Raw genomic sequence first — 54,237 nt, forward strand, 5'->3', positions numbered from 1 at the left:
CCTGCCTTAACCTCGATCGGCGCCTTGTTGCCCAGCACAGCTGAGTCGTTCACTTTCAGCGTGCCGCCGGCAACCGTGATCTGCCCGGTGAACAGGCTGCTGTCCCCAGTCAGCGTGGCGGTGCCGGCCGAGTTCTTGTCAAAGCGCCCGGCCCCGGCCAGCGCATTAGCAAAGGTGTAGTCGCCCGGCCTGAACAGCGCGAATGTGCCGCCGTTGATCGTAACCGTGCCGGTGCCGACCGATGCATTGGAGGTGCCGCCATCGCCGTAATGCAGGATGCCGGCGTTGACCGTTGTGCCGCCGGTGTAGGTATTGCCGTTGCCGGAAAGGTAAGTGCTGCCGGTGCTGTCGTGCCTGAGCGCCACTGTGCCGAAGCCATCGGTGATCGCGCCAGAAAACACGCCGCCTCCGCCTTTGATGGCGAGTGTCTGCACTCCCGCAGAACCGCCGAGCACCGCGCCCCCGCCGCTCAGTGCGTTGACGTTGAACGCGCCGCCGGCGAAGGCGTCCAGTACAAGCGTGCCGCCGGCACTGACCGTGAGCGCGCTACTGCTGGCGAGCGCATTGATGTCCTTGAGTAAGATCGTCCCGGCGCTAAGGTTGGTCGCCCCGGTCCACGCCGAATTGTCTCTTGCCAGCGCCAGGGTGCCGGCCCCGGTCTTGTTCAGCGCCCCCACCCCGGTCATCGTGAAAAACGCCCCGAGCGCCGCGTCGACGCCGATATCAAAATTGGTGTTGCTGGCCAGATTCAGCGTCAGAGAGACGAGCAGGCCGCTGCCGAAAGCGCCGGTTGTGGCGGCGGCGACGGAGATACCGGCGCTGCCGCTGCTTGCCGCCAAAATCAACGTGCCATTCGTCAACCCGTAAGAGACCGTGCTTGTTGACACCATGTTGAGTTGCTTGACGGTGAAAGCGCCGCCACCCAGATCAATGATCCGCCCGCCAGAACTGGCGCTGGTCACATTGGTGAAAGAAGCGACGGCGGTGTTGCCGTTGGGCACCCCGCTGTCCCACTTCGTGCTATCTGCCCAGTTGCCGTCTATAGCGTTTAACCAGATAGACATTGCTTTGCTTCCCCGCTCGCGCCGGGACGGCAGGCTGGCCTGGCCACCGGTTGCTCAGTGCTGATCGAATTGCGTGTTAACGTCGCGCGTAACGCACCATTGCTTCAGGTTAAGGGCAAACACCTGCACCAGCAACGGCTGTTTCGCGCTGCGGACGATCACAAACCATGGCAAGTCCCGCGTCTAGGCACCTGATAGCGGCTTGCGCTCCAACCCGGGTGTTCCCGCTTCGTGTGGGCTAACACCGCCCATTGCCTCAGGAAGCGCCCAGCTTCCCCCATGCCAGTTCGGCGAACTCGCACAGCAACGCGCGGGTCGATGATGTCTTCCACCGCATAACGTTCGGCGGTGCGGAAGGGGGAGCGAACCTTGTTCAGCCGGTCACGGATCATGGCGAGATGCGCGGCCGGGTCTGCGGCCTGTTCCAGTTCGGACTTGTAAGCCACTTCGATCCCGCCCTCGATCGGCAGGCTGCCCCAGTCGCCCGAGGGCCAGGCGAAGCGGTACTGAAATTCGTCGGCATTGCTCATCGCGCTGCCGGCGATGCCGTAGGCGCGCCGCACGATGATCGAGGCGAGCGGGACTGTCGCGCGGTAGATCGCATTCATGGCTTGAACGCCATAGCGGATCGTGCCGCTGGTCTCGGCGGCAAGGCCGATCATGAAGCCCGGATTGTCCACTAGGTGCACGATCGGCAGCCGGAACTGATCAGCGAGTTTGACGAAGCGCTCCACTTTTTCCGAAGTGCGCGCTTCCCACGATCCACCGAGGAAAGAGGGGTCGCTGGCGAGCAGGGCCACTGGCCAGCCGTCGAACCGGGCAAAGGCGGTGATAGCGGCGCGGCCCCACTGGCGGCCCATTTCGAATACGCTTCCCTTGTCGGCCACCGCTTCTGCGATCTTGCGCATCGAATAGACCTGTTTTGGGTCGCGGGGCACGGCAGAGATCAGAAGATCTTCGCGCCGGTCGATCCGGTCCCCTGTTTCGGTCCGGGGGGCGCTCTGACCGACGCGGCTCGGCAGGTAGGACAAGAAGCGGCGGGCGCGCAGAAACGCCTCGGCTTCGCTGGCCACCTCCTCGTCGACCACGCCGTTGCGGGTGTGGATCGCGCTGCCGCCAAGGCTTTCCTTGTCGCTGGCTTCGCCCAGAGCCTCTACCACCGCAGGGCCAGCCGCGAAGAGTTGCGAGAGGCCCTTGACCATGATCGAATAGTGGCTCGCCACGTCTCGCGCTGCGCCCAGCCCCGCCGTCGGCCCGAGCGCCAGCGCGACCACGGGCACGCCGTCGAGGTTGCGAATCACGTCGGACCAACCCGGCACTGCGGGAACATAGGTCGCACCGATGTCCTCCAGCGTGCGCACCGAACCGCCACCGCCAGTTCCGTCAATCATGCGGATGATCGGAATGCCCAACGTATGCGCCATTTTCTCGCACTGGACGAACTTGCGGTAGATGGCAGCCTCAGCCGCCCCGCCCCGCACGGTAAAGTCATCTGCCGAGGCGACCACTGCACGGCCTTCGATATCAGCGCGGCCGAAGATGAGGTTCGAGGCGCTGAGGTCGGTGAGCTCGCCAGCGGCATCGTATTGCCCCTTGCCAGCGATCTTCCCGATCTCGCGGAACGATCCGGGATCGACCAACCCGGCGATCCGCGCCCGCGCATCGAGCTTGCCGCGCCCATGCTGGCGCGCGACCTTGTCGGCGCCGCCCATCTTTTCGGCCAGGCCTTCGCGGCGTCGCAGCTCATCGATTTCGGCTTGCCAGGTCATCGATCACGCTCTCCCGCTCAGCGATGTGGCACGTCCAATTGCAGATGTCGCTGCAAACAATCTTGCTAGGGCAACTTGGCCGTTCTCGCCAGCGTTCCGGTCGTTGGCAGATCAGTGTGGCTTCATCAAACCTTGCAGTCCGTTCACCGTCTGAGGCGACGGCTTCTGGGCCGTTAGCAGACTCGCAGGTTCTGGTCGGCCGAGTGGAGATAGCTGCCATTCGCCGGCACGGCTTGTACAAGGCTGGTCCCGCCAACATTTCGGACATTCGCTCATCTGGATCGCGCCGTCGAAATTTGCCCTCGGTTCATCGATTAAATGTAGCGCTATTCCTATCGCCGCAACCGTCATCTTCTGGCTCAATCAATGAGTCCTGAGCCTAGAACGCCCTGCTTAGGGCACGATATTGTGGCGTGAGGCCTTTAACGAGCAAAGCGCGGCAAATCGGGTTGAGCATCACAGCCCCCTCGCCCTCGTATGATCGCCCCGTTAGGCAGGGCGAGATGTCCCAGAGCGAGGGGACCGCAATCAGAACTTCGCGCCGACCGAAACAGTGACTGTCGCAGGTGCGGCCCATCCCTGGAAGAACACGGTGGGCAGAGATTGGGTGCGGTAGTCCTTGTTGGTCAGGTTCTTGCCCGCCACGCGGAGGAAGTAGCCTTTGTAGTTCAGCGCGGCCGAGGCATCGAGTAGGCCGTAGCTGGGCTGGATATCGTTCAGCGTTCCGAACGTGCCGAGCGAGAAGCTGTCGATCCACGAGTAGCCGGCGGTGAGCGAGAGTTTGGCGTCGTCGGAGAGTTCGCGGATATAGCTGCCGCGCACGGTGAAGTTATTGCGGGGCACGCGCTGGAGCACGACGCCGGTGAAGTTTGCCGAGCTGCCGGGCGCGCCGGCCTGTGCGGCGGGGCCGATAGAGGCGGTCTGGCCGTTGGTCCTGCCGTCCTTCACGTTGGCGTCCTGGAGACCATATGTTCCTGAGAGCTTGAAGCCCTCGAGCGACGGGGTCATCTTCCCGAAATCGAGATCGAGTTCGAACTCGAGCCCCTTGATCTGAACCTTGGGGAAGCTGTTGACGTACGTGTTGGTGCCGGGACCGTAACCAGGCGTGACGACGACCTGCGCCTGCTGGAAGTTCGTGATGTCGTTGATGAAGCCGGCCGCGTTGAAGGTGACCGCGCGGTTGAAGAAGCGGGTCTTAAAGCCGGCTTCATAGGTTGTATTGGTTTCGGGCAGGAACGAGAGGAAGTTGTTGTTCGGGCAGCCGCCGGTCACGCCGCAGTTGTTCTGGGTCGCGGATTGTTCGGAAAGCGTGCCGCGTATGGAGAAACCGCCCGAGCGGAAGCCCTCTGCGCGGCTCGCGTAAAGCAGCACGTCGGGGGTAGCCTGCCACTGGATATTGAAGCGGGTGATCAGCCTCTGCCAGCTGCGGCGATCGTTGATCCGCGGGACAAGTGGGATCGTGCCGAGCAGGATGTACTCGGTGTTGAAGCGCTTGGCCTCGAAGATGTTGCGCAAACCGCCCGAAAGCGTGATCGTGTCGGTGGGTTTCCAATCGAGGTTGCCGAAGAACGACCAGCTATAAGCCTTCTCGACCGAGAACTGGTCAATCGCACTGTTGGTGTTCTGGTGCAGGGTGATCTTGTGATCATAGTAGAAGGCGCCGACGATGTAGTTGAGCTGATCACCGAGCGCTTTGCCCTGAAGGCGGACTTCCTGGGTGAACTGCTTGTAGGTCTGGTCGCGGTTGGTCAGGAGTTGGCTGCCGGTTGCCGCCAGCAGCGGGTTGCCGACACTGGTGCAGCCTGGCGCGCCTCTGCAGGTGCCGTCGAAGTCCTGATTCACCGTATCGCCCGAGGATATGTAAGAGGTCTGCGAGACAAGTTCGCCGATCGGGGTCTGCGCCTTGAGCAGCAGGCTGGCTGTGTTGGTGTTCAGCCGGTCCCTGTCGGCCCCGAGATTGTTGCCGATCTCGCGCGGTTTCAGGCCGTCCGGGCTGCCGGTGACAGAGTTGTAGTTGGGCCAGACCGCCCCCGGATTGCCGCCGCTCAGGATTGAGGCGGTGAGCTTGTTGCCGAACTGCACCGGGGTGCCGCCGCCGGTCTGGTTGATGTGATCGAGGCTGAGATCGGCGTTCAGCCAGTCGGTCAGGTTGTAATTGACCTTGAGATTGAACGCGCGGTATTCGCTGCCGCCGGCGCGGCGATTGGTGAACACGTTTCTGAGGAAGCCATCGATGCGGCGATACTGGCCCGAGAACGCGATCCCGCCGTCAGGGCCCAGCGGTGCATTGAGCACGCCGCGGCCATAGAATTCGTTGAACGAGCCGTAGCCTACCTCAAGCGAGGCCCCCAGCTTGCGCGTCGGCGCGCAGCGGGTGAGGTTGATGAGGCCTGCGGTGGTGTTCTTGCCATAGAAGATGCCCTGCGGCCCGCGATCGACCTCTACCGAGCAGATGTTGAACATGTCGAGCAGCTGACCGGTGTTGTTGCCGAAGAACACGCCGTCCTGGATCACGCCGACCGGCGGACTTTGGGTCTTTTCCACATCGGCATAGCCCTGGCCACGGATGTAGATCGCGCTCTGCCCCGGCGCGGCGGTGCCGCTGCCGATGAACACGTTGGGTGCCGAGCCTTGAATATCGAGCAGCGAACGCGGGGCAAGCAATGCAAGATCTTCAGAGGTGAGCGCGGTCAGCGAGACGCCGACCTTCTGCTGGTCTGCCGCCTGCCGCGTGGCGGTGACGATGATGTCGTCCTTGCCTGCGGATTCAGGAGCAGAAGCAGCCTCGGCACCAACCTCCGCCTCTGCCGCCTGCGCGGGAATGGCAAGAGCGATAGCAATCGCCGCGAGCGAGCATCGCACCAGAACGCGCGAACCCAAAACGTTTACATACCGCATGGCATTATCCCCTCATCCAATGGACGACCGGGCTCCGCAGCTTTTGCGCGGTAAATTACCCCCGGCCTGTCCGGCGAAGGATGTCGTCTGCGAAAGCTGGTACAACAGGCAAAAATGAGAGTGCGTCGGTGAATGTCTGAAGCATTGCACAAAACCGAGACGATTGACCGACGGCGTCCAGCGTCAGTTTTTCCCGATTGGAAGCCACTCAATGAGACCGCCGACTTCAAGGCCTTGAACCTGTCAGCCAAGGATCACGTCGGACAGCAGCGGCAGGTTTGCCAAGGCAGTAGGAAGGAGCGGTTCATCTTACGTTTGGCACTATCAACGCGCGCACGATCTTTGGCGTAGAGTTTGAGATCAAGTTCTGAGCGATGGGGGCTGCAAGTGAGCGCTTTTTCAATCTCTTGACGACGAAGCGCTCGCTCGCATACCTTGCGCAGCGCGGCGACGATCGATGCTGGAGACGCCTTCCTCTGGCATGCCGGAGGAAGGCGTGGCAATATACAGATAACGTGGTTGGGTCAGGTGCTTTGCTTGCCTCTGCCGCGGCGGCAGTGCCGGATACAAACACCGAAGCAGGCGGGGATGGGGATGAGCAGGATCGAACTGCGGGTCAATGGCCGGGATGTCGAAGTGGAAGCGGATGGCAGGACCTTGCTGACGCATGCCCTGCGCGATCATCTGCGCCTCACCGGCACCCATATTGGTTGCGATACCAGCCAATGCGGGGCGTGCACCGTGCATGTCGATGGCAAAGCGGTGAAGAGCTGCACAATGCTCGCCGTGCAAGCCGCAGGCTGTGATATCCTGACCATTGAGGGGCTGGCGAGCGGCCGCGAATTGCATCCGATGCAGGCGGCGTTCAACGATTTTCACGGGCTTCAGTGCGGCTTCTGCACGCCCGGCATGATCATGATGGCGGTCGATATCGTCAACCGTCACGGGCGCCCGGATGAAGCGACAGTGCGGGCAGAACTCGAAGGCAATCTCTGCCGCTGCACGGGCTATCACAACATCATCAAGGCGGTTTGTGCGGGCGCGGAACGCATGGGTGAAATGGCATGAACGAAACGGTTTCGAACGGGAAATTCGGCCAGTCGGTAAAGCGGGTCGAGGATGCACGCCTGATCACCGGGCGGGGCCGATTCGTCGATGATCTGGTGTTCCTAGGCCAGACATATGCCGCGTTTGTGCGTTCACCTTACGCCCATGCGGCGATTGCCGGGATCGACCTTGCGTCTGCGCAGGATATGCCCGGTGTGATCCGCATTTTCACCGGACGTGAACTGGCCGATGCCGGATTGCCGCCACTGCCATCGGGCTGGAACCTGAGCTCGACTGATGGCACGCCCGCCCGGGTCGGGCTGCATCATGCGCTGGCGGTGGATGCGATCCGGTTCGTGGGTGAACCCGTTGCACTGGTTATTGCCGAAACGCGCGATCAGGCGCGCGATGCGGCAGATGCGGTGCTGGTCGAGTATCAGGAATTGCCGACCGTCGTCGATCTCGCGGCGGCGATTGCCGATGGCGCGCCGCAATTGCATGACGGCATTGCGCAGAACCGCGCTTTTGAATGGGAGATCGGCAGCAGCGCCGAAGTTGAAGCCGCGTTTGCTGCCGCCACCCGGCGCGTCACGCTGAACCTGCGCAACAACCGGCTTATTCCCAATGCGATCGAGCCGCGCGCTATCAACGTGCAATGGTCTGCCTTTGATCAGGCGATGACCATTCATTTGACGCACCAGAACCCGATCGGCATGCGCGGGTTTTTCGCGTTCATGCTGGGGCTGCCTTCGGAAAACAATCTGCGCGTTGTCTCGCCCGATGTCGGCGGCGGTTTCGGATCGAAAGCGCCAGCATACGCCGAGGAATTTGCGGTGGCTTTTGCCGCCAAGATGCTCGACCGTCCGGTGAAGTGGACCGCCGAGCGCAGCGAATCTTTTCTTACCGATGCGCATGGCCGCGATCACCTGACCACCGCGGAACTGGCAATGGACGACGATGGCCGTTTTCTTGGTCTGAGGGTTCACACGTTAGCCAACCTTGGCGCCTACATCTCCACCTCGAACGCGCTGGTGGTCTCTTACATGTATGCCACGATGCTCTCGGGTCAGTATGCCATTCCTGCGATCCATGCCCGGGTCGAGGGCGTCTATACCAACACCTGCCCCGTCGACGCCTATCGAGGCGCTGGGCGCCCCGAAGCCGCCTATCTAATCGAACGGCTCGCCAATCTTGCTGCGCGCGAGATCGGGGTCGATCAGGCGGAGATACGGCGTCGCAATTTCATCCGGCAGTTCCCGTACCAGACACCGCTCATCTATTGCTACGACAGTGGCGATTACGAGGGATGTCTCGATGCGGCGCTGGGGCTTGCGGATTATGCCGGATTCGGGGCGCGCAAGGCTGAATCACAGGCCCGAGGCAAGCTGCGCGGGATTGGCTTGTCCGCCTATGTCGAGGCATGCGGGATCGGCCCATCAAAGCTGCTCGCCAGCCTTGGCGGGGGAGGAGCCATGTGGGAATCGTGCGAAATTCGGGTGCAACCGGGCGGTTCGATCGAGGTTCTCACCGGCGCGCACAACCACGGGCAGGGCCATCAGACAGTCTATGCCCAGATCGTTTCAGAGCGGTTCGGGGTTCCGATGAACAGCATCAACGTGGTCCAGGGCGATACTGACCGTATACAGGCGGGCACGGGGACATACGGGTCGCGCGCGTCCGTCGGGCTGTCGGCAGCGGTTCACTCCTGCGACAAGATCGTCGCCAAGGGCCGAGCCATCGTCGCGCACATGCTCGAAGTCGATCTCGCGGACGTGGTTTTCGCAGACGGCATATATTCGAGCGCTGCCAGCAACCGGACGGTGGCTTTTGTGGAGATGGCGCAGGCGGCGCACGGTGCCGCGAGCTTTCCCACCGACCAGATCGAGCCGGGTCTTGTCGCGACCAGCTTTTTCGATCCGCCCAACTTCACCTACCCGGCCGGGGTCCATGTCTGCGAGGTCGAGATCGATCCTGAAACCGGGGTTGTCGAAGTCGTCGCATTCAACGCGGCTGATGACTTCGGCAATGTCGCGAACCCGCTCATCGTCGAAGGCCAGGTCCATGGCGGCGTGACCCAGGGGATCGCGCAGGCTTTATGGGAAAACGCGCTCTATGATCCGGACAACGCTCAGCTGATGACGGCGTCGTACATGGACTACGGCATGCCGCGAGCGGACAGTTTGCCGGAGTTCGGCCTGTGCTTCTGGCCATCGCCGACACCGGTCAACCCGCTTGGCATGAAAGGCTGCGGCGAAGCGGGCGCGATCGGCGCGCCGCCTGCGGTGATCAACGCAGTGTGTGATGCGCTGGGGATGGACCACATCGACATGCCTGCATCGTCTGAGAAGATCTGGCAGCTGTGCCGCGCGCGGGAGAATTCCTGATGTATGATCTTGGCTATAGCCGCCCGGCCTCGATCGCCGAGGCGCTTGAGCTGTTGCAGCAGGACGACATGGCGCAGCTGATCTCGGGCGGGCAGACCTTGATGCCGGTGCTTCGCGCCCGCCTTGCCGCACCTTCGCAGCTGGTCGACATTGCGCGGCTTGATGACTTGCGCCAGATTCGCCTGATTGATCTGGGCATCGAGATCGGTGCGGGCATGACCCACGCCGAAGTTGCCGCTAGTCCGATCGTGCGAGCCAAGGTTCCGGCGCTGGCTGCACTGGCGGGTGGGATTGGCGACGCCCAGATTCGTCATCGCGGCACCATCGGCGGATCGATCGCAAACAACGATCCGGCTGCCTGCTATCCCAGCGCGGTAATAGCGCTGGGTGCGCGGGTGAAAACTAACCTGCGCATGCTTGACGCCGAAGCTTTTTTCGCCGGCATGTTTACCACCGCGCTGGAGCCGGGCGAGATCGTTACCGCCGTGCAGTTCCCCGCTTGTGTCGAGGCATGTTATCTCAAGTTTCGCAATCCGGCCTCGCGGTTTGCCTTGGTTGGCGTCTTCGCGGCGCGGCTGGGGTCTGAGCACCGGATCGCGATCATCGGAGGCGGGAACGGAGTGTTCCGCTGGCACGAGGCTGAGCAGCATCTCGACCGCGGGGCTGATATTGACGGCTTGGACGCGGTCCCGCTCGACCTCTCGAACTTCACTGGGGATATCCATGGGTCCGCCGAGTACCGCCGTCATATTGCCACGGTGATCACGCGCCGCGCCCTGGCGACGCTCTCCTGAATCAGGGAATTGTACCTTAATGGAAATCACCGGACGTTACGACTTGCCGTGCTCGCCCGAGGCGGCATGGGCGGCGATCAACGACACCGCAGTGCTCAAAGCCTGCCTCAAGGGGTGCGAGGCGCTCGAGCGGACCAGCGAGACCGAATTTTCCGGCAGAGTTGCCGCAAAAATTGGCCCCGTCAGTGCACGGTTCGCTGGGACCATGCGACAGACGGAGATCGACGAGCCGCGCTCGTGCAAGATGGAGTTTGAAGGACAGGGCGGGGTAGCCGGGTTCGCCAAGGGCAGCGCTTTTGTGACGCTGGAACCCCGGGAAGGCGGCGGCACGGCGCTCAGTTATGTTGCGCAAACCCAGATCGGCGGCAAGCTGGCCCAGATGGGTGCGCGCTTGATCGAAGGCACGGCCAAGGCCATGGCCGATGACTTTTTTGGAAAGTTCGCGGCCGTTCTGGCCGATGTGGAAGAGAGCGCTACGCCGAATGCTGCGGCACCGGAGGCTGGCGCGATCGCAGAAGCAATCGTCCGTAGCGGTGCGCGTCAGTGGCTAATTCTGGCCGGCCTTGGCCTAGCCGCCGTGGCCGGTGCGGTCTTCATTCTGCGCTGAAGGGTTGCCTCGTTAGCGATCAGCGCGGCTTTTCGGTGGGCACCTTGCCAGCAGTGTTGCGCTTGCGCCGTGATCCAGGCGCACTTGCGGTGGTTGCATCAAACATGGCTTCGAGTGCGACATCTGCACGCTTGAGTGCTGCGCGGACCCGGTCCAGATCATCCTCCCCGATGGCTGAGACCAGTTGCCCCACAACAGACCGACTGAGCTGGTTTGATCGCTGCGCGATATCGAGGCCGCGCTCGGTCAGGCGGGCGAAGACGATGCGTGAATCCTGCGCGCCAACCGTCCGGGTCAGATAGCCGAGACCCTCGAGCCTCTTGAGCTGGTGCGAGATCGTTGACTGCGGCAAGGCCATTATCTTGACAATTTCCCCCGCCGTCATCGTTTCGCGTTCGAGCAACGCCACCATCATGCGCGATGTGACCAGATCGAGGCCCCATTCCTGAAACCACGGATTGCAGATGCGCGCCATGTGCTCGCCGATGCGATGGATCATGAACGACACGCGATCGACCAGCATCGGCAAGGCTGCCTGCTGATTGTCCGGGCTATTCGGGAGTGGTGAGAGGTTCGGTTTGCGAGCTTTGGTCATCGTCATGTCCGCTAGGATAGCGCCCCAGCAGGGGCAATAACACGGCCGCAGCAACGAAGAGTAGCGCCGAGGTCTGGAAACTTGCCTGATAAGAGCCTGTGCGGTCACGGATCAACGAGAACAGGGCCGGAGCAAGGGCGCTACCTGTCGCAAGTCCGGCGTAAAGCAAAGCGTAGATTCTGGCGAAGTGCGCGAGGCCGAAATAGCGCGCGGTCAGGAAGGCCAGCAGATCAAGCTCCGCGCCAGCAGCAAGGCCGAGTGTCATGCAGCACGCTGCGAGCACGGCGATGTGGGAAGTGGACACCAGCGTCAGGCAGGCCGCAGCAGGGAGAAGCAGGATTGCGCAAGCGACGCCGGGTGCCCAGATCCGGTCAATCACGAATCCGACCAGAATCCGCCCCGGCACCATTGCCAGGCCCACCGTTCCTGCGAGAGCGGCGGCGGTGGCAGGCGCAAATCCGCGATCGGTGAACGCGGGCACAAGACCCGCGAGGACGCCGGACACTGCAAGGTAGCTGCAAAGGACCGATGCCGCGAGGACCCAGAACCGGTATCCGCGAAGGGCTGCGCGCACGCTTATGCTTATGGCCTTGCTATCAGTTTGCGTCCCTTCAGTTGCGCGGACGGCAGGCTTTGGCTTCAGCCAGAGCATGGCAACCGGCAACGATATCAGAACCGGCAGCAAGCCAACCAGAGCCACCGCGCGCTGCCAGCCGAACTGTGCGATCAGCACCGTTACCACCATCGGCAGCGCGATGGCTGAAAGCGCCGTGCCCACCAACGCGAGGCCCAGCGCGGCTCCCCGGGCCTTGTCGAAGCTCGCGGTCACAACTTTGGACCACAGCACCGGATTGGTGCCAGCCCCAAGGATCGCGGCCAGCGCGAAGCCGGCATAGAAAGTCCAGATCGATTGCGCCGATCCGGCGATCGCCATGCCCAGCGCAACGCCGAAGAAGCCCGGCAATGCCACAGCGCGGACGCCGAACCGGTCGATCATCCATCCCGTCAGCGGCGCAGTCAGCGCGCCGATCCCCGAACTGAAGGCAATGGCAAACTGGATGTCGGCGCGCGCCCAGCCTGTCGCCAGCGCGACCGGTTTGGTGATCGCGCCGATCGTATAATAGGGTACGGCAATCGCGCTGCCGGCAATGCCGAGCGAGCACGCTACCAGCAGCCGCCATCCTGCCTTTAATTCGGCAAGGCTGCCCGTTGCGGTCAACCAGCTTGTCCAGCAGTCGTTAGCATCACCGTACCAAGTCCTTCTAAAGCAAGTTCATACCCGCAGCCCAGGCGCATCGGCAGCGGGCGGCAAATGGCTGATCTCGATCAGGAACCCGCCTTCAAGGGGCGGGGCGATCAGCCTTTCCAGCGCGATTTGTGACCTGGCTTCGCGGATGCAGTCGCTGGTACATGCATGGCGGGCTGTTTCTCTCGTGGCCCTATTTATTGTATTGATTTCGAAACTTCACAAAGCGGGAGCGTCATGTCAAGTGTTCGGCAGGATTGCAAGTTAGGCAGGGGGGCAGGCCATTGTCGGAAGATGAAAAATCTTCGCCCACGGCTAAGGTTTTGTCTTTTTGCGGCGCGTGGACAGGCCCAGACATGGACCGGGTGATCAGTCACTTTGGCGATGATATCGTTTATCACAACATCCCGATGGAGGCATTGTCGGGCCTCGCTGCGGTCGAGAGCTATCTGCGTGCGGCAGGTCCTTTCGAGCACTGCGCTTGGGAGGTGCGCGCCGTTGCCGAGAACGGTGAGCATGTGCTCACCGAACGGATCGACCGGATGACAGTGCGAGGACGGATGGTGGCTTTACCGGTGATGGGCACGTTCCGGGTACGCGGCGGGCTCATTCGCGAATGGCGCGATTACTTCGATCTGGCGAGCTACCAGGCGCAACTGGCTTGACGCAAACTGATGAAATGGGGGGCGGGCATGAAACTGGGGCTTGAGGGAAAGATCGTTCTGGTCAGCGCTGGCAGCCAGGGCATTGGCCTCGCTGCGGCGCGGGGGTTCCATGCCGAAGGCGCGCAGGTCGCGATCTGCGGGCGGAACCAATCCCGCCTCGATGCGGCCAGCGCGCTCTTGCCGGGCGCTCTGGCCATCGCGGCCGACGTGACCAATGCCGATGATATCGCGCGGGTCTGCAGCGACGTGGCGGCCCGGCTCGGACCCGTCGACATTCTGGTGAACAATGCCGGAGGCCCGCCGCCCGGGCTGTTTCAGGATCTGGCGGATCAAGACTGGCAGGATGCGGTCAATCTGACCTTGATGTCGGTCGTACGGATGACCCGCGCGGTGCTGCCTGCGATGCGGGCGCAGCGCTGGGGGAGGATCGTCAATGTCTCGTCGTTCGGCGTCAAGCAGCCCGTCCCGCGCCTCACGCTCTCCAACAGCGTGCGCATGGCGGTGCTTGGCTGGGCCAAGACGCTTTCGGAGCAGGTCGCGGCCGACAATGTACTGGTCAATACGGTTTGCCCGGGATGGACCGAGACTGGCCGGATCGCCGGTCTGCTTGGCCCCCGCGATGAACCCAACCCGGCCCGCGATGCCATTCTGGCCGATATTCCGCTTGGCCGTTTTGCCAAAGCGGATGAAATCGCCAACATGATCGTGTTTCTGGGGTCCGCGGCAGCCAGCTATGTCACGGGGACCGCAATTGCCGTCGATGGCGGTGCAAGCAGAGGGTATGCCTGACATGAGCGTGGCCAACAGTGGTCTTCAAGGCGCACGCGTCATCGATATTCACGCCCATGCGGTGCTGGAGGAAACCTTCGGCGGGGCCGGGGCTTTCGGGCCGGAACTTTACGCGGAGGCCGACGGGGTGCCGGTGTTTCGCATCGGGGACTACCGCCTGCGCGGGGTGCGATATCGCGGCAGTCCGTTCATGGAACCGGCGCTGCGCATCGCCGCAATGGACCGGATCGGCATCGACTGGCAGTTGCTCTCGCCCAACCCGCTCACCTATTTCCACTACATTCCCGCCGACGAGGCGATCCGTTTCTGCCGCGTCCACAACGATGCGCTGGCGGCTGTCGTGGCGCAGTTTCCGGACCGGCTCGGTGCCGCCGCTGCGCTGCCGATGCAGGATGTGGGAGCCGCCATCGCGGAACTGCGCCGCACGGTGCGCGAACTTGGGTTTCGCGCCGCCTATATCGGCGCGGACATGCCCCACGGGCTCTCCGATGCAGTGATGGACCCGTTTTACGACGCCGTGAGTGCGTTGGATGTGCCCTTGTTCATCCATCCGGCCTCGGCTGGGATCGACGGCCCGCCTGGCCCTGCCTCGCTCGGCCTGTTCGAGCTTGATATCACGGTCGGCTTCGCGATGCAGGAAACGGTTGCGCTCGCCACGTTGCTGTTTGGCGGAGTGCTGCACCGCCATCCCGCGCTCGATATTTGCATCAGCCATGGCGGCGGCGCGATCAGCCTGCTGTGGGGACGGCTGCGCCATGCCGCGCACAAACGCACTTGGGTCCCGGAGCATCTGCGGCCCGAGGGCCGGTTCGAGGAGACCTTGCAGCGCATCTGGTACGACATCCACATGCACGACAGTCAGTCGCTTGACTTGCTGATCGCGCGGGTCGGGCAGGAACGGCTGGTCTATGGCACCAACTTTGCCGGTTGGGATGCGCCGCAGAGCCTCGATACCCACGGCATGGAGCCTTTGCTGGCTGACAATGCGCGGCGGCTGCTGCGCGGCTAACTCCGCGTCAGGCCAAGGCCGAGGCCGCCGTCGACATCCAGAATCGCGCCGGTAACCCAGGGCGCGGTGATGAGGTATTCGGCGGCTTGGGCTACATCGATGCCTTGGCCAATGTGATTGATCGCTTGCAATGGCAGCATGGCGGTCAGGCGTTCGCGTGCTTCGGCCTCGGTCAAGAGGCCCGCGCGCACGTTGATTTCGGTGAGGACGCCGCCGGGGACAATGCAGTTTACGCGGATCGACCGATCGCCGAGTTCGGCGGCGAGCACTTGCGTCAAAGTCTGCGCCGCCGCCTTGGTGGCAGCATAGGGTGATGCGCCGGGAAAGGCCCGCCGCGTGTGGCTCGATCCGAAGAACAGGATCGATCCGCGGGTCTGCGCCAGATGCGGCACGGCAAGGCCAGACAGCATCATTGCACCGACGACATTCGAATGGAAAATTCCAAGCAGCTGGGCTTCGTCCAGTTCGGTCAGCGGACCCCGATACATATTGCCGGCATTGTTAATCAGCACGTCGAGTTTGCCGCCGTTGGCCAGTGCGGCCGCGATCATGGCAGCGCGGTCAGCCGCCACGGTCACGTTGCCTGTCACGGCCGCGCACCCGATGTCAGCGGCCACCGCGCGGACCTTGTCGGTGCGCCTGCCGCTGATCGTGACACGGGCACCTTGCGCCACGAAATGCCGCGCCATCGCTTCGCCAAGTCCGGAACCACCGCCGGTGATGAGAATGCTTTTGCCTGCAATGTCAGTCATGTCGGATCTCCGCGCAGCCATTCGAGCAATCCTGCTAGGATCGCAGCATGCGCCGGATGCTGCAGCGAAGCCCCGTCATGCCCCAGCGTGTCGACCGCGACTTTTCCAGTGCCGCACATCCTGCGCCAGACCACCGGGACCGCGCCATGTCCGGCATCGGCAGCGGCCAGAACCTCGCAGTCGCTGGCAAGGTCAAGGTTGTGATAGACCTCGTCTGCCAGCGTGAAGCGGCGTTCGCCTGCGCTGATCGCGGCTCCGGCGAATGTCAGTTCGGCGCTCACATTGCCAAGAGGCGGATGGAAGGAGTGGTCCCAGTTCCAGCCACCGCCGAGCAGATCGATCCAGCCGGGCTGGTTGTCCCAGCAAATTACGGCGGTATGCATCGCGAGCAAGCTGCCGCCGCCTGCAACATGGTTTGCGATCCGCGCCATGTCCGCATCATCCAGCAAGGCGCCCCATTCTGCGCGATCTGCGGCGTGGCGTTCGGCCTGGGTCATCGACCAGCGCAGTGCGTTGACGGCAAGGATACTGCGACGACCGGAGACTAGCGTCAGCGCTTCAGAAATGCTCGAGGTGAGCGTGGTCCGCAGCCCCATGCCTTGCGCAATGCTTGCCAGCGCTGCCGACGATTCGGCAAACGGATGCCGGTAACCATCGCTGTAGATGACCAGATGGGGTTCATTCATTGCCGCGTGGCAGGTTCTTGAGCACGGCGTGAGTCACGCCGCCATCGACCACCAGATCATGCCCGGTGATATAGCTGCCCGCCGCGCTGTCGAGGAAGCAGATGGCATTGGCGATGTCCTCGGGCGTGCCGAGGCGGCCAAGCGGCACCCCGGCGGTGCGGCTGGCCCGCACTTTGGGGTCGGCATAGATCGGTGCGGACATGCCGCCATCGACGAAGCCGGGAGCCACACTATTGAAGCGCAGCCCGTGGCCACCATACTCCAGCGCGAATTGCTTCATCAATTGCAGCACGGCGCTTTTGGTTGCGGGATAGGCTCCGGCACCGGGTCCGGGGCTATAGGCATTGATCGAAGTGAGCGAGACGACATGGCCCGACCCGCGCGGGATCATGCGCCGCACCGCCTCACGCGTGACCGCAAACACCCCGATCAGATTGATATCTACAACCTGGCGGAACGCCTCGACTGACAGCTCGCCGAGTTGGCCGAAACGCACGATCCCCGCATTGTTGACGACAAGGTCGGGCACGTCGCCGAAGGCATCGAACAAGTCGCTGACCGCAGCGGCATCGGACACGTCGGCGAGATGGCCAGTCAGGTGCTCATGGGAAGCAGCCAGCGCGGCAACGCTGTTGGCATTCACATCTGCAATGGCAACGCGGTATCCCGCAGCGAGCAGGGCTTTTGCAATTGCAGCGCCGATTCCTGCGCCGCCACCCGTCACAAGCGCAAGCTTCATGAATGGCGATCCTTTGTGAACTGTAACGGGAAGGAGCCCCAGTTGGGGCGTTTTGTGCTTGCATCGGCCACCGGCGGATCGCTGGCGATCGTTCGCGCACCGCAGCGCAGAAGCTCACCCACCACCAGCGCGACAATGCCGAGTTGGGCCTCGTTGGGGTCGGAGCCGGGCTTGGCCACGATCCCGCCGTCCAGCTCGCGGCCCAGGCAGGTGTGCAGCCCGATGCCGAAGGCGAGGCCCGAACGCAACACATTGCCAGGGATGACGCGGTCGGGATTGAACTGGTCCGCATCCGAGCCAAAGACCGCCACATCGCGGTTCGCCCGGAACAAGTCGAGCTCGATCCGGTCGCCTGCCTCCAGTTCACCCGCGCCCGCCACATGCATTGGGCAAGTCGTGCTGCGCCAGGCCTCGTGGCTGGCGGGATGCAGCCGCAGCGATTCATGCGCACAATGCTGCACGAAGATCGCGTTATCGAGGCGGGCCCAGCGCGCCGCATCATAGCCTGCCCAGTGCAGGATCTCGTGGAGCGCATGGACAATCGCATTGGCGGTCGAATGCGCGCCTGCCTGCATGTAGAACGCGATCTCGCGCAAGATCTGGTGTTCTTCCAGTTCCAGCGCATCATTGCCCATGAGCAGCGTCGTTAGCACATCGCGCGGCAACTCTGCTTCGGAGAGTTCACCTGCCGCGCAGGCCGCGATCAGCGCGCGGCGCCGGGCCAGCGAGGGTTGGAAAAAGTCCCTGTCGAAATCCGCCATCACCGCTGAAACCTCGCGGTTGATGTCGGCATGGTTGCGGGTCGAATGGACCATTGTGGCCCCTTCGCTGAGCTTCTTCGTGATGGCGATGAGGCGCTCGGTTTCCTCAGCTGTTCGCAGCCGCCGGTCGATCCCGGCAAAATCCGAGGTCAGGTTTACCGTCAGTCGGTAGCCGAGCTGGATCAGATCACCGCCCCCAGCGGCGCGGTAAGGCGCCATGGTTTCCCCCAGCGTTTTGGGGAAAACCTCTTTCTCATAGTAGTGGAAGAAGTTGCGACGAAACACCCTGACCTCGACCGTGCGCCGCCGCCCATGCTCCTCGCCATGAAGTGTCAGAAGCACCCCGTCCATGACGACTTTGCCCGCATCATAAAGCGCTTGCTTGAGATCGCGGTTGCGGAGGGCCGTTTCGCAATCGCTGAACGAGGTGATGCGGTGAATGCTCATCAGATGATCGCTCGCTCCCGGTCGAAGCGGACGGGATACCGTGCCCAGGAAACGCGGGTGATGCCTTGGTCGAGCGCGGCCTTGTCATCGGGATCGGCGTGGATTCCGGCCTCCAGCAGGGCCTTTACGATCAGCGGCACCGTGCCGAACTGGTGATCGGCAGGCACGGTATCCGCACGGGGTTCGACCCCGATCGCCAGATTGCGCCCGAGGCAGGCATGCGCGCCAAGCCCCATCGAGATGCCGTGGGCAAAGGCCTGCCCGGCAAAGGTCCGATGGGGGTCGAAGTGCTCTGGATCGGGTCCGAACACGGCTTCCTCTCGATTGGCCTGGCGCAGATCGATAACGACGGTGTCGCCTTCGTTGGCTGCGCTGCCATCGCCAAGTGTGATCGGGCAAAGCGCCCGCCGTTTAGCGACAGGGCTGGAAGGGTGCAGACGCACACTTTCGAAAACGCAGTGCTGGATAAAGAACGGGTCCGAAGCGAGGCGCGCGATGTCTTCGGGATGGGCGTTTACCCATTCCAGGATTTCATGGATTGCGTGGGTCAGCGAATGGATGGTGGTGTGCGCACCTGCCATCGTGAAGAAGATGCCCTCCTGCAGGAACTCCTGCTCGGTCATGCCGAGCTTGTCCTCGTCTATGACCAGCGCCATGAGCACATCTCGCGGCAAGGCATCGGCAGACATTTTCCCTGCATCACACGCAGCATTTAGTGCCCGGCGGCGCTTCAGCGAGGGGGTGAGGAAACGCTCCCGGAACTGTTCCATGGCGCGCTCGATCCGGGCGCGCTTTTCGGGCACATCTTCTGGACGCGACTGGCCGAGCGCGGGGGCAAGGCTGAACTCCTTGAGCAGCCGCAGCAGTTCGGCGGTCTCCTCGGCCGAACGCTCGGTCCTGTCGATCCCGGTGAAATCGACGGTGAGGTTCATCATCATACGGTAGCCGATGTCGACCAGATCGCCTTTGCCAGCGGCCAGAAAAGGACCCAGCGTTTCGGCCAGCGTCTGCGGCATGATGTTCTTTTCGTAATCGACGAAGACGTTTTTGCGGAACACCGTTGCTTCGACATTGCGTCGTGCACGGTGTTCTGCCCCATGCAGATTGACGAGGCAGCGCTCCATCATCAGCGATGCGGCGTCATAAAGCGATTGGCGCAGCTCGCTCTGTCGCAGGGTTTTGGCGCAGCCTTCGAAGCTGGTGATCGTATGCTCGGTCATTCGCCAGCCTTCCAATGACCGGTGGCAAGCCGCGTAGCAGCGACCCTCGAATAGTTCGAAACGCGCCACGATGGGGGATCGCGCCGTTCGGGCAGCGGCGTCGCAAGATCGGTCGCCTTGCCCGCCTGAAACACGTGGGCAATGCCGCCCTTCTCGCCCAGCAGTGTCACGTCTTGCGTGCAATCGCCCGCTACCACGATGATATCCGCGTCCTTGCCGACCTCAAGCGTGCCGATGCGATCGGCAAGGCCAAGCGCACGCGCGCCCTCGAACGTGGCGCAGCGCAGCGCCTGCAGCGGCGTGAGCCCGAGGTTCTCGACCAGGATCTGCAGTTCGCGCCAGTGCCATTCGCCATAGGGCGTGATCGAAAATCCACTTTCGGTCCCGCATGCCAGCGGCACTCCGGCGTCATAGGCGATGCGCAGCTGGCGGCTGCTTTGTTCAATTTCCTTCGCAAACAGATCCTGCAAATAGGCGCTGGCCCCAATCATCTTTCCATGATCGGCCAGGACCGCCTGGAAAGTAAGCGTCGGAACAATCGGCACTTTTGCGGCGATCACCGCCTCCAGCGCCGCGTCGTCCATATAGGTTGCGTGGAGGATCATGTCGAACCCGGCGCGCGCGGCGTCGCGCGTGCTGGTGGCGTTGCGGCAATGCCCGACTATAGGCAGCCCGAGATCGTGAGCGGTTGCGGCGGCTAGAACGAGTTCCTCGAACGACCAGACCTGGATCTCGCCCTCGCTTCGCTGGCGCGGGATCAGGCCCGTGACATGGATCTTGATCCAGTCCGCCCCGCGTTTGGCCTGGCGGCGGATTTCGGCAACGATATCATCTTTGCTCGGCGTTACCTTGAGATAACCGATGCCGCCTTCATCGGGCACCAGCAGTCCGGCCGTCCCGCCGACCGAGGTGAACAGCGCGTTGCCGCCACATCGCATGCGCGGTCCCGGCGTGACGCCACATTCGATCGCGTCGCGCAGGTCCAGCGAAACATCGAAGATGGTGTCGGCATCGAACATCGTGGTCACGCCCGCGCGCAGCACCTTGCGGACGTTGTAGGCGGCGATGATTGCGGCAAGCCCCTCCCGCCGGTGGAAAAACAGCTCGTCGTTGCTGAACGGTTCGTCAAAGCTGATGTGGCAGTGCGCATCGACCAGCCCAGGCATGACCGTCATGCCCCGCGCGTCAATTCGCGTTACCTTGCGGTCGGCGCAGTAGGCCAAGGCCTCTTCTCCGCGCGCTAGAATCCTGTCCGAAAAAGCAATGGCTTCGAGCTGTGGCGGGCTGCCACTGCCGTCATACAGAATGCCGCTTTCGATCAGGGTGATGATTGCCGCGTCCAAAGTGCCTCTCCGTTCTCTGCCAGAATTTTTATATTTATTTCGATAGAATCACAAGCGAGCAACTTGTCTCAGGAGTTTAAACGCGATCATCGTTTTGAAACAATGAGGATGCGCTGATTCAAAAGGGCTGCCATGTCGGTTGGGCGCCCCTGCAATGTCGCGTTCATTGTTCCGGCTGAGCGTCTATTCTTACCGAAACCTCACATTCGAGGGGCAGGCCGGGAACGACGGCCAAGTCCCAGGATCTGTCATTCCCGCATTACGTCTAAAGGCGATATAATCGCCCCCAATCTCAAGGCAGCAGGTTGACCGCCGCCCCCCCCCGACGCCGTCTCAGCCGCCTCCCGCGCAGCGCGTTCCTTGGCGTCCGCGCGCTCGACGAAGCGCATCAGGATCAGCGTGCCTTCGAACAGGATCACAAGCGGGATGGCGAGGCTTAGCTGCGAGATCACATCAGGGGGCGTGATCACTGCGGCCAGCGCGGTGATGGCGACGATCACATAGCGCCGCGCCGCCACGAGCTGCGTGCGGGTGACGATGCCGGCGCGGTTGAGCAGCATCAGCAGCACCGGCAGCAGGAAGCTGATCCCGAAGGCGAGGATGAACTGCATGACGAGATCGAGGTAGTCGCCGGTGCCCGGCAACGCTTCGAGATGCAGCCCGCCCTTGTCGCCCTGAAAACCAAGGAACCATTTGAACGCGGTGGGCATCACGATGAAATAGGCAAGGCTTGCCCCCATCGTGAACAGCACTGGGGTAGCGATCAGGAAGGGCAGGAACGCCTTTTTCTCGCGCGCATAGAGCCCCGGCGCGACGAACGCCCAAAGCTGGTTGGCGATGACCGGGAAGCTGACCATGAACGCGCCGAACATCGCCACTTTGACTTCGACGAAAAACGCTTCGTAGAGCTTGGTGTAGATCAGGCGGCCCTGCCCCGGCGGAAACGCCTCCATCAGCGGGCGCACCAGAATCGCGAAGATCGTGTCGGCAAAGTAAAAACACAGCACAAACGCCGCGGCGAGCGCATAGACACAGCGCAATAGCCGCGTGCGCAATTCGATCAGATGATCGAGCAGCGGGGCCTGCGTTTCGTCCAGATCATTCACGATCATGGCGCGGCGGTATCTTTGACCGAAACGTCTGTGGCCGAAGCTTCGGCCAGCGGCCCGGTCATCAGCGGCGCGCTAGGTTCGGTCGGCGCGACCGCCACAATGGCCGGATCAATGTCCTGCGCGGCATCGATAGTCTGGCCCTCGGCCACCGGATGCGCGGCCATGATCGCGGCGTTCTGCTCGCGCCATTTGCGCTCCATCTCCTCCATTTCCGCCTCGCGGATCATGGTCTCGATACCGGAACGGAAATGATTGGAAACGCGCCGCACTTTGCCCATCCACCGCCCGGCGGTGCGCAGCGCCAGCGGCAGATCCTTGGGGCCGATGACGACAATCGCCACAATCGCGACGAGCAGCATTTCGGACGGGGCAATATCAAACATGGCCGGTCCCGGTCAGTGCAAGTGCAAGCGCCGATGTGATCAGGCGTTCCCGCCCGGCTTGGTCTGATCGCTCGTCGCGCTTTGCGGCGCGGCGGGCGGCGGCGCGGCCTGCTGCAATTGCGCGGGCGGCGCGGACACCGGGCGATCGGTCTCCTCGCTCATGCCAGCCTTGAAGCTTTTGATGCCCTTGCCAAAATCGCCCATCATCTCGGAAATGCGGCCACGGCCAAACAGGACGAGGACCACCAGCGCGAGGATGATCAGGTGCGGAAGCGATAAGCCACCCATGACATATTCTCCTTTGTCGGCCTGAGATAGGGCATCTTATGGCAAACTGCCAGCAAGCTCACAAAATTTCGTCGCGTTCCTCTCCCCCGCTGCCCGCAAGAGCATCTCCGGCCTCGGCCTCGGCCTCGTCCTCCATCAGGCTGGCAAACACATCCTCCACCGGATCGAGCAGACCGGCCGCGCGCAGTTCGTCGATGCCCGGCAGATCGCGCCGCGATTCGAGCCCGAAGTGGGCCAGAAACGCCGGCGTGGTCGCGTAGATCGTTGGCCGCCCCGGCACTTCGCGCCGCCCGGCGACGCGCACCCAGCCTGCTTCCATCAGCACATCGAGCGTGCCCCGCGCGGTCTGCACGCCCCGGATCGCTTCGATCTCGGCGCGGCTGACCGGTTCGTGATAGGCGATGATCGCCAGCGCTTCGGTCGCCGCGCGCGAAAGGCGGCGAACATCTTCCTTCTCGCGGCGGAGCAGATGCGCCAGATCGGGCGCGGTTTGAAAATGCCAGCGCCCGCCGCGCATGACCAGCTCGATCCCGCGCCCGGCATAGTGCGCGGTGAGCTGGGCCAGTGCCTCATCCACCGCCGCGCCGTTCAGGTGCCGCGAAAGCTCCTCCGGCGACAGCGGCGCATCGGCGGCAAACAGCGCGGCCTCGACCGCCCGGGTAAGATCGTCCATCAGCCGCGCGCCTTGCGCAGCAGCAGCGGGCCAAAGCACGCCTCTTGCGCGATCTCGGCGCGCCCCTGTTTGGCCAGTTCGAGCGCGGCGACAAAGCTGGATGCCAGCGCCGAGCGCGCGAGGCGCGGGTCTTGCGCCAGGCTGGTGCCGCGCGGAGGCAGAAAGCTGGCAAGATCAGTCCATTCGACCGCAGCGCCGAGCATGACCGCAATCCGCGCAATGGCCGCTTCCAGCGTCATCACCGGCCGCTCGCGCACCATGTGCACCACCGGCGCGGTGCGCACCTTGATCTGGCCATACGCCTCGATCAACCCGAACAGATCACACTGCCATGTCACATGCCGGTCTGTGCGGAGCCCCTCGGGGCTCAGCCGGGCAAAGACATCGCGCCCCAGCCGGTCCCGCGCCATCAGCCGCGCCCCTGCCTCGCGCATTGCGCCAAGCCGTTGCAGCCGCAATTGCAGCTTCAGCGCGAGTTCCTCGGGGCTGGGCTGCTGCTCCGGGTCGCGCGGCAGCAGCAGCAGCGACTTGAGATAGGCCAGCCACGCCGCCATCACCAGATAATCGGCGGCCAGTTCCAGCCTCAGGGTCTGCGCTTGTTCGATAAAGCCGAGATACTGATCGACCAGATCGAGGATCGAGATGGTGCGCAGATCGACTTTTTGCCGCCGCGCCAGATCGAGCAGCAGATCGAGCGGCCCTTCCCAGCCCTCCAGCTCAAGATGCAGCGCCTCGTCCTTGCGCTGCGTCGCAGGCGGCGCTTCCCACGCCGGATCAGCCTCGGGCAGGATCAGCGCTGCGCTTACAGGCGGCATCGTCAGGCCAGCGCAAGCAGGCGGTCGCGCGTTTCGACAAGCGCCACCTGCCGCGCCATGTCCGTGGCCGCATCGGGAATGGCGGTCACAGCCAGCGCGCGGTCCAGCCGCGCGGCGGTCTCGGCGCTCATCGGCGCAAGGCCTTGCGCAATGCCCACCATGTCATCCATCCGGCCCCAGCAATTGAGCGCCAGATCGCACCCAGCGGCCTGCGCCCGCACCGCGCGCTCGGGCACCGAACCGGCGAGCGCCGCCATGTCGAGGTCGTCTGTCAGAAGCAGGCCGTCAAACCCGATGGCCTCGCGGATGATCTTCTGGATGATGAACGGCGACTGCGTTGCCGGATTATCCGCGTCCCACGCGGTAAACCGGATATGCCCGGTCATTCCGATGCGCGATCCCGCCAGCGCGCGAAACGGCGCAAGATCATGCGCTAGTTCCTCTGCGCTTGCGGTCACTTCGGGCAATTCCTTGTGGCTATCGGCATATGCCCGGCCATGGCCGGGCATATGCTTGATCACCCCCGCGATCCCGGCCCGCGCCAACCCATCGAGCACCGCCCGGCCCAGCGCCGCCACGCGCATCGGTTCTGCGCCCAAAGCGCGGTCGCCGATCACATCGTGCGCCCCGGTCTGGCGCACATCGAGCAGTGGCAGGCAATCGACGGTGATCCCCGCTTCCGCCAGATCGAGCCCGAGCGCCTCGGCATTGGCGCGCGCAGCCTCGATCGCGCTGATCGGCGCGCGGTCATAAAGCCGGTCAAAATGCTCGCCCGCTGGGTACGCCGCCCAGACCGGGGGTTTCATCCGCGCCACCCGGCCGCCTTCCTGATCGATGCAGATGAACGTCCGCTCCCGCCCGTGCAGCGCGCGCAAGTCATCGGTCAGCGCGCGCAACTGCGCCCGGTCGGCTACATTGCGGCCAAACAGGATGTAGCCCGCCGGGTCCGCATCGCGAAAGAACGCGCGCTCGTCATCGCTGAGTGTGGGGCCGGAAAGGCCGAAAATTGCCGCAAGCATGCGCCCGGATCGCTCAAATGCGGCGGACTGGCAAGGCGTTGTTGTGCGCTTGGCAGGGGAAAAGCCGCGCCTGCATCGCGCCGCTTGCCATTGAACCTGCCGCTGCTTGCCCATTCCGGCAAACAATGCTCAAAATCGGGGTATCACCGAGTTCCGCCGGTTCCAAAGATGGAGTTTTGGCAGATGCTGCGCAAGCTTCTCACAGTTCTGCTTCCCTTGGGTGCCATCGTTGGCATTGCACTCTGGGTGCTCTCGCCGCCGCGCTACACCGATCCCCGCACGATCCGCTTCGCTGGCCAAACACCGGGATCGGTGATCGCCGTCGAACGGCTCGGCGGGTACAACAAACTAGCCCTGAGCGGGCTGCTCTGGTTCGCAGACCTGCCGGTCAAAACATCCGTGTCCGACGGGATCGAGATGTTCCGCATTCGCTACTGGTCCTTGAACCAGGGCAAGCCGGTCGAAGCATCAGGCCTGATGGCGGTTCCCTATCAAACGCTGGGCGGGCAGCCTTCTCGCGGAACGGCGATGTACCTGCACGGCACCAGCCCGGACCGGATAAACTCGCCCTCGGCCCCTGGCCCGCAGGAGGGCCTGTTGCCCAGCGCCGTTTTTGCGGGCGGCGGCTACACCTTGCTTGCGCCAGATTATTTCGGCCTTGGCCAGTCGCATGCCGCGCCAGCCTATATCTATGCGCCGGCGACCGCCGCTGCGGCGCGCGACATGGTGATCGCTGCGAGGCACGTCGCAGACGCGATGAAGCTCAGATTTTCGCCGGACCTCTATATTGTTGGCTTTTCGCAAGGCGGCCATGCCACTGCCGTGGTGCAGCGCGCGCTGGAAGACGCACCTATTCCCGGTATCGAGATCAAAGCGGCCGCTGCAGTTGCCGGTGCCTTCGATCTGGCCGGCGTGAGCGTGCCCTATGCCTTTGCGCAGAAGCATTCGCTCTATCTCAGCTTTCTCGCTGTGTCTTATGCCGCGCAATATCATCAACCGCTCGGTACTCTGCTGACCGACCACTACGCAAAGGTTCTGCCGGTCGTGTTCGACGGCAACCACACGATCGAGGCGATCGAGGCCGCCCTTCCCCCTGATCCGCGCGCCCTGTTCCGTCCAGAGGCGCTTGCTGCAATAACAGAGAGCAAACCCAACTGGTTCAGCGCCGGACTTGCGGCCAACGAGGCATGGAACTGGACGCCCAAAGCTCCGCTCAAGCTGTATTACGGAGACCGCGACGCGGACGTTTCACCTCAGGACTCGAAAGGCTTCTATGCATCCGCCGCAAAACGAGGCGCAAATATCCATCTCATGCCGCTCGGGCCCTATGACCACGTCGGATCTGCCTTGCAGGCAGTGCCGCGCGCAAGGATCTGGTTCGATGAATTGAGCAGGCCCGTGAGAAGCTGATTCAGCGCTTTACCTGGCACTTCAGCCCTTCGGCCTGCAACTTGTTGCACAGCGCAGTGGCTGCGCCCAGATCGGCTGCGATCGCTTGCAGCCGGAACACGGTGCCGATATCGGCTTTGCCCTCGACCGCGCGGTGCGCCATGCCCTTGAGGAGGGCGTGCTGGCCGACGAGTTTGTTCCACGCGGCTTCGGCGCTGGCGCTGCTGCCAAAGGCCCCCACCTGCACACCGACGCCGCCATTAGCGGCAGGCGCAGAGGCAGGCGCAGCCGCTGCCGCTGCCGCAGGCGGCGATGCCGCAGCGCCCGGCTTGGGCGCAACAGCCGCCGCGCCGCCCGCCAGATTGGCGGCGGGCTTTTCGCCCTCGCTCACCTTGAAGCTGGAATCGCCGGTGCCTTGAAAGGTTTTGCCGCCGGGATCTTGCGGGGCGATCTTGTAAGGCTCTTTGCTCGCCTCGATCACGCTGCCGTCTGCTGCGGTTTGCGTCGCGCCGCCACGCGACAGCCAGTAAATCGCGCCAACAAGGGCGGCAAGCAGCAAGACCGCCAGCGCGATGAAGGCGATCGTGCGGCCGGTGTTCGAAGCCGGTTGATCATAATCGACATCGTCCGCGCTTTCGAGCCAGGGCAGGCGCTCTTCGTCGCCGAGCGCCAGCCGCGCAGATTGCGCCGCTTCGTCAAACTCGGACACGCCGATCGGCTTTGCGCCGAACTGCGACACATTGCGAGCGGCGGCGGCTGCGTCTGACCAATCGTCCTCATGCTCGTCACCGATGCCCGGTCCGCCCATGTTTATCATCGCGTCATAACTCCTCAGCCGCCTCAACCCCAAGCAGGGCAAGCCCATTGCGCAGCACTTGCCCGATTTGCTCGGCAAGGAAAAGCCGCGCTGCCGTCAGCGCCGCGTCTTGTGCCACAATGAACCGCTTTTCCGGCCGGTCATTCCCGACATTCCAATAGGCGTGGAGCGCTGCGGCCAGATCGTAGAGGAAAAACGCCATCCGGTGCGGCTCGCGCGCCGCTGCCGCGCCTTCGACCACGCGCGGAAACTGCGCGGCAAGCTTGATCAGCGCCAGTTCCTCTTCGCCCAGCCGCGCCAGATCGGCGTCCGCCGGAATGATCCCCTCCGCCGCGCCCTTGCGCAGGGTCGAGCGGATGCGGGCATGCGCATACTGCACATAAAACACCGGGTTATCCTTCGATGCCTCGACCACTTTGGCAAAGTCGAAATCCATCTGTGCATCGGGCTTGCGGCTCAGCATGGTGAAGCGCACCACATCCTTGTCCACTTCCTCAACCACATCGGCCAACGTCACGAAATTGCCCGAGCGCTTGGACATCTTTACCGGCTCGCCGTCGCGCAGCAGTTGCACCATCTGCACCAGCTTGATTTCAAACGGCTTCGCAGATTGCCCATCCGCGCTGGTGAGCGCGGCGACCGCGGCCTTGATCCGCTTGACTGTGCCCGAATGGTCCGCGCCCCAGATATCGACGAGCGCGTCGGCGGTCTCCGCCTTCTGGAAGTGATAGGCGAGATCCGCTCCGAAATAGGTCCAGCTGCCGTCCGACTTGCGGATCGGCCGGTCCTGATCATCGCCAAACCGGGTGGAGCGGAACAGTGGCAGCACCACCGGCTCCCAATCATCCAGCGTCTTGCCCTTGGGCGCTTCCAGCTGCCCATCATAGACCAGATCATGCGCGCGCAGCCATGCCTCGGCCACTTGCGGCTTGCCGGCCGCCTGCAATTCCGCCTCCGACGAAAAAAGATCGTGGCGGATGCCGAGCAAGGCGAGGTCGGCCTTGATCATCTCCAGCATGGCCGCCACCGCGCGCAGGCGAAACGGGATCAGCCATTCGCTCTCGGGCGCTTGGGCATAGGAATCGCCAAATTCCTGCGCCAGCGCCTGCCCCACCGGCATCAGATAATCGCCGGGATAGAGCCCCTCGGGGATAGCGCCGACGTCCTCGCCTAGCGCCTCGCGGTAGCGCACGTGCGCCGAGCGGGCGAGCACATCGACCTGCCCGCCGGCATCGTTGACGTAATACTCTTTGATCACCTTATGCCCGGCAAAGGCGAGCAGCGCCGCCAGCGCATCGCCAACCACCGCGCCCCGGCAATGGCCCATGTGCATCGGCCCGGTCGGATTGGCCGAGACATATTCGACGTTGACGGTTCGGCCGCCGCCCATGTCCGAACGGCCATAATCGCCGCCAGCCTCGGCAATCAGCCGCAGCTCCGCCAGCCACGAGGCATCATCCAGCCGCAGATTGATGAACCCGGGGCCCGCCATCTCTGCCGAAACAATGCGCGGCTCGCTGGCCAATTGCGCTACCAGCAGCGCCGCCAGCGCGCGCGGATTGGTTCCCGAAGGCTTGGCCAGCACCATCGCGGCGTTGGTGGAAAGATCGCCGTGGCTCGCCTCGCGCGGCGGCTCGCAAGTGATCGCTCCGCGCGCCAGGCCCGGCGGCAGTGTTCCTGCCGCTTCGAGCGCATCGAGCGCGGAATCGATCACGGCGGCAAACGCGGCGAATATCGGCTGAGTTGGTTCGGTCATCCGCGCGCCACTAGCGGATCACGCCGTGCAATGAAATGCCTGCGCGCCTTGAGCGCTCACCGCGTAACGTTATACGCCAGCTGGCGGTCGGTGAGCTGGAAGCCGATCAGCTGCTCGAAGCTGGCCTTGGCGAGCGCGGCGCGCACTTCGGGCTGCGCCAGCGGATCGACCGCCGCATCGACCTGACCCGGTTTGCGCTTTTTGGTCAGGCGTTTGCGGATGTCGGCCGGCAGCACGGCCTCGGCGCGATCAACCTGCGATGCCGCAGCCGCGCTGCTGGTGGCACGTTCCTGGCCATCGGCAAATTCGAGCCGAACCGCGCCGATCCGCTTGGCGATAACCACATTGCCGCCGCGGATCACGGTCGTGAAATAAGGCAGATCGACCGTGCGTGCGCCACGCGTGTCAATTCGCCGCGCAAACACATCAAAGGTCACATTTGTGGAAAGCTTGCCCGGTGCCGCCCTCTCATTGCAGTTGCTGCGCAGATTGGTGATCGAGGCGACAAGGTCGAGCGCCCCCGAATCGGTCCGCCCGGGCGCGGTAAACAAGGTGATGCTGCCAGTCATTTCGGGAATCGCCACAGTGGGGCAAGGGCTGCGCAGCGCGGTGACGCCGACGCTATCATCCACGACCAGTTCGCCGGAACCGCGCGAGCAGCCGCTCACCAGCAGGGCCGCTGCCAAGGAAACGCCGAAAACAACGCTGCGGCTGAAAGAGGCAGTCATGGGCGCGGGGTTCCTCGCAGTAGGTGTCAACTAGGACGCAAGCGGCACGGCAAGGGCAGCGCGCGTCGCCAAACCTGCCCTTTAGTCTCGCGGGACCGGTTCGGCAATGCCCACCGGGCTGGCCATCCAGAACGCGCGCGGCGCCTGCCATGGCGCAAAGGGCACAAGCAGGTGAGGTGGCTTTCCGTTGGGCGCTCGCGCTGCTACAATAAGGCATGACGACGAGTTATTCCGAAATCGCACCCTCTCCGATCGCTCCCAAGCCGCCACGCGGCGGGGATTATCCCCCGCTCAAGCTGCTGATCGCCGCGCCGCGCGGTTTCTGCGCCGGGGTCGATCGGGCCATCGAGATCGTCGAGCGGGCGATCACGCGGTATAACGCGCCGGTCTATGTGCGCCATGAAATCGTGCACAACCAGTTTGTGGTGGACGAGCTCAAGGCCAAAGGCGCGGTCTTTGTCGAAGAGCTTGAGGAAGTGCCAGACGGCGTTCCGGTTGTGTTTTCGGCGCACGGCGTGCCCAAGCAGGTGCCGCAGGCCGCCACTGCACGCGGGCTTGATTGGCTCGATGCGACCTGCCCGCTTGTCAGCAAGGTGCACCGTCAGGCTGAGCGCCATGTCGATGCCGGGCGGCATATCCTGTTTGTCGGCCACACCGGCCACCCCGAAGTGATCGGCACGATCGGCCAGGTGCCGGAGGGCGCGATCACGCTGGTTGAAACCGTGGCCGATGTCGAGGCGCTGCAATTTGCGGAAGGCACCTCGCTCGCGTTCCTGACGCAGACCACCCTTTCGGTGGATGATACCGCCGAGATCGTGGCCGCGCTGCGCCGCCGTTTTCCGGGAATTGCGGGGCCGCGCGCCGAAGACATCTGCTATGCCACGTCAAACCGGCAGGCAGCGGTGAAGGCGATTGCCGAGCGATGCGACCTCCTGCTGGTGATCGGCGCGCCCAACAGCTCGAACTCGCTGCGGCTGGTCGAAGTGGCGGAGCGCGCGGGCACCGTGTCGCGGCTGATCCAGCGCGCGGCCGATATCGACCGGGTGTGGCTTGAAGGCGTGACCACGCTGGGGCTTACGGCCGGTGCTTCCGCCCCCGAAGTGCTGGTCCGCGAAGTCGTTAATCAACTGTGCCAATGGCGCACGGTCGAGGAAGAGACCGTGACCACCACGGTCGAAGATATCGTATTCAAATTGCCACGCCAGCTCGCGGATTGATTGCGAAACATGGCTGTCTACACACACCTCGGGGCCGAGGAAATGGCGGCTCTGCTCGCCGAATTCGATGTCGGCACGCTGATCTCAGCCAAAGGCATTGCCGAAGGCGTGTCCAACAGTAACTGGCTGCTCGAAACGACCGGGCCGGAAGGCGCAGGACCGACACGCTATATCCTCACGATGTATGAGTTTCGCATCGAGCTAGCGGATTTGCCGTTCTTCCTCTCGTTGCTCGATCATCTGGCGGAAAAGGGCTGCCCGGTGCCGCGCACGATCCACGACCGCGACGGCCGATTGTTTCGCATGCGCGGCGACAAGGCTCTCGCGCTGATCGAATTCCTCCCCGGCGTTTCGGTGAGCACGCCCAGCCCGGCGCAGGCCCATGCCGTCGGCGCGGAACTTGCGCGGATGCATCTTGCCTCGTCCGATTTTGGCACGGTGCGCGCCAATGGCATGGCGCTGGCCGAATGGCAGCGGCTGGCGGCCGCTTGCGGCGAAGCGGGCCTTTCCAGCATCGATCCGGCGCTGGCCGAGATGGTGGCGCGCGAACTGCCCCGCCTTGCCGCCCAGTGGCCCACCGGATTGCCCAGCGCAGTGATCCACGCCGATCTTTTTCCCGATAACGCGCTGGTGCTGGGCGAGCGCATCTCCGGGCTGATCGACTTCTACTTCGCCTGCAACGATCTATGCGCTTATGATCTGGCGATTACCCATCTGGCCTGGTGCTTTGACGAGGCCAGCGGCGCGTTCCGCCCCGAATTGTCGCGCGCAATGATCGATGGCTACGAAACGCTGCGCCCTCTCGCGCCCGATGAGCGCGCAGCGATGCCGCTTTTGGCGCAAGGCGCGGCGATGCGCTTTATCATGAGCCGCGCTTACGACTGGCTCAATACGCCGGCCGATGCGCTGGTAACGCGCCGCGATCCGATGCAGATTGCCCGCCGCATGACGTTTTATCAGGATAACCCCGGAATTTTTGCATGAAGCATGTCGTGATTTTCACCGATGGCGCGTGCAAGGGCAATCCCGGCAAGGGCGGCTGGGGCGCGCTGCTGCGGATGGGCGAGCATGAAAAGGAACTGTCCGGGTCCGAACGGCTCACCACGAACAACCGCATGGAATTGATGGGCGCGATCCGCGCGCTCGAAGCCTTGAGCCAGCCATGCCGCGTGACCTTGCACTCAGACAGCAAGTATGTTCTCGACGGGATCACCAAGTGGATCTTTGGCTGGCAGAAAAAAGGCTGGAAAACCGCCGATAACAAGCCGGTCAAGAACGAGGATCTGTGGCGCGAACTGCTCACCGCCGCGCGCGGCCACGAGATCGAATGGGTCTGGGTGAAAGGCCATGACGGCCACCCCGAGAACGAACGGGTAGACCGCCTGGCCAGCAACGCGGCAATGGCGGCCTGAAGCCACCGCCCCGCGCATCACCGCGCAGGCGGGGACCTCAAGCCGTCCCAGCGCTAAGTTCGTCCCGGCGTTGCAGCACAACCACCTGAGGCCCCGGCCTGCGCCGAGGCGCAAGGGGCATCAATCGGCGGTAGTGGTGTCGACAACTTCCGCAGCGGGACCGTTCTTCAGGATCGAGTCAATCGCATTCTGCGCGCTGGCCTTCGACTTGTAACCTTCGGTCCAAAAAATGCTTTCGGCATTGTAGCAAAAATAAGCAACGAACTCGCCAGCCTTGTTTTTACGGATCTCAAAACGATGCGCCACAGTCGTGTCTCCCATCATGCAAGTGTGTCGTGCGGATTCTATAGCATCTGCGCCAGACGGTGCGAGGGCCAATTTTCAGCCAAACCGGCAGGGCGCATAGCGGCGCGGATCGAGGCTCTCGGTCATCGCATCGGCGGGCAAGCCGAGCAGTAGCTGCGCGCCCAGCCGCGCCGCAGCCGGCGCGGTCTGAATGCCAAAGCCGCCTTGGCCCGCAAACCAGAACAATCCCGCCCGCTCCGCATCGAAGCCATAGACCGGCAGGCGATCGGGCGCGAAGCTGCGCAGCCCTGCCCAGCGCCGCTCGACTGCGGCAACGGTCCAGTCGGTCACGCGCGCCAGCCGGTCGATCGCCAGCGCCACCGCCAGCTCTTCGGGCGCAACATCGCGCGCGACATCGGGGGTTTCATCGTGCGGTGAAAGCCACAGGCGGCCCGCCTGCGGTTTGAAGTAGAAATCCTGATCGATCCCGAAGGTGAGCGGCAGATGATCCGGCGGCGCAGGATCAACCCGCAATTGCGCCACTGTGCGGCGCAGCGGCACGATGCCAAGCGGCATGGCCCCCGCCGTCACCGCCACCGAATCGGCCCAGGCCCCCGCCGCATTGACCAGCAGCGCCGCGCGCGCGCCGCCGCGATCCTGCGGCCCGCCTTGCCACCATAGCCGCCACTGCGCGCCCTCGCGCTCGATCCGCTCGACCCGCGCCCGCACCCTGACGACGGTGCCGGCCTGCCTACTTTGCGCCAGATAATGCGCATGGAGCGCGGCGACGTCGATATCCGCGCAGCCCGGCGCCTGCGCGCCGACCGTCCAATCGCTGCGCAAGCCCGGCACCAGCGCCCCGAGCATCGCGCGCTCTACCAGCCTCACCTCGACCCCGATGCTGGCGAAGGTTTCGACAAAGCGCTCGATCCGCGGGCGATCTTCGGCGCGGCCGATCGTCAGCGCGCCGCGCGGCGAGAGAAATCCGCCATCCCGCAAGAATGCGCCCGAAGCGACCGTGAGCGGCACCACGCCGGGGCCGCCATAGGTCTCCTCCCAGAACGCCGCCGACCGGCCCGTGGTGTGATAACCCGGCGTATCCTCGCCCTCGACCAGCAACACCCGGGCATGAGGCGCACACTCCGCCGCGAGGCTGGCACCCGCCATCCCCGCGCCAATGATCGCAATATCGAACGATTCAGTCATCATTTCATCAATCGGTGCGCGCCAATTCCGCCCGGGCCAGAAACACCTCGATCGCGCGCAGCACCGCATCGCGCACGCTGTCGGCCTCGCGCAGCAGTTCGTGGCGCGCTTCGGCGCCCCAGCTTACCAACTCGCCGCGCGGCAGGCGCTGCGCGGCGCGCTCAATCGCGCGCCATGTCACGAGCTGGTCGCGGCGCGCGGCCAGCAGCAGGACCGGGGTGTTCACCGCTTCGAGCACCCCGGGCGCATTGAGCGCGGCGACCGAGGCCGCAGCGCGCTCGACCCAGCGCCAGCTGGCAGGACCGATCAAGAGCTCGGGCCGGGCACCGCGCCACCACATTTCGTCCTCATAGCGACCGGGATCAAACGTCAGCAATTCCGCTCGGCCCGAGACAGACGAACCGGGCTTTTCGCTCGATTTCCAAGCGGCCCGCGCGGGATTTCCGATCCGGCACATCAGGCGCGATGCCAAGTGTTGAATCACGGCTGGAATCGCGCTGACAAAGCCGAGCATCGGCGCGCTGAGCACCATGGCCGCCGGATTGACCCGCCGCTCGGCCAGCGCGCGCAGGATCAGATGGCCGCCCATCGAATGGCCGATGAGCACATGCGGCGCGGGCGTTTGCGCCTGCCATTCCTGCCAAAGCGCGGCCAGATCATCGATCCACGCCGCAAAATCGGCGATATCGCCAATCAGCGGATCGGCGCTCATCCGCCCGGAACCCGCCTGACCGCGCCAATCCGATGCCGTCACCCGCCAGCCATGCATGCTCCAGCCATCCAGCGTTTCCAGATACTTCTCATAAAAATCGCCCCGCCCGGGCAGAAACAGGATCGAACCGCGCGGGCGCGCGCCGGGGGCCGCATCCCAATCGATCCGGCGCACCGCATGCCCATCGGGCGCGCTCCACCGCGCCTCGCGCGCGGCGGCGGGGATCGAACGCCTGTCAAACAGTGGTGGGGTCATTGCGTGTAGGTCCCTTGAAAATTCGCGCCGGGCATCGAACCCATGCGTCCCTTTTTGGTTACGATTTGGTAAGTGGTTGTCCCGTATGAGGACCCCATGCAGGGAACTTACATCGTTTACGGGTTGGTCGGAGCCTTGGCAATCGCGCTGCTGATTGCCGCTTTCACCGATATCCGCCGCCGCCAGATCGACAACTGGCTGAATGCGACCGTGGCCGCAGGCGCGCCGCTGTTCTGGTGGGCCAGTGGCCTAAGCCTATGGCCCGACATCGCGCTTCAGCTTGGCGTGGCGATCATCGCGTTCTTCGCGCTGACCGGGTTGTTCGCGCTCAAAGTGATGGGCGGCGGAGATGTCAAGCTGCTGACCGCGCTCGCGCTGTGGCTGCCGTGGCTGCAGTTCATCCAATTGTTGCTGATCATGTCGATCGCTGGCGGTGTGCTTACCGTGGTGATGGGCATGTGGCACATCATGCAGCGCCGCAAGGACCGGCTGAAAATCCCTTATGGCATTGCGATCTCGGGAGCCGGGCTCTGGATCATCGGCTCAACATATGGGGCGGGCATGGCCGCCGCCATGGTCGGCTAGGTTAATTTTAATCAATTTGCTCCAGATATGCGGGCGCACACCACATTTGGCAACACGTCAGGATTGAAGCGATGGACAGGAAAAAGCTGCTGCTGCTGCTAGGCGCACTGATCGTGGCGATCGGCACAGCCTTCGCCGCCAGGAGCATGCTCATGGGCACAGGCACGCCGCAGGCGATAGCGGCCGCAAAGGTCCCGCTCGGCGACAAGGTGCTTGTTGCGAACCGCGCGCTTCCTGTCGGCACAATCATCACCGCCGATGCGCTGGGCTTTCAGCCCTGGCCTAAAGATCTGGTTCAGGACGCGTATTTCGTCGAAGGCACGGCCGATATGGCCAAGTTGCTGGGCACGGTCGTGCGCCACCCGATCACTGCGGGTGAGCCGGTAACGCAAGGCTCGCTGGTCTCGCCGGGCGACCGCGGCTTCCTCGCGGCGGCGCTCGGGCCGGGCCTTCGCGCGGTGACGATTGCAGTCAGCGCTCGCACCGGTGTCGCCGGTTTCGTTTTTCCGGGCGATCACATCGATCTGGTGCTCACGCAGGCGATCAAGGCCGAGGGCAGCCAGCTCAAGACGTCTGAAACCATCCTCCAGAACTTGCGCGTGCTCGCCACCGACCAGACCACCGATCAGGAGACGATCGAAGGCAAGACCCGCGTTCGCGCGTTCAGCACCGTCACGGTCGAGGTGACGCCCAAGATCGCCGAAAAGATCGCCGTTGCCCAGACGATCGGAACGATCAGCCTTTCGCTGCGCGCCCTGGCCGACAACTCGAGCGAGCTTGAACAGGCCATCGCATCGGGCGCGATCAAGGTGCCGGCCGGAGCCAGCAAGGCGGAAGAAGAGAAGATCCTGAAGCAGGCGATGAGCAAGCCGATCGAAAGCAGCGTGTCCTTCACCACCGGCGGCGATGTCTCGCGCTTTCAGCGCAAGAAAATGTCAGGCCCGGTCGATGGCCCGTCCGCTGCCGCCCGGATCGCCGCTGCTTTGCCTGCCGCTTTGCCGCGAGCCCTTGGGCCCTACATCCAGATGGGACCGGTCGTCCGCGTGACCCGCGGCAAAGAGACCGAGACCGTACACGTGGGGAGCAAATAACATGGCTGCAAACGCCCCGCACACGCCCTTGAAAGGCAAGACCATGAAGGCCCGTATCGCTTCCCGGTTAATCACGGCGGCTGCGCTCGCGCTGCCGCTCGCCATGCTCCCCGGCATCGAGGGTGCCTTGGCGCAGAGCGTCACCAGCCCGGCGCGCAGCATCGCCTTGTCGATCGGGCGCGGACAGTTGGTTACACTGCCCAGCAGGATGGCCGATGTGTTCGTCGCCAACGAGCTGATTGCCGATGTGCAGGTAAAATCGACCAACCAGCTGTTCGTGTTCGGCAAGTCCGGCGGCGAAACCACCGTTTATGCCAGCAACAGCGCCGGAGACGTCATCTGGTCGGCCAATGTGCGCGTTGGCACGAATATCGATAGCGTCGAGCAAATGCTGCATCTGGCCATGCCCGATGCCAAGATCGCCACTTCGACGATGAACAGCACCGTGCTGCTGACCGGCACTGTGGCCGCGCCTGAAGATGCCGCCGAAGCCGAGCGTCTGGTCAAAGCTTTTGTCGGCGAGAAGATCAATGTCGTCAGCCGCCTGAAAATGTCGACCCCGCTGCAGATCAACCTGCAGGTCAAGTTTGCCGAAGTCAGCCGCACTCTGGTGCGCCAGATCGGCAGCAACCTGACCACGATTGATGGTTCCGGCGGCTTCAAATTCGGCATCGGCCAGGGCCGCCAGACTTCCACGATATTCACCACCGATCCCAACCTGCCGCTCGGCATCGGCACCAATGTGCAGGGCTTCACCATCGACCCCACAGGTGCCGCCATCACACCGACAAACCCTCGAGGCATAATTGCTGCGCCGGGCACCAACGTCACCCAGTTGGCAGAGGCCACCACGCTGGCCGGGATGGGCCGCCTGTTCGGGCTCGACATTCTCGGCGCGCTCGATCTGGGCGAAACGATCGGCCTCGTTACTTCGCTGGCAGAGCCCAACCTCACCGCGCTCTCCGGCGAAACCGCAGAGTTCCTTGCGGGCGGTGAATATCCGATCCCGATTTCCCAGGGGCTTGGCGTCACTACGATCGAATACAAGCGTTACGGCGTGAGCCTGTCCTACACGCCCACGGTGCTCGCCAATGGGCGCATTTCGCTCCGCGTGCGGCCGGAAGTCTCCGAGCTTACGTCAGAAGGCTCGATCACCACTGGCGGCGTCACCGTGCCGGCCCTGACCGTGCGCCGCGCCGAAACATCGATCGAGCTAGGCTCGGGCCAGAGCTTCATGATCGCGGGCTTGCTGCGCAACAATTCGCAAGACCAGATCAAGAAAGTCCCGGGTGCAGGCGACTTGCCGATCCTGGGCTCGCTGTTCCGCTCGACCGCCTACCGCAAGGGCGAGACCGAACTGGTCATCGTGGTAACGCCGTATCTCGTCAACCCGGTCGATGCGAGCGAGATCAAGCTGCCGACCGACGGTTTCCGGGCGCCAACCGCGCTGCAACAGTTGCTCAACAATCAGGACAACGACGGCATCAGTGGCGGTGAGCGCGCCAAACCCAGCGAGAAGCCGGGCACGATCAAGGCAAGCCCGAAAGTCGGCTTGCTCGACGATCCGCGCAGCGGCGCACCCGCAACCGTCCCCGTCCAAGCCTCAGCATCGCGCGAAGTTCGTCGTTCTCCCGAACCTCGCTCGAAGAACCGTCAAACAATCGCCGCAACGCCCGGCTTCAGCCTCAAATGAGAATGGAAACCGTCATGAACCGCCAGCTTCCTTTCCGCTATCGCCGCATGGCTGCAACTGCGCTGGCTCTGGTCGTAGCGCTGCCGCTTGGCGCATGCGCCAGCAACACCAAGGCCAATCGCTCGGTGGAGAGCATCCATCAGCCCGTCGTCGAACGTAACGCCTACGTTTTCGAAGTTTCCACCATGCCCGGCGGAGGCCTTGCCGTCTCCGAACAGCGCCGCTTGCTAAGCTGGTTCGATGCGCTCGATCTGCGCTATGGGGATCGCATCTCGATCGATGATCCGGCAGACTCGTCCGCCACGCGCGGTGCAATCGAAGCGGTCGCCGCTCGCTTTGCCATTGCTGTCGCCGATCCCGCGCCCGTGCTCGATGGCCAAGTCAGCCCGGGGACCGCGCGTATCATCGTGAATCGCTCGGTCGCATCTGTCCCCGGTTGCCCGGATTGGTCCGATAAAAAGGACACCAACTTCAAGAACGCCACGTCGCCCGGTTATGGCTGCGCGGTGAACAGCAATCTCGCGGCGATGGTCGCGGACAAGGATGATCTGGTGCGCGGCGTTCGCGGCACCGGCTCCACGGTGATCATGACCGCCAACAAGGCGATCGAAACCTACCGCGCCAAACCGCCGACCGGCGCTGCTGTCGTCAAAGAAGTTTCCAGTAAGTAAGGGAGTAATTGAGCGATGAGTGCGAACTGGAAAGGCGGCAATCGCGATATGTTCGCGGCTTTCGTATGCGACGACGCGGCGCTCGATGTGCTGCGTCCGCTGGCAGTGGATATGGGATGGCAGCCTGAGAAGGTGGCCAAAGGCGGCCTGCGCAATGCGATCCAGTCGCTTTCGGTTGCGGCCAGCCCCGCAATCCTGATCGTCGATCTGTCGGAAAGCGGCGATCCGCTCAACGATATCAATGCGCTGGCCGAAGTATGCGAGCCGGGCACGGTCGTGATCGCGATTGGCCAGGTCAACGATGTGCGGCTTTACCGCGATCTCGTCGCCTCGGGCATTCAGGATTATCTGCTCAAGCCGCTCTCGTCCGGCCAGGTGCGCGATGCCGTCATTCAGGCGCAAACAATTTTCGCAGCGCCCAAGGGCAGCGACAGCGGGTCGCTTAAGCGCCACATTTCGACCGCCGTGGTCGGAACGCGCGGTGGCGCGGGCGCATCGACCCTGGCGACATCGCTGGCATGGCTGTTCAGCACCGATCACCGGTTGCCAACGGCGCTGCTGGATCTCGACGTTCACTTCGGCACCGGCGCGTTGACGCTCGATCTCGAGCCGGGCCGCGGCCTGACCGATGCGATCGACAACCCCAGCCGGATCGACGGTCTGTTTATCGAACGCGCCATGATCCGGGCGAACGACAATCTCGCCATTCTTTCCGCCGAAGCGCCGATCAGCGCTCCCCTGATGACCGATGGCAGCGCCTTTGTGCAGCTGGAGGAGGAATTTCGCCACGCGTTCGAAATGACCGTGATCGATCTGCCGCGCAACATGCTGATCAATTTTCCGCACTTGCTGACGGCGGTCAACGTGGTCGTCGTCACGACCGAGCTGACGCTGGCCGGCGCACGCGATGCCATCCGCCTGCTGTCGTGGCTCAAAAGCAATGCGTCGCACGCCTTACCGCTCCTCGTCGCGAGCAAAGTGCAAGCCGGCGTGGGCGAAATCAGCAAGGGCGACTTCGAAGCCTCAATCGAACGCAAGATCGACTACACCATCCCGTTCGATGCCAAGTCCGCTTCGAATGCCGCCAAGCTTGGGCAAACTTTCGTCGGGGCCAATCGCGGCACCAAGGCAGGCCTGGCACTGCGCGATCTGGCCGAGGCCATCGTCGCAACTGGCAGCGAACCGGAAGCCGATGGGGGCAAGGGCGCCAAAGTCGCGAAGAACGCCGGCGCCAAGACCTCGCTGCTCGGCAAGTTCGATCTGAAGAAGATGCTCCCCTCCAAGGCAAAGGCAGGCGCACCGGCGTGATCCGAGCTGACGCAGCCCTGACCCCACGCGACGCTGCGCACCTCTTCAACAACCGCGCAGAGCAGGCAGGATAGGCCGATGGACATGATGCAATTGATGATCATAGGCGGCGGGGTTAGCCTTGTGCTGCTGATGGGCATCATCGCCTTCTCCGGTCCTTCGCCCGCGACGCATAGCGCGCGCCGGCTGCAGGCGGTGCGTTTCCGCCATTCCGACAGCACGACCGACCGCGTCGAGGCGCAATATCGCAAGGCGGTTGCGTCACGCAAACCGCGCACGCGCGCGGTTGCTGGCTCGCGTTCGCGGCTCGATGCGCTGGAGTTGCGGCTTACTCAAACCGGCAAGAAATGGACCGTCAGCCAATATCTTTACATTTCCGGCGGCCTCGCGCTGGCCACGGCGCTGTTCGTGTTTCTCAAGACCGGCTCGCCGATCATCGCGCTTCCGGTCGGCGTCATCGCCGGCGGCGGGCTGCCCCACATGTGGGTCGGGAGCACTATTGCCAAGCGCCGCAAGGGTTTTGTGACGCGCTTTCCCGATGCGCTGGAATTGCTCGTGCGCGGTTTGCGCTCGGGCCTGCCGATCACCGAAACGATGGGCGTGGTCGCGGCTGAATTGCCAGGTCCGGTGGGCGAGGAATTCAAGCTGGTGAACGACCGCGTCAAAGTCGGGCGGACCATGGACGAAGCGCTGCAGGTTACCGCCGACCGCCTCGATATGCCCGAATTCAGCTTCTTCTGCATCACGCTGGCGATCCAGCGCGAAACCGGCGGCAACTTGGCGGAAACGCTGGCCAACCTTGCCGATGTGCTGCGCAAGCGCGCACAGATGAAGCTCAAGATTTCGGCGATGAGCTCGGAATCGAAGGCTTCGGCCTATATCATCGGCGCGCTGCCCTTCATCGTGTTTGCGCTGATCTACTCGATCAACCCGCCCTACATGGGGCAGTTCTTTGTCGACGAACGTCTGATTATTGCCGGCATTGGCGGTCTTGTCTGGCTGGGCCTGGGCGCGTTCATCATGGCCCAGATGATCAACTTCGAGATCTGAGCGAGGAACGCGAGAACCATCATGCAACCAATTGCTCCGCACCCCACGCTGCTCGGCGTCGATGTTATCTTCGCAGGCTCGATCCTCGCCGGGCTTGCGGCGGTCGCAGTCATGCTCGCGATTTATGCCGCGCTGACCATCCGCGATCCGATGGCCAAGCGCGTCAAATCGCTGAACGCCCGGCGTGAGGAGCCCAAGGCCGGCATCATCGTCGTCAATGCAAAAAAGCGCCAGAGCATCCTGCGCCGCAACGATACCACCGATTCCATTCGCGGCTTCCTGCAAAAGCTCAAAGTGCTGCAGGACAGCCAGGTGGGGGGTCGTGCAGCAAAAGCTTGCTCAGGCCGGCATCCGCAAGAAGGAATGGGCGGTCGCGATCATTCTGTGCCGCATGATCGGTCCGATCGTGATGGGCGCGGTGTTCGGTGCGCTGATCTATTGGGTAGACTATTTCCCCACGTGGTCGAGCTTCAAGAAATTCGGTTTGTTCGCGTCGATGGTCATTCTTGGTTACAAGGGCGCCGATATCTGGATTGCCAATCTGGTGACCAAGCGCACCAAAGAGATCCGAAAAGGGCTCCCCGATGCGCTCGATCTGCTGGTTATCTGCGCCGAGGCAGGCCTGACCGTCGACGCCGCGTTTAACCGCGTCGCGCGCGAACTGGGCCGGGCCTATCCCGAATTGGGTGACGAATTCGCGCTGACCGCGATCGAACTGTCATTCCTCACCGATCGCCGCCATGCGTTTGAAAATCTTGCCTACCGCGTCAACCTCGAAGCGGTGAAGGGCGTGGTCACCACCATGATCCAGACCGAGCGCTATGGTACGCCGCTCGCCTCGGCGCTGCGTGTGCTTTCGGCCGAATTTCGCAACGAACGCATGATGCGGGCCGAAGAAAAGGCCGCGCGCCTGCCCGCGATCATGACCATCCCGCTGATTTTGTTCATCTTGCCGACGCTGTTCGTCGTGATCCTTGGCCCTGCGGCCTGCTCGATCAGCGACAACTTCCTCAGCAAGCACTAACGCCAGCGGCCCCCGCCTTTCGCGCACCCCGCGCGGAAGGCGGGGGCCGGGTCAATCAGCAATGCGCCACCTCGTGCTCGATCGCGCCGAACAACGAGTGGCCCTTGGGATCTCGCATCTCGATGCGCACCGTGTCGCCATAGCGCAGGAACGGCGTAACCGGTGCGCCTTCGGTAATCGTTTCGACCATTCGCTGTTCGGTGATGCAGGAAAATCCGCGACCGCCTTGCGCCACTGGGCGGCCCGCCGATCCATCCGGATCGCGGTTCGACACGGTCCCCGATCCGATGATCGAGCCGGCCATCAGCCGCCGCGTCTTGGCCAGATGCGCGATCAGTACGCCAAAGTCGAAGGTGCAATCCTCCCCGGCATCGGCGCGGCCAAAATGCTGCCCGTTGAGATCCACCAGCAGCGGCAGATGAAGCTTGCCGCCGCGCCAGTGTGCGCCAAGTTCAGCCGGCGTGACAAACACCGGCGAGAAATGGCTGGCCGGCTTGGATTGGACAAAGCCATAGTCCTTGGCCAGCTCATTGCGCACCAGATTGCGCAGCGACACATCGTTGACCAACCCGATCAGGCGGATGTAGTCCAGTGCGTCGGCTGGGCTTACGCCTTGCGGCACATCATCCGTCACCACCACGATCTCCGCCTCGAAATCGCAGTCCCAAGCCTCATCCGCCAGCAGGATCGGATCGCGCGCGCCGCGCAGATCATCGCTGCCGCCCTGATACATCAGCGGGTCGGTCGCGAAGCCGGGCGGAAGCTCCGCGCCGCGCGCCTGCCGCACCAAAGCCGTGTGATTGAGGTAAGCGCTGCCATCTGCCCATTGATAGGCGCGTGGCAACGGGGCCGCCGCCTCGCGCTCGTGAAAGCGCTTGCGCGGGATGGCGCCGTGTTCAAGCTCGATCGCCAATGCTTCCAGCACCGGTGCAAACTGGTTCCATTGATCGAGCAGAGCCTGCATCGTGGGGACAATGTGATCGGCATCTGCATACCACGCCAGATCGTTTGAAACGACGATCAGACGGCCATCGCGCAGCCGCGGCAAACTGGCTAGTTTCATCGGCTTGAACTTTCTATCATGCGCACGGCGGACGACAATTTGTCGAGCAGCGCGCTCAGCTTCTGCGTTTCACTTGGCGTAAAGGCGGCAAAAATCCTTTGATACGCGGCAATCGCCTGCGGCCAGATCTGGCCATACATCGCAGCCCCGGCTGCGGTCAGCGCTAGAAAGTGCGAGCGCCCATCGGCCGCGTTAGGATCGCGTCGCACCAGCGCCCGATCCTCCAGCACTTTGCTCGCCCGGTTCACCGCAACTTTGTCCATCAAAGTCACGCGGACCAGATCGCGCTGGGTCAGCGGCCCGGCATCGCCAAGCACCGCCATGATCCGCCATGATCCGCCATTCCGGAATCTTGAGTCCGAACTGGCTGTGATATTCGCCCGCAATCAACGCACTGACCGCATTCGAGGTGATCGCCATGCGATAAGGGATAAAATCAGACAGCCGGGTTTGGTTTGCAGCCATCTGCGCAATGTCTACTGAAACCAGATCACGGCGCAAGCGAAACGGTGCATGTTGCGCAACATAACTTAGCCCGAGCCGCACAAGGCTCTTGGACATTCACCGCAGCGCGCGCCCTGCGACCGCACCCAGCATCGCCGCCAGCTTCTCGTCGCGCTGCCCCGGCGCGGTCATGATCGCGCCGTCCAGCGCGTGGTCGATCGGGCTGGCGCTGCGCACTGGCGGCAAACCTTGCGCAAGGTTCGCAATCGCCGCGCGCGCAGCGGCGGCATTGGCGCGCATCACTGCCAGCACCTGCTCCACCTCGACATGCTCGCCTGCGCGCCAGCTATCGTAGTCGGTGACCATGCCGATCAGCGCATAGGGCAGTTCCGCCTCGCGCGCGAGCCGCGCTTCGGGCATCGCGGTCATTCCGATCACATCCGCGCCCCATTGGCGATAGAGCCTGCTTTCCGCGCGGGTTGAAAACTGCGGACCCTGCATCGCCAGATAGCAACCGCCGCGATGCACGACAGCCCCGGCGCGCTCCGCCGCATCGGCAAGGTGGCCGGAAAGCCGCGGGCAAACCGGGTCCGCCAGCGAGACATGCGCGACCAGCCCCTCGCCAAAAAAGCTTTGCGGGCGGCCATGCGTGCGATCGATGAATTGATCGACCGCAACAAAGCTGCCCGGCGCATAGTCCTCGCGCAGCGAGCCGATCGCGGAAACAGCAATCACATCAGTCACGCCGCAGCGCTTGAGCACATCGATATTGGCGCGCGCGTTGATCGCTTCGGGCGCCAATCGGTGCCCCGCGCCGTGGCGTGCCAGAAAGACATACCGCACAGCGCCGATCCGCCCGATCGTGACCGGCCCGGAAGGCGCGCCAAATGGCGATGACACGGCGATCTCCTGCGCGTCCTCCAGCCCATCGAGCGCATAGAGCCCCGAACCGCCGATCACGCCGATCGTCCACCCGTGCTCAGCGCTCCCAGCCTCAGCGCGCAAGGATGCCCGCCATGACGAAATCGACGGTGTGTTCGCGGTATCGGTCGCGCAGATTTTCGCTCAGCGTATCCTGGCCAAAGCAATGGCGCAGAACCAGCCTTGCCGAGAAAAATCGATCTGCCGCGCCGGTCACGGTGAAGTAAAACAACTGCGGATCGATATTGCGGAACACACCGGTCTTGATGCCAGCACTGATCAAACGGTCATAAGCCTTGTTCAGCGGCAGAAGGTACTTCTCCGCGATCCGCCGCGCCTCGCCCTCATCGCTGTCGCGCACCAGCCGCATCAGCAGGCGGTTGAGATAGGGATAAGCGTAATAGGTATCGATGCAGCGCGCGATATGGAGGCGCAGCTTGTCCTCGGGCGCCATCCGGTCCTTGGCCAGCAGCGCATCGACCGACGTGATGATCGCCACCATGTCGCGGTCGAGCAAGGCGCTCAGCATGCCCGCCTTGTTGCCGAAGTAATACTTGACCAGCGCCGAATTGAGGCCCGAACGCAGCGAGAGTTCGGATAGCGAGATATCGACCTGATCGCCCTCGCGCATGATCTGCGATGCGGTTTCGAGCAGAAGCTCACGCGCGCCTACCTGATCCGGTGCCTGCTCCGCCGTGCCTACGCCCTCGCTGATCGGTGGTTGCGCGATCTCGTTCATTCCCAAACCGGTTCATCCCACCACGGGTAAAACGACGGCATATCCGAAGAAACGCGCCCCGGGTAGCTCGGCGCGCGCTTTTCCAGAAAGCTGGCCACACCTTCTTTCACATCATCTGTGCGCGCCATCGTATAGATCGCGCGGCTATCGACCCGGTGCGCCTTCATCGGGTGATCGAGCGCGGCATTGCGCCACAGCATCGCACGGGTCATCGACACCGAGATCGCGCTCGTATTGTCGGCAATCTCGCGCGCCAAGGCATGGGCGGCGGGCAGCAGATCGGCGGGTGCGTAGAGCGAGCGCACCAGCCCGCCGCGCAAGGCTTCCTCGGCACCGAAAATCCGCCCGGTCATGCACCATTCCAGCGCCAGTGGCATGCCGACAATCCGCGGCAAAAACCAGCTCGACGCAGCTTCCGGCACCAGCCCGCGCCGCGCAAAGACAAAGCCATAGCGCGCAGTGGTCGAAGCAAGGCGGATATCCATTGGCAATTGCATCGTCGCGCCCACGCCCACCGAAGCACCGTTGATCGCCCCGATCAGCGGCTTTTTCGACTGGAACATGCGCAAGGTGATCATGCCGCCGCCATCGCGCACGCGCGTGTCAGACAAATCCTCCACCGCCTCTGCGCTGGCAAATGGCACCCCGCCGTCATCAGGGGTCAGATCTGCACCGGCGCAAAAGGCCTTTTCGCCAGCGCCCGTGACGATCACCGCGCGCACGCTGTCATCGGCGTCGGTGCGATCGAACGCATCAATCATCTCGGCCATCATCGTGTGCGTATAGGCGTTCATCTTGGCGGGGCGATTGAGCGTCAGCACCGCCACGCCGTCAGCAATATCGAGCAGGATCTTCGAATACTCGGCCATGCTATGCGCTCCTGATATCATGATTGGGGATAGCCCCTATTTATTGCCCCGCCTATCAAATGGGGACTGTCCCTATTTCTCTAGCGCGGCGATTTACCTCGGCGCCATGCGGATCGCGCCGTCGAGCCGCACATCCTCGCCATTGAAATAGCCGCACTCGATCATCGTCAGCGCCAGCTGCGCATATTCCGCCGGAACGCCGAGGCGCTTGGGGAACGGCACCGACGCGGCGAGCGCGTCCTTCACATTCTGCGGCGCGGCCTGGAGCAGCGGGGTATCGAAGATGCCCGGCAGGATCGTGTTGACGCGGATGCCTTCGCTCATCAGGTCGCGCGCGATGGGGAGCGTCATGCCGACAACGCCGCCTTTGGACGCCGAATAGGCCGCCTGCCCGATCTGGCCGTCCTCAGCCGCGACCGACGCTGTGTTCACAATCGCGCCGCGCTCGCCGAACTCGTCGCAAGGCTCCAGCGTCATCATCCCCGCCGCCGACTTGGCGATGCAGCGGAACGTGCCGACAAGGTTGATCTGGATCAGCCAGTTGAATGCTTCCAGCGGGAAGTGCTTGATCGAGCCGTCTTCCTTGCTGCGGCTCGCAGTCTTCACCGCGTTGCCGGTGCCGGCGCAGTTCACCAGCACGCGTTCCTGCCCGTGCGCCGCGCGCGCCTTGGCAAAGCCAGCGTCCACGCTCTCGTCGCTGGTCACGTTGACTTCGCAGAAAATGCCCCCGATCTCAGCCGCGACCGCTTCGCCCTTTTCCTTCTGCATGTCGAAAATGGCGACCTTCACGCCCTTGGCCGCCAGCGCGCGTGCCGTCGCCGCACCCAGACCAGACGAACCACCCGTGACCACTGCGGCAACCGAATTATCAAGCTTCATGGCATTTCTCTCCTGAAATCAATCACATCATCTCAACGATGGTCACGTTGGCCACGCCGCCGCCTTCGCACATCGTCTGCAAACCATACTTCAGCCCCCGCGCCTTCAGCGCATGGAGCAGGGTCGCCATCAGCTTGGTGCCCGAAGCGCCCAGCGGATGGCCCAGCGCAATCGCGCCGCCATTCACATTGAGCTTCGCCGGGTCCGCGCCGGTGTGCTTCAGCCAGGCCATCGGCACCGAGGCGAAAGCCTCGTTCACTTCAAAGAGATCGATATCGCCGATCTTCATGCCCGCCCGCTGCAGCGCGCGGTCGGTGGCGAAGAGCGGTTCTTCCAGCATGATCACCGGATCGCCCGCTGTGACCGTCAGGTTGTGAATGCGCGCCAGCGGGGTCAGCCCGTGCGCCTTCAAAGCGGCCTCCGAAACGATCAGCGCCGCGCTCGCGCCGTCGCAAATCTGGCTGGAACTGGCGGCGGTGAGGAAACCATCGGGCGACAGCAGCTTCACGCCCGCGATGGATTCCAGAGTCGCGTCAAAGCGGATGCCCTCATCGGTGATGTGCATCGCCGAGCCGTCCGGCGTCTCGATGGCAATCGGCACGATTTCGCCATCAAACGCGCCAACCTGAGTCGCCGCAATCGCCTTCTGGTGGCTCGAAAGCGCAAACGCATCGAGCTGATCCTTGGTGAAGCCATGCTTCTTCACGATCATTTCCGCGCCCATGAACTGCGAGAACATGATGCCCGGATACTTCTCTTCCAGCAGCGGCGACTTGTAGTTGCCCAGCCCCTCTTTCATGTGAAAGATCGCGGTGGACCCCATTGGCACGCGGGTCATGCTCTCCACGCCCGCCGCGATCACCATGTCCTGCGTGCCAGACATCACCGCCTGCGCAGCAAACTGGATCGACTGCTGCGATGATCCGCACTGGCGGTCAATCGTCACGGCCGGCACCGAATCCGGCAGCAGCCGCGCCGCAAGCACCGCATTGCGCCCCACCTGCCCCGCCTGCTGCCCGCCCTGCGAGACGCAGCCCATGATCACATCCTCGATCGCCGAAGGATCAACCCCCGTCCGCGCGATGATGGCATCAAGCGTGGCAGCCGAAAGATCGACCGGGTGAACCCCCGCCAGCCGCCCATTCCGCCGCCCGCCAGCGGTCCGCACTGCATCAACGATATAGGCTACAGCCATGACACTCGACTCCCGTAAGCGTTCGTTTAACTGAACGATTAAGGGGTGCGGGGGGCGGGGTCAAGGGATGCCAGCGCGCCGCTGCCATTCCCCCCTCCCCGTCAGCCGGGACTTGATCCAGGACTTCGCGAGCAGCCAGCACACCGCCGCCACCCCCCTCCTCGTCACCCCGGGCTTGACCCGGGGTCCCGCTAGCAGCCAGCCCAGCGCTCGCAATCACCCGCCACAAACGAATCCAAATTCTTTCAAATTGAGGCGCTTGCGCGAGCTCCAAGCGGGACCCCGGATCAAGTCCGGGGTGACGGAAAATGGGCAGCAATCAGCCAAATGCGATCCACCGCCCCAGCCACCTCTTTCCCCTCACCCGTTCGGGGGAGGGCTGGGTGGGGGTGCGTGGCGCTTGTCAGAGAGGCCGCAGAGGGTTGTTCACCCCACCAACCGGTCCGTCCGCGCCGCCATCTCGCGCCACAGGCCATGCCCGCCCAGTCCAGCCACGCGCCGCCCCAGCCGTTCGGCCCAGAACGCGTCGCCGCCGAATTCGCTGCGCCAGCCCATGAGGCGGCGGGTCAGGTGGTTGAGGGCGTATTCGATGGTGAAGCCGATGGCGCCGTGCATGCGGTGCGCGATGGGTACCGCGCGGTCCACGGCTAGCCCCATGCGCAGTTTGGCCGCCGCGATCTCGAACGAGGCGTCTCCATAGTCGAGCGCCGCTGCGCAGGCTGCGGCTGAGGCATCGACTGCCGCTGCTTCCTCGGAAAACTCGGCCATCGCCTGCTGCACCGCCTGAAACTTCGCCAGCGCCCGGCCAAACTGCACGCGCGTGTTCACGTGATCAATGGCCAGCGTAAATGCCGCCTCCAGCGCACCGCTCGCCTGCGCCACGCGGGCAAACGCGCCCAGCGCCAGCAGATCGACGTCGCATGCCGCCGTTGCCGCCGCTGCGGCAGTGAAGCTGACGGCATCCCAAGGCTCACCCGCAGGCGAAAGCCCTTCGTCAAAGGTGCAGGCATCCGCATGGTAGAGCGAGAGCGTGCCACTCTCCACATGCACCACCGCTGCAGCATGGCGGCCATAAGGCACCAGCTGCCCCGGCGCGGCGATGGAAATCAGCCCCTCCGGAGCCGCAATCCCCGCCCCGGCCAGCAGCCAATGCGCAATCACAGGCTCGGCCAGCGGCGCGGCCAAGGCATTGAGCCCCGCCAGCCGCAGCACGGCCAGCACATCGCCCCAGTCCCCGCCAAAGCCGCCCGCATCCTCGGGCACCAGCAGCGTGGAAAACCCCGCCTCGGCCACTTGCGGCCAGGCTTCGGCAAAGGGCTTGCTGGAAAGATCGGCGAACAGGCCAGCGGCCATGTCGGTGAGCAGTGTACGATTATCGCTCATCAGCGCAGCCCCAGTCCTTTAGCGATGATCCCGCGCAGCACTTCGGGTGTGCCGCCGCGCAGCGAGAAGCTTGGGCTGGCGACCAGAATCCACGTCAGCAGCCGCGAAAGGTCGCTCTTGCCCGAAAGATCGGCATCGACTGCCGCCTGCACCATGCGCGGCAGCGCTTGTTCATAGGCGTTGCCCAAGTCCTTGACGATCGCCGCCTCGACCACTGGGTCTTCGCCCGCCGCCAGCTTGGCAATGGTCGACATCGACATTTGCCGCAGCGTCCACATTTCGGCCGTCAGCCGCCCGATCAGCTGCGCGGTCGGCGCGTCAGGCTCCGGCCCCACGGCATCGATCAGCGCGACGAGCAGCATGTGGCTGGAAAGATAGCGTTCCGGCCCCGAACGTTCGAGCGCGAGTTCGGCGACGACCTGCTTCCAGCCATTGCCTTCCTCGCCCACCAGCGCATCGTGCGGCAGCAGCACATCTTCGAACCAGATCTCGTTGAAATGGTGCGAGCCGGTCATGTCGATGATCGGGCGGATCGTGATCCCCGGCGTGTCGAGGTCGATCATCATTTGCGAAAGGCCCGCCTGCCGCTCGCTGCCCTCTTCGGTGCGCAACAGGGTCAGCGCAGCGTGGCTCTTGTGCGCGCCGCTGGTCCATACCTTCTGGCCGTTGATCCGCCAGCCCTCGTTGGTCTTCTTGGCAGAGGTGCGCACGCTGGCAAGGTCGCTGCCCGAGCCGGGTTCGGAAAGGCCGATGCAGGCATAGACTTCGCCGCGCGCCATGCCGGGCAGATACTTCTCGCGCTGGCTTTCCGTGCCATAGCGCAGCAGCAGCGGCCCTGTCTGGCGGTCGGCAATCCAGTGCAGACCCGCCGGTGCGCCAATCGCGAGCAGCTCTTCCAGCACGACATAGCGTTCGAGCAAAGTGCGCTCGTGCCCGCCATATTGTTTGGGCCAGGTCATGCCGAGCAGCCCGGCGCGGCCCATGGCTTTGGAGAATTCCTCGTCGAAGCTGAACCAGCAATTGGCGCGCAGCTCGACCGGCCAATTGGCCTCGTGGCTAGCGACCAGATCGCGGACCTGCTGGCGAAGAGCGGGAATATCGCCCTCAGGGCGAAACGGATGGAGCGGGAATATTTGCATCACCGCTGTCCCTATGGCAGCGGCGAAGGCATCGCAATCTCAAGATGAATAGTGCACCAGCCCAGAGGGGCAAAAAAGGGAGACCCGTTGTCATGACCCCATTCCTCAGCGTCGAGCGCCGTGGGCGCATCGCCGTGCTCACCATGGACCGCGCCGAATCGATGAATGCCATCGGCACCATCGAAGACTGCGACAACATCGTCGAAACCTTCTTCGCGCTGGGCAACGACCGTTCGGTCAGCGCCATCGTGCTGACGGGCGCGGGCCGCGCCTTCTGCACCGGCGGCAATATCAAGGGCATCCGCAACCGCCAGGGCATCGGCCCGCTCGATCAGCCCGATTCGACCGCGACCAACTATCGCCGCGGCGTCCAGCGCGCGACCCGCGCGATGCTCGATTGCGACGTGCCGATGATCGCTGCGATCAATGGCCATGCCATCGGCCTCGGCCTCGATCTGGCCTGCGTATGCGACATGCGCGTGGCGGCTGACACGGCGAAGATGGCCGCCAGCTTCATCAAGGTCGGCATCATCCCCGGCGATGGCGGCGCGTGGACGCTGCAGAAGCTGATCGGCTATCCATTGGCCGCCGAGCTGTTCCTTACGGGCCGCACGTTCGATGCCGCCTATGCCAAGTCCATCGGCCTGGTTGGCGATGTCGTCCCGGCTGCTGAACTGATGGACAAGGCGCTGGCGCTGGCCGAGGAAATCGCCGCCAACAGCCCGCGCGCGCTGCGCCTTACCAAGCGCCTGCTGCGCGAGGCCCAGCATGGCCGCGCGGGCGATGTGCTCGAACTTTCCGCTGCGTTCCAAGCGATCATCCACGAAACCGCCGACCACAAGGAAGCCGTCAACGCGCTGCTGGAGAAGCGTGCGCCAATGTTCACGGGGGACTGAGGCGTCAGGATTGACAAACACCCCTGCCCCACACCCACCACCCTGCTCATGCTGAGCTTGTCGAAGCATGCCAGCGTGGCGGTTGCGCCGCACACCCTTCGACACGCTCAGGGTGAGCGGGTGTTGGGATGCGGGGAGCCGGATCGCCGCCTCGGATGAGCGCTGAATCCGCCTTCATCGCGGCCTTGCAAGCGCTGGCGACGCACCCTGCGGCGCGCGGCCTCGCCGATGATTGCGCGGTGCTGGAGGTGGGGGGGGAAACGCTCATCCTCACGCATGACATGATGGTTGAAGGGGTCCACTGGCTCGCCGGACAAGACCCCGCAGACGTCGCGTGGAAGCTCGTCGCGGTGAACCTGTCGGACCTTGCCGCCAAGGGGGCGGAGCCGCGGGGCGTACTCCTCGGCTACACCCTAGCCGCCAACAACGCTCGCTTCGCCGAAGGCATCGGCCAAGCCCTCGCCCATTTCGATGTGCCCCTGCTCGGCGGCGATACTGTCGGCGGGGGCGGCGGCGCGCAGGCCATCGGGCTCACCGCGCTGGGCCGCGCCACGCACCGCCCCGTGCCCTCGCGCAGCGGTGCGCAAGTCGGCGACGGCGTGTGGCTCACCGGCCCGCTCGGCGGGGCGATGCTGGGGTTCGAAGCGCTGCGGGACGGAGCCGGCGCAGATACCGCCGCCTTCCGCCGCCCCGTCCCTCGCCTCGCCGAAGGCCGCGCGCTTGCGCCCCTCGTCACCGCGATAATGGACGTGTCCGATGGGCTGCTGCTCGATGCCAGCCGCATGGCGCTGGCCAGCGGCGTGACGATCGCGCTCGATGCCGATGCCATCCCCCTCGCCCCCGCGCTCCCGCCTGAACGCTGCCGCGATGCCTTTAGATGGGGCGATGATTACGAGCTGCTGTTCACGCTGCCCCTCGCCATCGCGCCCCCCGCCCCAGCCTTCCGCATCGGCACGGTGATCGCGCGCGGAGCCGACCCCGTGCTGCTCGATGGCTGTGCGCCGCTGGGACAGCTGGGCTACGAACACACCTGAAAAGGCTTGCACCAAGGGGCAAGCTGGCAGAAGATCATCCTCCAACGCGAAAAATTGACCCGCAAACAGCGGGCTGCGGATCATGGCATCCGCAAAAACAGGGGATGTCCGGATGAGTTTAACTGTCACCGCAATTGTTCTTGGGCTGCTCGCTATTGTCTATGGCTTCGTCACCAGCAGACAAGTCCTCGGCGAGTCCGCCGGTAACGCCAAGATGCAGGAAATCGCCGCCGCCATTCAGGAAGGCGCGCAGGCCTACTTGAAGCGCCAGTATACCGCCATCGCGGTCGTCGGCGTCATTGTCGCGGTCATCGTCGCCTGGGCGCTCGGGCCGATCTCGGCGGCGGGCTTCGTCATCGGAGCGGTGCTTTCGGGCGTCGCCGGGTTTGTCGGCATGAACATCTCTGTCCGCGCCAACGTGCGCACCGCCGCCGCCGCGATGAAAGGCCTGCAAAACGGCCTGACGCTGGCGTTCAACGCCGGCGCGATCACCGGCATGCTCGTGGCGGGCCTCGCCCTCCTCGCCATCGCCGGGCTGTTCTGGTACCTCACCGGCCCGGGCGGCTACACCGTCGGCGGCGAAGACCGCACCGTGGTGCAGGCGCTTACCGCGCTTGCTTTTGGCGCTTCGCTCATCTCGATCTTCGCGCGTCTCGGCGGCGGCATCTTCACCAAAGCGGCCGACGTCGGCGCCGATCTTGTCGGCAAGGTCGAGGCCGGCATCCCTGAGGACGACCCACGCAACCCCGCCGTGATCGCCGACAACGTGGGCGACAACGTCGGCGATTGCGCCGGCATGGCCGCAGACTTGTTCGAGACTTACGTCGTCACTGTCGGTGCCACCATGGTGCTCACCGCGCTCCTCCTCAAATCCGCGCCAAATCTGATGGATCTGATGGCTATGCCGCTGCTCATCGGCGGCGTGTGCATCGTCACCTCGATCATCGGCACCTATTTCGTCCGTCTTGGAGGCGGCAAGAACATCATGGGCGCGATGTACAAGGGCTTCCTCGTCACCGCCGTCCTTTCCGTCCCCGCGATCTGGTGGGCGATCAGCCATTCGCTGGGCGGCGACATGGAAGCCGCCATCGGCGGGCAAGCCTACAACGGCCGCAGCCTGTTCTATTGCGGCCTCGTCGGCCTCATCATCACCGGCCTGATCATCTGGATCACCGAATACTACACTGGCACAAACTACCGCCCGGTCCGCTCCATCGCCAAAGCCTCCGAAACCGGCCACGGCACCAACGTGATCCAGGGCCTCGCCATCAGCCTTGAATCGACCGCCCTTCCTACGCTGGTCATCTGCGCCGGCATCATCATCGCCTTCAAGCTCGCCGGCCTCATGGGCATCGCCTATGCCGCCACCGC

At 63.7% G+C, this 54,237-nt stretch carries 51 protein-coding genes and 2 pseudogenes; 21 read left to right on the plus strand and 32 right to left on the minus strand.

Annotated features, from left to right (window positions below; genetic code table 11):
• The 3 genes and pseudogenes from Q0O40_RS03335 to Q0O40_RS03345 form a co-directional block, all read right to left on the minus strand.
• The coding region (locus tag Q0O40_RS03335) for an autotransporter-associated beta strand repeat-containing protein (RefSeq protein ID WP_295526160.1) at positions 1 to 1,001 on the minus strand (1,001 nt) is incomplete at its 3' end.
• A gap of 319 nt (positions 1,002 to 1,320) precedes the next feature.
• Positions 1,321 to 2,833: pseudogene (locus Q0O40_RS03340) on the minus strand (acyl-CoA carboxylase subunit beta).
• A gap of 528 nt (positions 2,834 to 3,361) precedes the next feature.
• Positions 3,362 to 5,731: a TonB-dependent receptor gene (locus Q0O40_RS03345; protein WP_295526163.1), complete on the minus strand. Its 2,370-nt coding sequence runs from the start codon at positions 5,729 to 5,731 to the stop codon at positions 3,362 to 3,364.
• Between the two features lie 435 nt (positions 5,732 to 6,166).
• Here Q0O40_RS03345 and Q0O40_RS03350 point away from each other — a divergent pair, with 435 nt between their 5' ends.
• Genes Q0O40_RS03350 through Q0O40_RS03365 form a run of 4 tightly spaced genes read left to right on the plus strand, consistent with a single transcriptional unit; the run spans position 6,167 to position 10,563 of the window.
• Positions 6,167 to 6,799 (plus strand): (2Fe-2S)-binding protein, encoded by a 633-nt coding sequence (locus tag Q0O40_RS03350; protein WP_367183712.1) that lies wholly within the window; start codon positions 6,167 to 6,169, stop codon positions 6,797 to 6,799.
• Positions 6,796 to 9,162, plus strand: coding sequence for a xanthine dehydrogenase family protein molybdopterin-binding subunit (locus tag Q0O40_RS03355; RefSeq protein WP_295526166.1), 2,367 nt, complete (start codon positions 6,796 to 6,798; stop codon positions 9,160 to 9,162). Before Q0O40_RS03350 ends, Q0O40_RS03355 begins: the two co-directional genes overlap by 4 nt.
• On the plus strand, positions 9,162 to 9,956 hold the full coding sequence (locus Q0O40_RS03360; protein ID WP_295526168.1) for a xanthine dehydrogenase family protein subunit M: 795 nt from the start codon (positions 9,162 to 9,164) through the stop codon (positions 9,954 to 9,956). Before Q0O40_RS03355 ends, Q0O40_RS03360 begins: the two co-directional genes overlap by 1 nt.
• A gap of 19 nt (positions 9,957 to 9,975) precedes the next feature.
• Positions 9,976 to 10,563: a CoxG family protein gene (locus tag Q0O40_RS03365; protein WP_295526170.1), complete on the plus strand. Its 588-nt coding sequence runs from the start codon at positions 9,976 to 9,978 to the stop codon at positions 10,561 to 10,563.
• 19 nt (positions 10,564 to 10,582) lie between these two features.
• Here the strand turns inward: Q0O40_RS03365 and Q0O40_RS03370 are convergent, their stop codons facing one another.
• The gene (locus tag Q0O40_RS03370; RefSeq protein WP_295526173.1) at positions 10,583 to 11,158 is read right to left on the minus strand and encodes an ArsR family transcriptional regulator; all 576 of its coding nucleotides are present in this window, start codon (positions 11,156 to 11,158) and stop codon (positions 10,583 to 10,585) included.
• Positions 11,115 to 12,377, minus strand: coding sequence for an MFS transporter (locus tag Q0O40_RS03375; RefSeq protein WP_295526177.1), 1,263 nt, complete (start codon positions 12,375 to 12,377; stop codon positions 11,115 to 11,117). Before Q0O40_RS03375 ends, Q0O40_RS03370 begins: the two co-directional genes overlap by 44 nt.
• Before the next feature lie 311 nt (positions 12,378 to 12,688).
• Here Q0O40_RS03375 and Q0O40_RS03380 point away from each other — a divergent pair, with 311 nt between their 5' ends.
• From Q0O40_RS03380 to Q0O40_RS03390, 3 genes are read left to right on the plus strand one after another with little or no spacing between them, the layout of a single operon-like run.
• Complete coding sequence (locus Q0O40_RS03380; RefSeq protein ID WP_295526179.1) at positions 12,689 to 13,069, plus strand: limonene-1,2-epoxide hydrolase family protein; 381 nt, start codon at positions 12,689 to 12,691, stop codon at positions 13,067 to 13,069.
• A gap of 27 nt (positions 13,070 to 13,096) precedes the next feature.
• Positions 13,097 to 13,858 carry an SDR family oxidoreductase gene (locus Q0O40_RS03385; RefSeq protein ID WP_295526182.1) on the plus strand — a complete coding sequence of 254 codons (762 nt, stop codon included), beginning with the start codon at positions 13,097 to 13,099 and terminating at the stop codon, positions 13,856 to 13,858.
• Between the two features lies 1 nt (position 13,859).
• Positions 13,860 to 14,867, plus strand: coding sequence for an amidohydrolase family protein (locus Q0O40_RS03390; RefSeq protein ID WP_295526184.1), 1,008 nt, complete (start codon positions 13,860 to 13,862; stop codon positions 14,865 to 14,867).
• Here Q0O40_RS03390 and Q0O40_RS03395 read toward each other — a convergent pair.
• From Q0O40_RS03395 to nagZ, 12 genes are all read right to left on the minus strand, one after another.
• Positions 14,864 to 15,619, minus strand: coding sequence for an SDR family NAD(P)-dependent oxidoreductase (locus tag Q0O40_RS03395; protein ID WP_295526187.1), 756 nt, complete (start codon positions 15,617 to 15,619; stop codon positions 14,864 to 14,866). The genes Q0O40_RS03390 and Q0O40_RS03395 overlap by 4 nt on opposite strands.
• Positions 15,616 to 16,305 carry a ThuA domain-containing protein gene (locus Q0O40_RS03400; protein WP_295526190.1) on the minus strand — a complete coding sequence of 230 codons (690 nt, stop codon included), beginning with the start codon at positions 16,303 to 16,305 and terminating at the stop codon, positions 15,616 to 15,618. The genes Q0O40_RS03395 and Q0O40_RS03400 overlap by 4 nt, the downstream gene beginning before the upstream one ends.
• Positions 16,298 to 17,044 carry an SDR family NAD(P)-dependent oxidoreductase gene (locus Q0O40_RS03405; RefSeq protein ID WP_295526192.1) on the minus strand — a complete coding sequence of 249 codons (747 nt, stop codon included), beginning with the start codon at positions 17,042 to 17,044 and terminating at the stop codon, positions 16,298 to 16,300. The genes Q0O40_RS03400 and Q0O40_RS03405 overlap by 8 nt, the downstream gene beginning before the upstream one ends.
• The gene (locus Q0O40_RS03410; protein WP_295526194.1) at positions 17,041 to 18,252 is read right to left on the minus strand and encodes a cytochrome P450; all 1,212 of its coding nucleotides are present in this window, start codon (positions 18,250 to 18,252) and stop codon (positions 17,041 to 17,043) included. Before Q0O40_RS03410 ends, Q0O40_RS03405 begins: the two co-directional genes overlap by 4 nt.
• Positions 18,252 to 19,472: a cytochrome P450 gene (locus tag Q0O40_RS03415; RefSeq protein WP_295526196.1), complete on the minus strand. Its 1,221-nt coding sequence runs from the start codon at positions 19,470 to 19,472 to the stop codon at positions 18,252 to 18,254. Before Q0O40_RS03415 ends, Q0O40_RS03410 begins: the two co-directional genes overlap by 1 nt.
• Positions 19,469 to 20,815, minus strand: a complete 1,347-nt coding sequence (locus tag Q0O40_RS03420) for an amidohydrolase family protein (protein ID WP_295526198.1) — start codon at positions 20,813 to 20,815, stop codon at positions 19,469 to 19,471. The genes Q0O40_RS03415 and Q0O40_RS03420 overlap by 4 nt, the downstream gene beginning before the upstream one ends.
• 248 nt (positions 20,816 to 21,063) lie before the next feature.
• Positions 21,064 to 21,927: a twin-arginine translocase subunit TatC gene (tatC, locus tag Q0O40_RS03425; protein ID WP_295526199.1), complete on the minus strand. Its 864-nt coding sequence runs from the start codon at positions 21,925 to 21,927 to the stop codon at positions 21,064 to 21,066.
• Positions 21,924 to 22,310: a Sec-independent protein translocase protein TatB gene (gene tatB, locus Q0O40_RS03430; RefSeq protein ID WP_295526200.1), complete on the minus strand. Its 387-nt coding sequence runs from the start codon at positions 22,308 to 22,310 to the stop codon at positions 21,924 to 21,926. Before tatB ends, tatC begins: the two co-directional genes overlap by 4 nt.
• 39 nt (positions 22,311 to 22,349) lie before the next feature.
• Positions 22,350 to 22,598, minus strand: coding sequence for a twin-arginine translocase TatA/TatE family subunit (tatA, locus tag Q0O40_RS03435; RefSeq protein WP_295526201.1), 249 nt, complete (start codon positions 22,596 to 22,598; stop codon positions 22,350 to 22,352).
• A 58-nt stretch (positions 22,599 to 22,656) separates the two neighbouring features.
• On the minus strand, positions 22,657 to 23,271 hold the full coding sequence (gene scpB, locus Q0O40_RS03440; RefSeq protein ID WP_295526203.1) for an SMC-Scp complex subunit ScpB: 615 nt from the start codon (positions 23,269 to 23,271) through the stop codon (positions 22,657 to 22,659).
• Positions 23,271 to 24,086, minus strand: a complete 816-nt coding sequence (locus Q0O40_RS03445; protein ID WP_295526204.1) for a ScpA family protein — start codon at positions 24,084 to 24,086, stop codon at positions 23,271 to 23,273. The genes scpB and Q0O40_RS03445 overlap by 1 nt, the downstream gene beginning before the upstream one ends.
• 2 nt (positions 24,087 to 24,088) lie before the next feature.
• Positions 24,089 to 25,105, minus strand: coding sequence for a beta-N-acetylhexosaminidase (gene nagZ / locus Q0O40_RS03450; protein ID WP_295526205.1), 1,017 nt, complete (start codon positions 25,103 to 25,105; stop codon positions 24,089 to 24,091).
• Positions 25,106 to 25,288: 183 nt separating this feature from the next.
• Here nagZ and Q0O40_RS03455 point away from each other — a divergent pair, with 183 nt between their 5' ends.
• A complete protein-coding gene (locus Q0O40_RS03455) occupies positions 25,289 to 26,515 on the plus strand; it encodes a hypothetical protein (protein WP_295526206.1) in 1,227 nt (408 codons plus the stop codon).
• Between the two features lies 1 nt (position 26,516).
• Here the strand turns inward: Q0O40_RS03455 and Q0O40_RS03460 are convergent, their stop codons facing one another.
• Genes Q0O40_RS03460 through Q0O40_RS03470 form a run of 3 tightly spaced genes read right to left on the minus strand, consistent with a single transcriptional unit; the run spans position 26,517 to position 29,795 of the window.
• Positions 26,517 to 27,311, minus strand: coding sequence for an SPOR domain-containing protein (locus Q0O40_RS03460; RefSeq protein WP_295526207.1), 795 nt, complete (start codon positions 27,309 to 27,311; stop codon positions 26,517 to 26,519).
• 4 nt (positions 27,312 to 27,315) lie between these two features.
• The gene (argS, locus tag Q0O40_RS03465; RefSeq protein WP_295526208.1) at positions 27,316 to 29,067 is read right to left on the minus strand and encodes an arginine--tRNA ligase; all 1,752 of its coding nucleotides are present in this window, start codon (positions 29,065 to 29,067) and stop codon (positions 27,316 to 27,318) included.
• Positions 29,068 to 29,123: 56 nt separating this feature from the next.
• Positions 29,124 to 29,795: a hypothetical protein gene (locus Q0O40_RS03470; RefSeq protein WP_295526209.1), complete on the minus strand. Its 672-nt coding sequence runs from the start codon at positions 29,793 to 29,795 to the stop codon at positions 29,124 to 29,126.
• Positions 29,796 to 30,010: 215 nt separating this feature from the next.
• Between Q0O40_RS03470 and ispH the strand changes: the two genes are divergently transcribed.
• Genes ispH through rnhA form a run of 3 tightly spaced genes read left to right on the plus strand, consistent with a single transcriptional unit; the run spans position 30,011 to position 32,424 of the window.
• On the plus strand, positions 30,011 to 31,012 hold the full coding sequence (gene ispH / locus Q0O40_RS03475; protein ID WP_295526210.1) for a 4-hydroxy-3-methylbut-2-enyl diphosphate reductase: 1,002 nt from the start codon (positions 30,011 to 30,013) through the stop codon (positions 31,010 to 31,012).
• A 9-nt stretch (positions 31,013 to 31,021) separates the two neighbouring features.
• The gene (gene thrB / locus Q0O40_RS03480) at positions 31,022 to 31,996 is read left to right on the plus strand and encodes a homoserine kinase (RefSeq protein ID WP_295526211.1); all 975 of its coding nucleotides are present in this window, start codon (positions 31,022 to 31,024) and stop codon (positions 31,994 to 31,996) included.
• Positions 31,993 to 32,424 carry a ribonuclease HI gene (gene rnhA / locus Q0O40_RS03485; protein ID WP_295526212.1) on the plus strand — a complete coding sequence of 144 codons (432 nt, stop codon included), beginning with the start codon at positions 31,993 to 31,995 and terminating at the stop codon, positions 32,422 to 32,424. Before thrB ends, rnhA begins: the two co-directional genes overlap by 4 nt.
• Positions 32,425 to 32,544: 120 nt before the next feature.
• Here the strand turns inward: rnhA and Q0O40_RS03490 are convergent, their stop codons facing one another.
• The 3 genes from Q0O40_RS03490 to Q0O40_RS03500 form a co-directional block, all read right to left on the minus strand.
• Positions 32,545 to 32,730, minus strand: coding sequence for a DUF1508 domain-containing protein (locus Q0O40_RS03490; RefSeq protein WP_295526256.1), 186 nt, complete (start codon positions 32,728 to 32,730; stop codon positions 32,545 to 32,547).
• A gap of 75 nt (positions 32,731 to 32,805) precedes the next feature.
• Positions 32,806 to 33,915, minus strand: coding sequence for an FAD-binding oxidoreductase (locus Q0O40_RS03495; RefSeq protein ID WP_295526258.1), 1,110 nt, complete (start codon positions 33,913 to 33,915; stop codon positions 32,806 to 32,808).
• A gap of 7 nt (positions 33,916 to 33,922) precedes the next feature.
• Positions 33,923 to 34,882, minus strand: coding sequence for an alpha/beta hydrolase (locus tag Q0O40_RS03500; RefSeq protein WP_295526213.1), 960 nt, complete (start codon positions 34,880 to 34,882; stop codon positions 33,923 to 33,925).
• A gap of 96 nt (positions 34,883 to 34,978) precedes the next feature.
• On the opposite strand from Q0O40_RS03500, the gene Q0O40_RS03505 reads away from it, so the two are divergent.
• The 7 genes and pseudogenes from Q0O40_RS03505 to Q0O40_RS03535 all read left to right on the plus strand — a co-directional run bounded on the left by Q0O40_RS03505 (position 34,979) and on the right by Q0O40_RS03535 (position 42,304).
• Entirely contained in the window at positions 34,979 to 35,467 is a 489-nt protein-coding gene (locus Q0O40_RS03505; protein WP_295526214.1) for a prepilin peptidase, read from the plus strand.
• 71 nt (positions 35,468 to 35,538) lie between these two features.
• A complete protein-coding gene (cpaB, locus tag Q0O40_RS03510; protein WP_295526216.1) occupies positions 35,539 to 36,558 on the plus strand; it encodes a Flp pilus assembly protein CpaB in 1,020 nt (339 codons plus the stop codon).
• A gap of 43 nt (positions 36,559 to 36,601) precedes the next feature.
• Positions 36,602 to 38,251 carry a type II and III secretion system protein family protein gene (locus Q0O40_RS03515; RefSeq protein ID WP_295526218.1) on the plus strand — a complete coding sequence of 550 codons (1,650 nt, stop codon included), beginning with the start codon at positions 36,602 to 36,604 and terminating at the stop codon, positions 38,249 to 38,251.
• A 14-nt stretch (positions 38,252 to 38,265) separates the two neighbouring features.
• Positions 38,266 to 38,922, plus strand: a complete 657-nt coding sequence (locus Q0O40_RS03520) for a CpaD family pilus assembly protein (protein WP_295526221.1) — start codon at positions 38,266 to 38,268, stop codon at positions 38,920 to 38,922.
• 15 nt (positions 38,923 to 38,937) lie between these two features.
• The gene (locus tag Q0O40_RS03525) at positions 38,938 to 40,230 is read left to right on the plus strand and encodes a pilus assembly protein CpaE (RefSeq protein WP_295526224.1); all 1,293 of its coding nucleotides are present in this window, start codon (positions 38,938 to 38,940) and stop codon (positions 40,228 to 40,230) included.
• A gap of 78 nt (positions 40,231 to 40,308) precedes the next feature.
• On the plus strand, positions 40,309 to 41,280 hold the full coding sequence (locus Q0O40_RS03530) for a type II secretion system F family protein (protein WP_295526227.1): 972 nt from the start codon (positions 40,309 to 40,311) through the stop codon (positions 41,278 to 41,280).
• 21 nt (positions 41,281 to 41,301) lie between these two features.
• Positions 41,302 to 42,304, plus strand: a pseudogene (locus tag Q0O40_RS03535) (type II secretion system F family protein).
• Positions 42,305 to 42,359: 55 nt separating this feature from the next.
• Here Q0O40_RS03535 and Q0O40_RS03540 read toward each other — a convergent pair.
• The 9 genes from Q0O40_RS03540 to Q0O40_RS03580 form a co-directional block, all read right to left on the minus strand.
• A complete protein-coding gene (locus tag Q0O40_RS03540) occupies positions 42,360 to 43,367 on the minus strand; it encodes a fumarylacetoacetate hydrolase family protein (protein ID WP_295526229.1) in 1,008 nt (335 codons plus the stop codon).
• Complete coding sequence (locus Q0O40_RS03545; RefSeq protein ID WP_367183713.1) at positions 43,364 to 43,690, minus strand: MarR family winged helix-turn-helix transcriptional regulator; 327 nt, start codon at positions 43,688 to 43,690, stop codon at positions 43,364 to 43,366. Before Q0O40_RS03545 ends, Q0O40_RS03540 begins: the two co-directional genes overlap by 4 nt.
• Positions 43,691 to 43,928: 238 nt before the next feature.
• Positions 43,929 to 44,816 carry an S-methyl-5'-thioadenosine phosphorylase gene (gene mtnP, locus Q0O40_RS03550; RefSeq protein ID WP_295526231.1) on the minus strand — a complete coding sequence of 296 codons (888 nt, stop codon included), beginning with the start codon at positions 44,814 to 44,816 and terminating at the stop codon, positions 43,929 to 43,931.
• On the minus strand, positions 44,806 to 45,471 hold the full coding sequence (locus Q0O40_RS03555; protein WP_295526234.1) for a TetR family transcriptional regulator: 666 nt from the start codon (positions 45,469 to 45,471) through the stop codon (positions 44,806 to 44,808). Before Q0O40_RS03555 ends, mtnP begins: the two co-directional genes overlap by 11 nt.
• Positions 45,468 to 46,340, minus strand: coding sequence for a crotonase/enoyl-CoA hydratase family protein (locus Q0O40_RS03560; RefSeq protein WP_295526237.1), 873 nt, complete (start codon positions 46,338 to 46,340; stop codon positions 45,468 to 45,470). Before Q0O40_RS03560 ends, Q0O40_RS03555 begins: the two co-directional genes overlap by 4 nt.
• A 93-nt stretch (positions 46,341 to 46,433) precedes the next feature.
• The gene (locus Q0O40_RS03565) at positions 46,434 to 47,219 is read right to left on the minus strand and encodes an SDR family NAD(P)-dependent oxidoreductase (RefSeq protein WP_295526239.1); all 786 of its coding nucleotides are present in this window, start codon (positions 47,217 to 47,219) and stop codon (positions 46,434 to 46,436) included.
• Positions 47,220 to 47,241: 22 nt separating this feature from the next.
• Positions 47,242 to 48,414 carry an acetyl-CoA C-acetyltransferase gene (locus Q0O40_RS03570; protein WP_295526242.1) on the minus strand — a complete coding sequence of 391 codons (1,173 nt, stop codon included), beginning with the start codon at positions 48,412 to 48,414 and terminating at the stop codon, positions 47,242 to 47,244.
• Between the two features lie 426 nt (positions 48,415 to 48,840).
• A complete protein-coding gene (locus Q0O40_RS03575) occupies positions 48,841 to 49,797 on the minus strand; it encodes an acyl-CoA dehydrogenase family protein (RefSeq protein ID WP_295526244.1) in 957 nt (318 codons plus the stop codon).
• A complete protein-coding gene (locus Q0O40_RS03580; protein ID WP_295526247.1) occupies positions 49,797 to 50,936 on the minus strand; it encodes an acyl-CoA dehydrogenase family protein in 1,140 nt (379 codons plus the stop codon). The genes Q0O40_RS03575 and Q0O40_RS03580 overlap by 1 nt, the downstream gene beginning before the upstream one ends.
• Positions 50,937 to 51,028: 92 nt before the next feature.
• Here Q0O40_RS03580 and Q0O40_RS03585 point away from each other — a divergent pair, with 92 nt between their 5' ends.
• From Q0O40_RS03585 to Q0O40_RS03595, 3 genes are all read left to right on the plus strand, one after another.
• On the plus strand, positions 51,029 to 51,832 hold the full coding sequence (locus tag Q0O40_RS03585; protein WP_295526249.1) for an enoyl-CoA hydratase-related protein: 804 nt from the start codon (positions 51,029 to 51,031) through the stop codon (positions 51,830 to 51,832).
• Between the two features lie 155 nt (positions 51,833 to 51,987).
• The gene (thiL, locus tag Q0O40_RS03590) at positions 51,988 to 52,866 is read left to right on the plus strand and encodes a thiamine-phosphate kinase (protein ID WP_295526250.1); all 879 of its coding nucleotides are present in this window, start codon (positions 51,988 to 51,990) and stop codon (positions 52,864 to 52,866) included.
• Between the two features lie 112 nt (positions 52,867 to 52,978).
• The coding region (locus tag Q0O40_RS03595; RefSeq protein ID WP_295526252.1) for a sodium/proton-translocating pyrophosphatase at positions 52,979 to 54,237 on the plus strand (1,259 nt) is incomplete at its 3' end.

It is taken from the genome of Novosphingobium sp. Chol11, assembly GCF_945870625.1.
Classification (GTDB): Bacteria; Pseudomonadota; Alphaproteobacteria; order Sphingomonadales; family Sphingomonadaceae; genus Novosphingobium.

Excerpts from the sequence above, each read along its gene's own strand:
- Q0O40_RS03345 (WP_295526163.1), bottom strand. The coding sequence starts at position 5,731 with ATGCGGTATGTAAACGTTTTGGGTTCGCGCGTTCTGGTGCGATGCTCG.
- Q0O40_RS03355 (WP_295526166.1), top strand. The coding sequence starts at position 6,796 with ATGAACGAAACGGTTTCGAACGGGAAATTCGGCCAGTCGGTAAAGCGG.
- Q0O40_RS03360 (WP_295526168.1), top strand. The coding sequence starts at position 9,162 with ATGTATGATCTTGGCTATAGCCGCCCGGCCTCGATCGCCGAGGCGCTT.
- Q0O40_RS03365 (WP_295526170.1), top strand. The coding sequence starts at position 9,976 with ATGGAAATCACCGGACGTTACGACTTGCCGTGCTCGCCCGAGGCGGCA.
- Q0O40_RS03370 (WP_295526173.1), bottom strand. The coding sequence starts at position 11,158 with ATGACCAAAGCTCGCAAACCGAACCTCTCACCACTCCCGAATAGCCCG.
- Q0O40_RS03385 (WP_295526182.1), top strand. The coding sequence starts at position 13,097 with ATGAAACTGGGGCTTGAGGGAAAGATCGTTCTGGTCAGCGCTGGCAGC.
- Q0O40_RS03390 (WP_295526184.1), top strand. The coding sequence starts at position 13,860 with ATGAGCGTGGCCAACAGTGGTCTTCAAGGCGCACGCGTCATCGATATT.
- Q0O40_RS03395 (WP_295526187.1), bottom strand. The coding sequence starts at position 15,619 with ATGACTGACATTGCAGGCAAAAGCATTCTCATCACCGGCGGTGGTTCC.
- Q0O40_RS03400 (WP_295526190.1), bottom strand. The coding sequence starts at position 16,305 with ATGAATGAACCCCATCTGGTCATCTACAGCGATGGTTACCGGCATCCG.
- Q0O40_RS03405 (WP_295526192.1), bottom strand. The coding sequence starts at position 17,044 with ATGAAGCTTGCGCTTGTGACGGGTGGCGGCGCAGGAATCGGCGCTGCA.
- Q0O40_RS03410 (WP_295526194.1), bottom strand. The coding sequence starts at position 18,252 with ATGAGCATTCACCGCATCACCTCGTTCAGCGATTGCGAAACGGCCCTC.
- Q0O40_RS03415 (WP_295526196.1), bottom strand. The coding sequence starts at position 19,472 with ATGACCGAGCATACGATCACCAGCTTCGAAGGCTGCGCCAAAACCCTG.
- tatC (WP_295526199.1), bottom strand. The coding sequence starts at position 21,927 with ATGATCGTGAATGATCTGGACGAAACGCAGGCCCCGCTGCTCGATCAT.
- tatB (WP_295526200.1), bottom strand. The coding sequence starts at position 22,310 with ATGTTTGATATTGCCCCGTCCGAAATGCTGCTCGTCGCGATTGTGGCG.
- tatA (WP_295526201.1), bottom strand. The coding sequence starts at position 22,598 with ATGGGTGGCTTATCGCTTCCGCACCTGATCATCCTCGCGCTGGTGGTC.
- scpB (WP_295526203.1), bottom strand. The coding sequence starts at position 23,271 with ATGGACGATCTTACCCGGGCGGTCGAGGCCGCGCTGTTTGCCGCCGAT.
- Q0O40_RS03445 (WP_295526204.1), bottom strand. The coding sequence starts at position 24,086 with ATGCCGCCTGTAAGCGCAGCGCTGATCCTGCCCGAGGCTGATCCGGCG.
- nagZ (WP_295526205.1), bottom strand. The coding sequence starts at position 25,105 with ATGCTTGCGGCAATTTTCGGCCTTTCCGGCCCCACACTCAGCGATGAC.
- Q0O40_RS03455 (WP_295526206.1), top strand. The coding sequence starts at position 25,289 with ATGCTGCGCAAGCTTCTCACAGTTCTGCTTCCCTTGGGTGCCATCGTT.
- Q0O40_RS03460 (WP_295526207.1), bottom strand. The coding sequence starts at position 27,311 with ATGATAAACATGGGCGGACCGGGCATCGGTGACGAGCATGAGGACGAT.
- argS (WP_295526208.1), bottom strand. The coding sequence starts at position 29,067 with ATGACCGAACCAACTCAGCCGATATTCGCCGCGTTTGCCGCCGTGATC.
- Q0O40_RS03470 (WP_295526209.1), bottom strand. The coding sequence starts at position 29,795 with ATGACTGCCTCTTTCAGCCGCAGCGTTGTTTTCGGCGTTTCCTTGGCA.
- ispH (WP_295526210.1), top strand. The coding sequence starts at position 30,011 with ATGACGACGAGTTATTCCGAAATCGCACCCTCTCCGATCGCTCCCAAG.
- thrB (WP_295526211.1), top strand. The coding sequence starts at position 31,022 with ATGGCTGTCTACACACACCTCGGGGCCGAGGAAATGGCGGCTCTGCTC.
- rnhA (WP_295526212.1), top strand. The coding sequence starts at position 31,993 with ATGAAGCATGTCGTGATTTTCACCGATGGCGCGTGCAAGGGCAATCCC.
- Q0O40_RS03495 (WP_295526258.1), bottom strand. The coding sequence starts at position 33,915 with ATGACTGAATCGTTCGATATTGCGATCATTGGCGCGGGGATGGCGGGT.
- Q0O40_RS03500 (WP_295526213.1), bottom strand. The coding sequence starts at position 34,882 with ATGACCCCACCACTGTTTGACAGGCGTTCGATCCCCGCCGCCGCGCGC.
- Q0O40_RS03505 (WP_295526214.1), top strand. The coding sequence starts at position 34,979 with ATGCAGGGAACTTACATCGTTTACGGGTTGGTCGGAGCCTTGGCAATC.
- cpaB (WP_295526216.1), top strand. The coding sequence starts at position 35,539 with ATGGACAGGAAAAAGCTGCTGCTGCTGCTAGGCGCACTGATCGTGGCG.
- Q0O40_RS03515 (WP_295526218.1), top strand. The coding sequence starts at position 36,602 with ATGAAGGCCCGTATCGCTTCCCGGTTAATCACGGCGGCTGCGCTCGCG.
- Q0O40_RS03520 (WP_295526221.1), top strand. The coding sequence starts at position 38,266 with ATGAACCGCCAGCTTCCTTTCCGCTATCGCCGCATGGCTGCAACTGCG.
- Q0O40_RS03525 (WP_295526224.1), top strand. The coding sequence starts at position 38,938 with ATGAGTGCGAACTGGAAAGGCGGCAATCGCGATATGTTCGCGGCTTTC.
- Q0O40_RS03530 (WP_295526227.1), top strand. The coding sequence starts at position 40,309 with ATGGACATGATGCAATTGATGATCATAGGCGGCGGGGTTAGCCTTGTG.
- Q0O40_RS03540 (WP_295526229.1), bottom strand. The coding sequence starts at position 43,367 with ATGAAACTAGCCAGTTTGCCGCGGCTGCGCGATGGCCGTCTGATCGTC.
- Q0O40_RS03545 (WP_367183713.1), bottom strand. The coding sequence starts at position 43,690 with ATGGCGGTGCTTGGCGATGCCGGGCCGCTGACCCAGCGCGATCTGGTC.
- Q0O40_RS03555 (WP_295526234.1), bottom strand. The coding sequence starts at position 45,471 with ATGAACGAGATCGCGCAACCACCGATCAGCGAGGGCGTAGGCACGGCG.
- Q0O40_RS03560 (WP_295526237.1), bottom strand. The coding sequence starts at position 46,340 with ATGGCCGAGTATTCGAAGATCCTGCTCGATATTGCTGACGGCGTGGCG.
- Q0O40_RS03565 (WP_295526239.1), bottom strand. The coding sequence starts at position 47,219 with ATGAAGCTTGATAATTCGGTTGCCGCAGTGGTCACGGGTGGTTCGTCT.
- Q0O40_RS03570 (WP_295526242.1), bottom strand. The coding sequence starts at position 48,414 with ATGGCTGTAGCCTATATCGTTGATGCAGTGCGGACCGCTGGCGGGCGG.
- Q0O40_RS03575 (WP_295526244.1), bottom strand. The coding sequence starts at position 49,797 with ATGAGCGATAATCGTACACTGCTCACCGACATGGCCGCTGGCCTGTTC.
- Q0O40_RS03580 (WP_295526247.1), bottom strand. The coding sequence starts at position 50,936 with ATGCAAATATTCCCGCTCCATCCGTTTCGCCCTGAGGGCGATATTCCC.
- Q0O40_RS03585 (WP_295526249.1), top strand. The coding sequence starts at position 51,029 with ATGACCCCATTCCTCAGCGTCGAGCGCCGTGGGCGCATCGCCGTGCTC.
- thiL (WP_295526250.1), top strand. The coding sequence starts at position 51,988 with ATGAGCGCTGAATCCGCCTTCATCGCGGCCTTGCAAGCGCTGGCGACG.